Annotated in this window: 55 protein-coding genes (2 of these 55 only partly in view); 4 read left to right on the top strand and 51 right to left on the bottom strand. The window is 40.4% G+C overall.

Going from position 1 to position 57,671, the window contains the following annotated elements:
- The 4 genes in view from DV740_RS03010 to DV740_RS02995 are tightly spaced (at most 59 nt apart) and all read right to left on the bottom strand, a layout consistent with a single transcriptional unit that may run on beyond the window.
- Positions 1 to 219: the beginning of a YlmH family RNA-binding protein gene (locus DV740_RS03010; RefSeq protein ID WP_118057457.1), read on the bottom strand. The gene continues 534 nt to the left of window position 1, outside the view; 219 of the gene's 753 nt are visible here — the first part of the coding sequence; its start codon is at positions 217 to 219; its stop codon lies beyond the left edge, outside the window.
- 36 nt (positions 220 to 255) lie between these two features.
- Entirely contained in the window at positions 256 to 777 is a 522-nt protein-coding gene (locus DV740_RS03005) for a cell division protein SepF (protein ID WP_117699220.1), read from the bottom strand.
- A gap of 19 nt (positions 778 to 796) precedes the next feature.
- Positions 797 to 1,489 carry a YggS family pyridoxal phosphate-dependent enzyme gene (locus DV740_RS03000; protein WP_117841055.1) on the bottom strand — a complete coding sequence of 231 codons (693 nt, stop codon included), beginning with the start codon at positions 1,487 to 1,489 and terminating at the stop codon, positions 797 to 799.
- Between the two features lie 59 nt (positions 1,490 to 1,548).
- Positions 1,549 to 2,925 (bottom strand): HlyD family efflux transporter periplasmic adaptor subunit, encoded by a 1,377-nt coding sequence (locus DV740_RS02995; RefSeq protein ID WP_118057456.1) that lies wholly within the window; start codon positions 2,923 to 2,925, stop codon positions 1,549 to 1,551.
- A gap of 91 nt (positions 2,926 to 3,016) precedes the next feature.
- Here DV740_RS02995 and DV740_RS02990 point away from each other — a divergent pair, with 91 nt between their 5' ends.
- On the top strand, positions 3,017 to 3,229 hold the full coding sequence (locus tag DV740_RS02990; RefSeq protein ID WP_022243817.1) for a DUF378 domain-containing protein: 213 nt from the start codon (positions 3,017 to 3,019) through the stop codon (positions 3,227 to 3,229).
- Positions 3,230 to 3,294: 65 nt separating this feature from the next.
- On the opposite strand, the gene DV740_RS02985 is transcribed toward DV740_RS02990, so the two are convergent.
- The 28 genes from DV740_RS02985 to rlmH all read right to left on the bottom strand — a co-directional run bounded on the left by DV740_RS02985 (position 3,295) and on the right by rlmH (position 33,449).
- Positions 3,295 to 3,714, bottom strand: coding sequence for a twitching motility protein PilT (locus DV740_RS02985; RefSeq protein ID WP_117698372.1), 420 nt, complete (start codon positions 3,712 to 3,714; stop codon positions 3,295 to 3,297).
- 82 nt (positions 3,715 to 3,796) lie between these two features.
- The gene (locus tag DV740_RS02980) at positions 3,797 to 4,789 is read right to left on the bottom strand and encodes a D-alanyl-D-alanine carboxypeptidase family protein (RefSeq protein WP_118057455.1); all 993 of its coding nucleotides are present in this window, start codon (positions 4,787 to 4,789) and stop codon (positions 3,797 to 3,799) included.
- Positions 4,773 to 5,168: a methylglyoxal synthase gene (locus tag DV740_RS02975; RefSeq protein ID WP_022243814.1), complete on the bottom strand. Its 396-nt coding sequence runs from the start codon at positions 5,166 to 5,168 to the stop codon at positions 4,773 to 4,775. The genes DV740_RS02980 and DV740_RS02975 overlap by 17 nt, the downstream gene beginning before the upstream one ends.
- A gap of 4 nt (positions 5,169 to 5,172) precedes the next feature.
- Positions 5,173 to 6,285 carry an FtsW/RodA/SpoVE family cell cycle protein gene (locus DV740_RS02970; RefSeq protein WP_118057454.1) on the bottom strand — a complete coding sequence of 371 codons (1,113 nt, stop codon included), beginning with the start codon at positions 6,283 to 6,285 and terminating at the stop codon, positions 5,173 to 5,175.
- A 27-nt stretch (positions 6,286 to 6,312) separates the two neighbouring features.
- Positions 6,313 to 6,588, bottom strand: a complete 276-nt coding sequence (minE, locus tag DV740_RS02965) for a cell division topological specificity factor MinE (protein WP_022243812.1) — start codon at positions 6,586 to 6,588, stop codon at positions 6,313 to 6,315.
- Between the two features lie 13 nt (positions 6,589 to 6,601).
- Positions 6,602 to 7,393, bottom strand: a complete 792-nt coding sequence (minD, locus tag DV740_RS02960) for a septum site-determining protein MinD (RefSeq protein WP_022243811.1) — start codon at positions 7,391 to 7,393, stop codon at positions 6,602 to 6,604.
- Positions 7,394 to 7,415: 22 nt separating this feature from the next.
- Positions 7,416 to 8,093 carry a septum site-determining protein MinC gene (minC, locus tag DV740_RS02955; protein ID WP_022243810.1) on the bottom strand — a complete coding sequence of 226 codons (678 nt, stop codon included), beginning with the start codon at positions 8,091 to 8,093 and terminating at the stop codon, positions 7,416 to 7,418.
- Between the two features lie 18 nt (positions 8,094 to 8,111).
- Positions 8,112 to 10,973 carry a penicillin-binding transpeptidase domain-containing protein gene (locus DV740_RS02950; RefSeq protein ID WP_117698376.1) on the bottom strand — a complete coding sequence of 954 codons (2,862 nt, stop codon included), beginning with the start codon at positions 10,971 to 10,973 and terminating at the stop codon, positions 8,112 to 8,114.
- A complete protein-coding gene (mreD, locus tag DV740_RS02945; protein WP_022243808.1) occupies positions 10,966 to 11,484 on the bottom strand; it encodes a rod shape-determining protein MreD in 519 nt (172 codons plus the stop codon). The genes DV740_RS02950 and mreD overlap by 8 nt, the downstream gene beginning before the upstream one ends.
- Positions 11,484 to 12,341, bottom strand: coding sequence for a rod shape-determining protein MreC (gene mreC, locus DV740_RS02940; RefSeq protein ID WP_117698377.1), 858 nt, complete (start codon positions 12,339 to 12,341; stop codon positions 11,484 to 11,486). The genes mreD and mreC overlap by 1 nt, the downstream gene beginning before the upstream one ends.
- 9 nt (positions 12,342 to 12,350) lie before the next feature.
- The gene (locus tag DV740_RS02935; RefSeq protein WP_022243806.1) at positions 12,351 to 13,367 is read right to left on the bottom strand and encodes a rod shape-determining protein; all 1,017 of its coding nucleotides are present in this window, start codon (positions 13,365 to 13,367) and stop codon (positions 12,351 to 12,353) included.
- A 19-nt stretch (positions 13,368 to 13,386) separates the two neighbouring features.
- Positions 13,387 to 14,064 (bottom strand): RadC family protein, encoded by a 678-nt coding sequence (gene radC / locus DV740_RS02930; protein WP_117698378.1) that lies wholly within the window; start codon positions 14,062 to 14,064, stop codon positions 13,387 to 13,389.
- A gap of 62 nt (positions 14,065 to 14,126) precedes the next feature.
- The gene (locus tag DV740_RS02925) at positions 14,127 to 15,431 is read right to left on the bottom strand and encodes a methionine gamma-lyase family protein (RefSeq protein WP_242994197.1); all 1,305 of its coding nucleotides are present in this window, start codon (positions 15,429 to 15,431) and stop codon (positions 14,127 to 14,129) included.
- An 87-nt stretch (positions 15,432 to 15,518) separates the two neighbouring features.
- Entirely contained in the window at positions 15,519 to 16,469 is a 951-nt protein-coding gene (gene miaA / locus DV740_RS02920; RefSeq protein ID WP_118087446.1) for a tRNA (adenosine(37)-N6)-dimethylallyltransferase MiaA, read from the bottom strand.
- 6 nt (positions 16,470 to 16,475) lie between these two features.
- Positions 16,476 to 18,449: a DNA mismatch repair endonuclease MutL gene (gene mutL, locus DV740_RS02915; protein WP_118087950.1), complete on the bottom strand. Its 1,974-nt coding sequence runs from the start codon at positions 18,447 to 18,449 to the stop codon at positions 16,476 to 16,478.
- Between the two features lie 17 nt (positions 18,450 to 18,466).
- On the bottom strand, positions 18,467 to 21,091 hold the full coding sequence (gene mutS, locus DV740_RS02910; protein WP_118087949.1) for a DNA mismatch repair protein MutS: 2,625 nt from the start codon (positions 21,089 to 21,091) through the stop codon (positions 18,467 to 18,469).
- 58 nt (positions 21,092 to 21,149) lie between these two features.
- Positions 21,150 to 22,757, bottom strand: coding sequence for an NAD(P)/FAD-dependent oxidoreductase (locus DV740_RS02905; RefSeq protein ID WP_118087445.1), 1,608 nt, complete (start codon positions 22,755 to 22,757; stop codon positions 21,150 to 21,152).
- Positions 22,754 to 23,998, bottom strand: a complete 1,245-nt coding sequence (locus tag DV740_RS02900; RefSeq protein WP_118087444.1) for an NAD(P)/FAD-dependent oxidoreductase — start codon at positions 23,996 to 23,998, stop codon at positions 22,754 to 22,756. Before DV740_RS02900 ends, DV740_RS02905 begins: the two co-directional genes overlap by 4 nt.
- Before the next feature lie 101 nt (positions 23,999 to 24,099).
- Complete coding sequence (locus DV740_RS02895; protein WP_117841045.1) at positions 24,100 to 24,477, bottom strand: hypothetical protein; 378 nt, start codon at positions 24,475 to 24,477, stop codon at positions 24,100 to 24,102.
- Between the two features lie 85 nt (positions 24,478 to 24,562).
- On the bottom strand, positions 24,563 to 26,221 hold the full coding sequence (locus DV740_RS02890; protein WP_117841044.1) for a putative polysaccharide biosynthesis protein: 1,659 nt from the start codon (positions 26,219 to 26,221) through the stop codon (positions 24,563 to 24,565).
- 29 nt (positions 26,222 to 26,250) lie between these two features.
- Positions 26,251 to 27,363: a DUF3048 domain-containing protein gene (locus DV740_RS02885; RefSeq protein WP_117841043.1), complete on the bottom strand. Its 1,113-nt coding sequence runs from the start codon at positions 27,361 to 27,363 to the stop codon at positions 26,251 to 26,253.
- A gap of 15 nt (positions 27,364 to 27,378) precedes the next feature.
- Complete coding sequence (ybeY, locus tag DV740_RS02880; protein WP_022243795.1) at positions 27,379 to 27,876, bottom strand: rRNA maturation RNase YbeY; 498 nt, start codon at positions 27,874 to 27,876, stop codon at positions 27,379 to 27,381.
- The gene (locus tag DV740_RS02875; RefSeq protein ID WP_117841042.1) at positions 27,873 to 29,054 is read right to left on the bottom strand and encodes a hypothetical protein; all 1,182 of its coding nucleotides are present in this window, start codon (positions 29,052 to 29,054) and stop codon (positions 27,873 to 27,875) included. Before DV740_RS02875 ends, ybeY begins: the two co-directional genes overlap by 4 nt.
- Positions 29,041 to 30,039 (bottom strand): PhoH family protein, encoded by a 999-nt coding sequence (locus tag DV740_RS02870; RefSeq protein WP_022243793.1) that lies wholly within the window; start codon positions 30,037 to 30,039, stop codon positions 29,041 to 29,043. Before DV740_RS02870 ends, DV740_RS02875 begins: the two co-directional genes overlap by 14 nt.
- Positions 30,026 to 31,285: a sporulation protein YqfD gene (locus tag DV740_RS02865; protein WP_117841041.1), complete on the bottom strand. Its 1,260-nt coding sequence runs from the start codon at positions 31,283 to 31,285 to the stop codon at positions 30,026 to 30,028. The genes DV740_RS02870 and DV740_RS02865 overlap by 14 nt, the downstream gene beginning before the upstream one ends.
- A 9-nt stretch (positions 31,286 to 31,294) precedes the next feature.
- Positions 31,295 to 31,585, bottom strand: coding sequence for a YabP/YqfC family sporulation protein (locus DV740_RS02860; RefSeq protein WP_227700104.1), 291 nt, complete (start codon positions 31,583 to 31,585; stop codon positions 31,295 to 31,297).
- A gap of 27 nt (positions 31,586 to 31,612) precedes the next feature.
- Positions 31,613 to 32,920 (bottom strand): pyrimidine-nucleoside phosphorylase, encoded by a 1,308-nt coding sequence (locus DV740_RS02855; RefSeq protein WP_199534928.1) that lies wholly within the window; start codon positions 32,918 to 32,920, stop codon positions 31,613 to 31,615.
- Between the two features lie 46 nt (positions 32,921 to 32,966).
- Positions 32,967 to 33,449 carry a 23S rRNA (pseudouridine(1915)-N(3))-methyltransferase RlmH gene (gene rlmH / locus DV740_RS02850; RefSeq protein WP_117841040.1) on the bottom strand — a complete coding sequence of 161 codons (483 nt, stop codon included), beginning with the start codon at positions 33,447 to 33,449 and terminating at the stop codon, positions 32,967 to 32,969.
- A 102-nt stretch (positions 33,450 to 33,551) separates the two neighbouring features.
- Between rlmH and DV740_RS02845 the strand changes: the two genes are divergently transcribed.
- Positions 33,552 to 34,031 (top strand): hypothetical protein, encoded by a 480-nt coding sequence (locus DV740_RS02845; protein WP_022243788.1) that lies wholly within the window; start codon positions 33,552 to 33,554, stop codon positions 34,029 to 34,031.
- A gap of 46 nt (positions 34,032 to 34,077) precedes the next feature.
- Positions 34,078 to 34,656 (top strand): xanthine phosphoribosyltransferase, encoded by a 579-nt coding sequence (locus tag DV740_RS02840; protein ID WP_117698389.1) that lies wholly within the window; start codon positions 34,078 to 34,080, stop codon positions 34,654 to 34,656.
- A 68-nt stretch (positions 34,657 to 34,724) separates the two neighbouring features.
- Here DV740_RS02840 and DV740_RS02835 read toward each other — a convergent pair whose 3' ends face one another.
- From DV740_RS02835 to DV740_RS02745, 19 genes are all read right to left on the bottom strand, one after another.
- On the bottom strand, positions 34,725 to 35,852 hold the full coding sequence (locus tag DV740_RS02835) for a chitobiase/beta-hexosaminidase C-terminal domain-containing protein (RefSeq protein WP_117841039.1): 1,128 nt from the start codon (positions 35,850 to 35,852) through the stop codon (positions 34,725 to 34,727).
- A gap of 9 nt (positions 35,853 to 35,861) precedes the next feature.
- Positions 35,862 to 36,704, bottom strand: a complete 843-nt coding sequence (gene folD, locus DV740_RS02830; protein WP_117841038.1) for a bifunctional methylenetetrahydrofolate dehydrogenase/methenyltetrahydrofolate cyclohydrolase FolD — start codon at positions 36,702 to 36,704, stop codon at positions 35,862 to 35,864.
- Between the two features lie 8 nt (positions 36,705 to 36,712).
- Positions 36,713 to 38,383 carry a formate--tetrahydrofolate ligase gene (locus tag DV740_RS02825; RefSeq protein WP_117841037.1) on the bottom strand — a complete coding sequence of 557 codons (1,671 nt, stop codon included), beginning with the start codon at positions 38,381 to 38,383 and terminating at the stop codon, positions 36,713 to 36,715.
- Positions 38,384 to 38,423: 40 nt separating this feature from the next.
- Positions 38,424 to 41,030, bottom strand: a complete 2,607-nt coding sequence (locus DV740_RS02820) for a DNA translocase FtsK (protein ID WP_118087443.1) — start codon at positions 41,028 to 41,030, stop codon at positions 38,424 to 38,426.
- Positions 41,031 to 41,043: 13 nt separating this feature from the next.
- Entirely contained in the window at positions 41,044 to 41,916 is an 873-nt protein-coding gene (locus tag DV740_RS02815; protein ID WP_197420804.1) for an undecaprenyl-diphosphate phosphatase, read from the bottom strand.
- Between the two features lie 89 nt (positions 41,917 to 42,005).
- Complete coding sequence (locus tag DV740_RS02810) at positions 42,006 to 42,833, bottom strand: ClpP family protease (RefSeq protein ID WP_022243781.1); 828 nt, start codon at positions 42,831 to 42,833, stop codon at positions 42,006 to 42,008.
- A 147-nt stretch (positions 42,834 to 42,980) separates the two neighbouring features.
- Positions 42,981 to 44,438 carry a glycogen synthase GlgA gene (glgA, locus tag DV740_RS02805; protein WP_117698395.1) on the bottom strand — a complete coding sequence of 486 codons (1,458 nt, stop codon included), beginning with the start codon at positions 44,436 to 44,438 and terminating at the stop codon, positions 42,981 to 42,983.
- 18 nt (positions 44,439 to 44,456) lie between these two features.
- The gene (locus DV740_RS02800; protein ID WP_022243779.1) at positions 44,457 to 45,740 is read right to left on the bottom strand and encodes an O-acetylhomoserine aminocarboxypropyltransferase/cysteine synthase family protein; all 1,284 of its coding nucleotides are present in this window, start codon (positions 45,738 to 45,740) and stop codon (positions 44,457 to 44,459) included.
- A 90-nt stretch (positions 45,741 to 45,830) separates the two neighbouring features.
- On the bottom strand, positions 45,831 to 46,559 hold the full coding sequence (locus DV740_RS02795; RefSeq protein WP_117698396.1) for a YebC/PmpR family DNA-binding transcriptional regulator: 729 nt from the start codon (positions 46,557 to 46,559) through the stop codon (positions 45,831 to 45,833).
- A 33-nt stretch (positions 46,560 to 46,592) separates the two neighbouring features.
- Entirely contained in the window at positions 46,593 to 47,501 is a 909-nt protein-coding gene (locus tag DV740_RS02790) for a hemolysin family protein (RefSeq protein ID WP_022243777.1), read from the bottom strand.
- Between the two features lie 66 nt (positions 47,502 to 47,567).
- Complete coding sequence (locus tag DV740_RS02785) at positions 47,568 to 47,915, bottom strand: type II toxin-antitoxin system PemK/MazF family toxin (RefSeq protein WP_022243776.1); 348 nt, start codon at positions 47,913 to 47,915, stop codon at positions 47,568 to 47,570.
- A gap of 64 nt (positions 47,916 to 47,979) precedes the next feature.
- Positions 47,980 to 49,149: an alanine racemase gene (gene alr, locus DV740_RS02780; protein WP_022243775.1), complete on the bottom strand. Its 1,170-nt coding sequence runs from the start codon at positions 49,147 to 49,149 to the stop codon at positions 47,980 to 47,982.
- 21 nt (positions 49,150 to 49,170) lie between these two features.
- Positions 49,171 to 50,658 carry an NAD(P)H-hydrate dehydratase gene (locus DV740_RS02775; protein ID WP_118087442.1) on the bottom strand — a complete coding sequence of 496 codons (1,488 nt, stop codon included), beginning with the start codon at positions 50,656 to 50,658 and terminating at the stop codon, positions 49,171 to 49,173.
- A 3-nt stretch (positions 50,659 to 50,661) separates the two neighbouring features.
- Entirely contained in the window at positions 50,662 to 51,315 is a 654-nt protein-coding gene (locus DV740_RS02770) for a hypothetical protein (protein WP_118087441.1), read from the bottom strand.
- Positions 51,316 to 51,326: 11 nt separating this feature from the next.
- Complete coding sequence (locus DV740_RS02765; RefSeq protein ID WP_022243772.1) at positions 51,327 to 51,977, bottom strand: redox-sensing transcriptional repressor Rex; 651 nt, start codon at positions 51,975 to 51,977, stop codon at positions 51,327 to 51,329.
- A gap of 77 nt (positions 51,978 to 52,054) precedes the next feature.
- Positions 52,055 to 54,043 carry an ABC-F family ATP-binding cassette domain-containing protein gene (locus tag DV740_RS02760; protein WP_118087440.1) on the bottom strand — a complete coding sequence of 663 codons (1,989 nt, stop codon included), beginning with the start codon at positions 54,041 to 54,043 and terminating at the stop codon, positions 52,055 to 52,057.
- A gap of 115 nt (positions 54,044 to 54,158) precedes the next feature.
- Positions 54,159 to 55,367 (bottom strand): NADP-dependent isocitrate dehydrogenase, encoded by a 1,209-nt coding sequence (locus DV740_RS02755; RefSeq protein WP_118087439.1) that lies wholly within the window; start codon positions 55,365 to 55,367, stop codon positions 54,159 to 54,161.
- 18 nt (positions 55,368 to 55,385) lie between these two features.
- A complete protein-coding gene (locus DV740_RS02750) occupies positions 55,386 to 56,045 on the bottom strand; it encodes a GntR family transcriptional regulator (RefSeq protein WP_118087438.1) in 660 nt (219 codons plus the stop codon).
- Between the two features lie 17 nt (positions 56,046 to 56,062).
- Positions 56,063 to 57,445, bottom strand: a complete 1,383-nt coding sequence (locus DV740_RS02745; RefSeq protein ID WP_022243768.1) for an isopropylmalate/homocitrate/citramalate synthase — start codon at positions 57,443 to 57,445, stop codon at positions 56,063 to 56,065.
- A gap of 186 nt (positions 57,446 to 57,631) precedes the next feature.
- On the opposite strand from DV740_RS02745, the gene DV740_RS02740 reads away from it, so the two are divergent.
- A protein-coding gene (locus tag DV740_RS02740; RefSeq protein WP_022243767.1) for an alpha/beta-type small acid-soluble spore protein crosses the window boundary here: on the top strand, positions 57,632 to 57,671 show its beginning. 164 nt of this gene lie beyond the right edge of the window; only the first 40 of its 204 coding nucleotides appear in the window; it begins with the start codon at positions 57,632 to 57,634; its stop codon lies off the right edge, out of view.

Below are 57,671 nucleotides of genomic sequence, written 5' to 3'. Positions count from 1 at the left end.
ATAATAAAGAGCATCAGGAAGAAAAGCTGCTATCTGACGCTCTGCATAAAAACAGCCGCCCGATAATTCATAGGTAATTCCCAATGATCCGGCGCAGCTATTTAAGATATTCTGTTCATTCAGGGTAAGAAAATCGCTGAAACAGACAATCCCCTTGCGTTGTGCCTGCTGGAACAAGTCCAGGAAGCGTTTTTTTATTAATTGTTCATCCTGCATCATAGCTATATCACATCATATATTTTGATTGTAATACTATTAACGAAAATCTGTCTGAATGGATGAACCGGAGAAGCTGTCTAAAATCTCCTGGAAGTCACCTGAAATATCAACAGATTCCGGTGTAATAATAAAGATATAATTGGATATCTTCTGCAAATTCCCATTGATTGCATAACAGGAACCAGAGGTAAAGTCAATAATTCTCTGGGCAATCTCAACATCCAGACCCTCTACATTCAATACAACGGTACGGTTCATAAGAAGAGTCTCCGTAATCTCTCTTGCATCCTCAAAAGAGGTTGGCTTAATCACACAGACTGCCATATTACCATTCTGCTTCCGGCTGCTGCGCATTGGAGTAATCTTGCTGACTGCCTTTGGTTTCTCCTTTACAACAGGCTCATCGAAATCGTCATCCTCTTCCTCATGCTTATGGAAAAGCTTTTTCTTTGGCTTTTCTTCTTCCTCATCATCATAATAATCGTCATCATAGAAATCATCATCGTCATCATCTGAGTTCAAACGCATAACATCCATAAATTTATCAAAAAGACCCATTGTTCATTCTCCTAACTACTTATTTATTATAATTTCTTTCGCCAAAAATTCCGGTACCGACACGAACCATTGTAGCACCTTCCTCAATGGCAACCATATAATCTCCTGTCATACCCATGGACAGGACATTCATAGATACATTATCAATGTTTTTTGCGGCTATGTCAACAGATAATTGGCGGATATTCCGAAAATATTGACGGTTATCTTCTGGATTTTCTACAAACGGAGCAATAGTCATAAGTCCTTTTATCCGTACATTTTCAAGCTGTGCAATCTGTTCTACCAGTGCAATGGCATCCTCTGCATGAATACCAAATTTGCTACTTTCTTCAGCAATATTGACTTCCACGAGAATTGGAACTGTGATATTTTTCTTCTTTGCCTGAATATTAATTTCTTCAGCGAGACGATAAGAATCTACAGAATGAATCAGGCAGACCTTATCAACGATATATTTCACTTTATTTCTCTGTAAATGACCAATCATATGCCATTTGATATCCTGTGGAAGCTCATCATATTTTTCTACCAGCTCCTGCACTTTATTTTCCCCAAAGTCACGGATGTTTTCATCGTAAATTTCCTGCAGCATTGGTACCGGCTTGGTCTTGCTGACAGCAATCAATGTTACATCTTCCGGATTCCTTCCGGACTTTTCACATGCCTTTAAAATATTTTCCTGCACTTCTTTTAAGTTTTCTTTCAGCATTTTATACACCTCTTAATCTCATGATATCATTTTATGATAATGTTACTTTTTTAACAATATTAATTAATCAGATCATCCTCGGAAACAGCATCGCCCTCTAATGCAATGTGATCATAAATGGAGATTCCAAAATCTGTTCCAGCCTTTACAATGGTATATTCTTCATTCTGATACAAAATATCAATCTGCTTGAATACCGCATATCCCTTGTTGACATTGTATACACCCTGAAGTGTGGACTGCGCCTGCACCTCAAAAGTATCGTTGGAATCCGGCTTTTGAATGATACTGCCGGCAGTAATTTCTTCTTCGTCAATATAATAATCCGTTTCGGATTCCTGGAAAATAGCTGTTGCAACGAAATTAACAGCATTGGTCTTATTGTCCCTTACATATAAGCCTAAGGAGTTAGAATCGCCTCCACGGGTAAAATATTCCTTCGGAACAGTATAGAACGCCTTTTCCGTGATAGAAGAATTTGGGATCTTAAGTCCACTCCGCTCTGTCAGCAGTAATTCCACATCGGTAAAACGGTCTCCTGCAAAGCGAACCATGTTATTGTGCAGAGATAATATCACATAATAATCATTCCCCTGGGCTTTTAATTCATAATTCACCCAGCAGCTCGTATTGTCTTTTTTAAATTTGATTTCAATAACATTGCTGTCTGTTAACCGGTCATAGGTTGCTTTCTTGACCGGAAGAATGATATTCCAGTTTTCACTGGTAATCTGCTTATAAATCGGGTCACCTGCAGCAATCGTACTGTTATTTTTAATGGTTGTCTTCTTATAATCCAGCGGCTGAATATCATCTGCCGTAAAATTATCTGTCGTGATATTTTCATAGCCATCGGTATAATAAGCAATCAGCCCCGGAGTCTGGGCATAACTGATATGGAAAGTATCACTTGCCGTTGCCCCGGATGCTGTCAAATCGGATAATGCGCTCATATTTACCGATTCCATGACCTGGGAGCTTACATTTTCTTTAAAATCATATACATGATAAAAAGACAATGAATCATAGGACTGGGTAAACTGTGATACATTGGACTTCAGATTTTTAAAATAATCACTGTCAAGCCCCGTGGTATCTGAAGCAGCTGCAGCAGCCAACTGATTACTGACAGAGCCTGTCTCATCCACAGAACAGATAATATTGTTCCAGCCAGCCTGGGCATTGTCTGCAATGTAATAATTAAAGGTACCACTATAGTCGGAAGTATAAACACTTTCTGACCTTACAATCAATCCGGTATAAGTATTATTCTCGGCAATTGTACCCTGGGTCACTTCATATATTCCAATGTGTTTTTCAGTGAAATAAGAAAATACATAAAAAAGAATATATACAAGAATAATAACAAAAATGACAATCTCTATATTTAAATGAAATGGTTTTCGATACTTTACAATCTTTTTTGTTTCAGCCACAATCGTTCCGCCTTTATAAAGAATAAATAGAAATTGATGTATAATGTCATCCACTTTGCACCATACTACATAGTAAAGGAGGACTTTGGATATGAGTTCAAAAGGATTAGATTATACATTACTAACACTTGTAATCATTGGAGCCATCAACTGGGGACTCATCGGATTCTTCCGATTTGACCTGGTGGCATTTCTGTTTGGTAATATGAGCTGGCTTTCCCGCATTATCTATGCACTTGTCGGAATCAGCGGTCTTTATCTGCTTTCTGCCTACGGACGAATCCGCTCTATCGAACAGGCTTAGTAAAAAAGGTGTCTTAAGCATTTTAAGGACTTAAGACACCGCTTTTACTGCCAATTCAGGCATTTTTAAAGTGCTACAACTACTTTTGCTTTTGCACATTCTGGAAGTTTTGAAGCATCCATAGAAATACTTAAAATAAATTTAACTTTATACTTCTCACTGATGACATCAAGTTTTTCAATAGCATGGGTAAATTCTTCGTCCTTCATACCGGAAATCGTAAGAAAACTATCCAGATACATCTCATGTAAATCATGATCAGATGAAACGATACCACATATAAAACCTAAAAACTCATCACAATTGGATATTGGAAAATCTGCAACATTGACAAGTCTGACTTTATTGTCCAGCTCATACATATGTTTCTGGCTCTTATCCAGATATACAATGCTGCCACCGACTGTTTTTACAGCTTCGTTTACCTTATCCAGTAATACTTTTGTCTTTCCTTTACCCTTTTCTCCTGCAATTATTTCAATCATCGCATTTCCTCCCAGACATTATTTTCTTCAATGAAGAACTATATAAGTTCATTATATAATATGTTGCTGCTTTATACAATGCCTAGTTACCACATCCGGCAAGTATTTCATTCATCATAAGATACAGATTGGATTTACAGTCTGCCTTTAATACAATGGATATCACCGGTTGTCCACCGGCATTATCCGTAAGTAACACAAGACAGAATCCTGCGTCCCCGGTGGTTCCTGTCTTACCGCCCACCAGTGTAAATCCATCCGGTAATTTGGATTCACCGGTTTTATACTGATTGGTACTGCTCCAGTCCTGGGTCTTAGCACTGCCATCTGCCGCTGTATAATTGGTGGTATAGGAACTGGTAGAAATCAGCTGGTAAAAGGTCTCGTCCTGTAATGCCTTTTGGAAAATCAGATACAAATCATAAACGGTTGTATAATGATTCTCATCCGGCAGTCCATTTGGATTCATAAAATGAGAACCGGTTGCACCAAGTTGCTGTGCTTCCTGATTCATCAAATCCACAAAAGCTTCTACGGAACCGGAAATATGTTCTGCAATTGCAATGGCTGCATCATTTCCGCTTCGCAGCATCAGACCATAAAGTAAATCCTGTAAAGTCATCTGGTCTCCCGCCTGCAATCCACATTTAGAAGAATCAGATGCCAGATTTACGGCATTGTCACTGATTGTTACCACATCACTGAGATTTCCATATTTGATAGCAAGATAAGCGGTCAGTATCTTTGTTGTACTAGCCGGATACATCCGCTCATATATATTCTGGGCATATGTAATTGTATTAGTTGCCGTGTTAAATACTCCGGCGGCCTCTGCCACACTGTTATGTTCTACGGATTCCTGCCCGATATTTTCAGTTCCGCCAACACATAAATTGGCACCAAAATAAGAGCTGACCGTATCCTCTGCACAGGATAGCACATTTACGCTGCTGCTTTCTCCATATACCGGATAGCCATTCTCTACAACGCTTTTGGCTTTCCCACAACCCGTTACAGATACGAACACACATACAACAAGCAGACCTGCCAGTACACGTTTATTTATACATTTCACGCCACTCAAGGTCTCCTCTGTCTAATGATTTAATCAAAAGCTCTGCAGTAGCAAGATTTGTTGCCAGCGGAATATTGTGTATATCGCATAAACGAACAACACTGTTTACATCCGGCTCATGTGACTTCTGTGATAATGGATCACGCAGGAAAATCACAAGGTCAATCTCGTTATGCTCAATCTGTGCACCAAGCTGCTGTGCACCGCCTAAATGACCTGCGAGATATTTGTGGACATTCAGATTTGCTACTTCCTCAATTAGTCTTCCGGTAGTTCCCGTTGCAAAAAGTTCATTTTTACAAAGAATTCCCCGGTATGCAATACAAAAATTCTGCATAAGCTTTTTCTTCGCGTCGTGTGCAATCAAACCGATATTCATTCGTTTAGTCCCCCTGTCCATATTTTCTAGGCTGAAGCCCTACATTCATTACCAGTCCAATTCCCGCAAACAACGTGACTAACGACGTTAATCCGTAGCTTACAAAAGGAAGTGGAAGTCCGGTATTTGGCATCAAGCCTGTGACAACGCATATATTTACAAAACTCTGGAAACCAATCAATGCAGCAATTCCGCTGGCAATTAACCGGCCTGCCATGTCTTTTGCACGTCTTGCAACCAACAGACATTCTATGGTAATCAGAAACAGTAATACGATAATAATAACACTGCCGATAAAGCCCATCTCTTCACCTACTATAGAAAAAATAAAGTCTGTCTGCGGTTCGGATATAAAATTACCGTTTTTAACGGAAACAATATTCGTATTATTCAGTCCCTTGCCCCAAAGCTGTCCGGAGCCCACTGCCATAATCGAGTTCTGCTGCTGATATGCAATGTTAGGATATTTATCGGGTTCCAGCCAGCCTAAAATACGAAGTGCCTGATTTCCTGTCAAAAGTTTCTGCCCCGGCTGTAATACCAGCGTTAAGACCACAACCAGTGACGGAACTGCCACTGCCAGCACACCCATTACTATTTTATAACTTAATCCGGCAATAAACAAGAGGGATGCAAAAATTAATGCTGTAACAATTGTGGTAGAAAGATCCGGCTCCTTAAAAATCAGAAGAAGCGGTACGGCTGCCAATACCAGCGAGCAAAACAGCGTCCGGATATTATTCAGTTTATCTTTATTTTTGCTTAGATAATAGGCAAAAAACAAAACTAACAGGATTTTGCCTAATTCGGAAGGCTGAAAGCGGATTCCAAGCTTCAGCCAGCGGCGCGCGCCTTTTGTCTCTTCTCCAATGACAAAGATAGCTGCCAATAAAGCCACATTAACAAAATAGAATATCCAACTGAATTTCAATATAAAATTGTAATCAATCAGCGATATACCAACCATTACAATCAGACCTAAGATTAATCCTGCAATCTGCTTATTCTGTACGGAAGGCTTTGCACTGCCAACTACCATAATTCCAATGATGGTCAGTGCCACCACATAAAATATCAGTCGGAAACGGTAGTCTCTTAAGCGGTATTGTTTTAACATAAATCACTACTTCCAATCTGAAGTCTGTTATTTTCCGGAATGCTTCAAATCCTTAATCGGAATATTTGCAAACAATGCCGGAACAGTTCCGTTGTTACCATCTGATTCGGTCTGGGTAATCTGAATATCAAGCCCTTCCGCATCAATTTCCATATACTTTGATATTACCTGGATAATATCGTTTTTGATATTTTCCATTACATCCGGTGAGCAGTCAGCACGGTCTGAAATCAGCAATAATTTCAGACGGTCTTTCGCTACATTACCGGAATTCTTTTTCTTAAAAAAATCCATGAATCCCATAATTATTATCCCCCTAGTTTTTCTTAAATAAACTTACGAATTTAGACCATACGCCATTTTTAGACTCTAAGTCAAGAAGCGGTACTTCTTCGCCCATGATACGTTTACAGATATTTAAATATGCCTGTCCTGCAAGGCTGTCAGAGCCTACTAACGGCTCACCCTGGTTGGTTGAGATTACAATCTGTTCGTCATCCGGAACTGCACCGATTAAATCGATAGCAAGAATCTCATGAACATCTTCAATGGACATCATATCGCCACGTTTTACCATATCCATACGCAGTCGATTTACGATTAACTCGATTTTCTTAATCTCATTTGCCTCTAAAAGACCAATGATACGGTCTGCATCACGGATTGCAGATACCTCCGGTGTGGTAACAACCAGTGCACGGTCTGCTCCTGCAATTGCATTTTTAAATCCCTGCTCGATTCCAGCCGGGCAGTCTAATAATATGTAATCAAATTCTTCTCTTAATTCTTCTACTAATTTCTGCATCTGCTCCGGTGTAACAGAGGTTTTATCTCTGGTCTGGGCAGATGGCAATAAGAAAAGGTTCGGATATTTCTTATCTTTGATTAATGCCTGTTTGATTCTGCAGTTGCCTTCTACAACATCTACCAGATTGTATACAATACGGTTCTCAAGACCCATAACTACATCAAGGTTACGTAATCCGATATCGGTATCAATCAATACTACTTTTTTATTTAACTGTGCAAGACCGGTTCCTACATTTGCAGTAGTTGTTGTCTTACCAACACCGCCTTTTCCTGATGTAATAACAATTACTTCGCTCATGATTTATTCTTCCTCCTAAATCTTATATATTCATTAATAATCCACTTGTAATCGGTTCGATTAGTATGGAATCATCCATAACAACAGCTACCTGCGGTTCTAAAGTCTTCCGCCGGTTCTTAATGGCACTCAGTGGTCCGCGGTCAGAGCTTCTTCCAATTACATTACCTATTTTAATCTGTACCGGGTCCATATCAAGGGCAGCTACAAAGGTATGCTCATCTCCTGCCGCTCCAGCATAGGCATTGCCACGAAGCGAGCCTAATACCACAATATTTCCTTTTGCAATAATTTTTGCACCTGGGTTCACATCGCCAAGTACAACAATGCTTGTCTTACATTCAATGACCTGTCCACTTCGCAGTGTTCCCTTATAGAATTCACCGGTTCTTCCAGACTGGCTTTCATCAAATTCCTGAATCTTTCGGGCACAGATTTCATCCCGCAGGGAATTATTATCTAAAATACATACCACATCAATGCTGGTATTTCGACTGATCAAATCAACGATTGCAAGTTCTTCTTCCTGACTTAATTCCCTGCCCTCAAAAGACAAGGCAATTCTGGCATTTTTAAAGAATTTGTCGGATTCTTTAAATTTATGAAGTATCTCGTCTAATAGCTCCTGAAATGGAATTCTATCATCTAAAATCAGATTGATTCCATGGGGATTACTCTTTAAAACAACTGGTTGCGACATATACTTCCCTCCTGACATTTAATCATTAAAGGCATTGGCAGCAGCTCCAACATCTTCTGCCTGACCATCTAACAAGGTAGATGTATCCTCCAAATGGAAATAATATTTATATACTGATGCAGCAAGTTCTGCAGTATTGGCTGATGTATATCCGTATGCAATACGGGTTGCAATGGAAATCTCAGGATTATTATATGGTGCATATCCTACATATAACGCATGGTTTGGTCTGGTTGGTACCTGCTGTGCCGTACCTGTCTTACCGGCCGAATCCACACCAAGCCCCTCAAACTGTTCATGTGTTTCTACCACCATTTTCATACCGGAATGAATGGTATCCCAGGTACTCTCTGAAATATTGTCCATCGTGTTCTTTACGGTCGGTTCATAGGTTTCTAATACGTTACCATCGGAATCTGTAACCTGTTTTAACAGGGTATAATTATATACGGTTCCACTGTTTGCAACTGCGGTTACATAACGGGATAACTGTACCGTAGTAAAACTGTTGTTACTCTGTCCGATTGCAGAAGTAATCGGGAACTCTGTGGTCTGCTTCGGTTTACTTTCTGCAATTTCAATTCCGGTTTTAGAATCAAGACCATACATGGATGAGTATTTATTAATCATTTCCACACCATGGTCTTCATTATAAGTTCCATTTACCATACTTAAATCGTAACCAACTTTATAAAAGAAATAGTTACAGGAATCTCTTAATGCCTCTGAAACATTGATGGAACCGTGACTGCTTGGATAAATCCAACATTTTGGTCCATTTGCCACTTCTTCAAACTGTCCTTTATCCAAAATAGTTGTACCAGGTGAAATAATACCCTCAGTAAGTCCTGCTGTTGCAGTAACCATCTTAAAGGTAGAACCAGGTGCCGTCGTCTGCTGTGTTGCATTATTATAGAACGGATTTGATAAATCCTGATACAGCAAATTATAATAATTACTGTCTACTGTATTTGCCAGACGGTTGGTATCATAGCCCGGATAAGTAACACAGGCCAACAGTTCGCCGGTCTTTACATCTGTAATGACACAGGAGCCGGAACAAGGATCCAATGCAAGCTGTGCCGGTGTAATCTCAAGATTCTTCACCTTTTCTTTTATAAAATTAAAGGCACTGATGCTGCCGGACTGTAACCCACTTACTGCCGTGTCATCATAGTTTAACACTTTTTGGTCAAAAAGTGCAAGACAAAGCTGCGTTCCATTAATCAGGTCATCGTGAATCATGTACTTATACATAATTTTTGAAAATCCCTTATCTGATGCCAGCTCTTCTACAATATAGCTGACCAGTGCATCATAGATTTCGGAAGAATCAGAATACTTCTCGTCTACGGAAAACTTCGTGATATCAATCCATTTCTGGCTGATAGCATAATTTAAATATTCATTTACACTGATTTTATTACCTGCATAATTTTTATAAGTTTCATCCGATTTGTCAATGGAATCTGTAAGCAAAATTTTATTATTGACCAGCATTTTCGGAATATAGGTCATATAATCCTGCATTTCCTCAGGCAACTCATCCACTGGAGTTGCTGCTGAACTGCTAAGGCTGCTTTCCACCTGGGCTAATACTGTTTGCTGTTTACTTCCAAAGGCACTGAAAATCTGTTTTTCTACATCGGAAGCATCTTCAGTACTAAAGTGGTTTAAATCCAATACATTATTATTAATCAATGCAAAATACACATCATCAATTGGAATCAGAATATCGGACGCTGTTCCGGCTGCAGTATTATATTCTTTGATATTCACAATTTTAGAATATAAAATTCCGGCAATTTCCTGTTCCAAAAGATTATAAACCGCTTCCTGCAAATCTTTATCAATAGAAAGATAAACATCATTTCCAGCCTGTGGCTCAATCCGCTCGGTTGTCTCCATTACTTTTCCAAGGCTGTCTACATAAACGGTTTCACTGCCCTTTTTACCCTGCAGTGTTTCGTCCATAACCTGCTCAATTCCGGATTTTCCAATGACATCATTTAAAGAATACTCATCATTATCAGCAGATAATTCATCATATTCTTCCTGGGAAATCTTTCCGGTATATCCGATAATATGGGAAAAATACTCGCTGTCTACATATTTTCGGATGGTATCTTCCGAGATATCCACACCCTGCAATGCATTCATATTTTCTGTAATATATGCTACGGTTTCATCACTAACATTTTGGGCAATGGTTGTGGAAATATATTTCTGATAGCTGTTTTCTGCAATGGCACAACGCAATACCACAATCCGGTATAAGTCTTCTCTGGCATAATCATCTTCCGATAAATCATAGCCATTTTTGTCACTGGATCTGCAAAGATAATCCATTACCTGCTTTGGGGTTGCTTCTGCTTCGTTATATTTCAGATTCTTATTATAGACTAAATCATCTGCAGAAGAATGTCCATAAGTGTCAGCAAGGAAACGCTTTAATGTGGTTCCCTCTACCGTATAATAATAGTTCCCGTCATCATCCAGTCCGATTTCAAAATCATTTTCAATGACATCGCCGTTTTTATCCAGCTCTTTGATAATATTGTAAAGTTCTGTATTAAGAGCCTCATTCTTTTCTGAAGTCTTGTCATAAGAACCATTATCCTCAATGGTTACGCTGTTTGCCAGTTCGTTGTAGGCTAAAAGATTACCATTACGGTCATAAATATTGCCACGGGAACCATTTAAGATACGTGGTTTCTGGATTTTTAAACTGTAATTATCCTGATACTCTTCACCTTTGATAATCTGAAGGTAAAATAGTCTGCCTATCAGAGTCGATGACAAAAGAATCATGACAACGCAGAGTACAAATATTCTTGATTTTGCAACTTTATGAAGTATTTCTTTCAGTGTATCAAACAAATTTCGCTGCACTCCTTTTTTCAATACGCTCTAACCGCTGGTTAATTTTCAAAATAATGAAATATAAAACTACAGAAATCAAAAGCGTGTATACAAGTTCCGGTATGATAATGTGTAACATATAATATCCAATTGCAAACTGCTTGCGGAATAAAAACCGGAAAAAGTAGATAAACAGATTATAAGATAAATCACTTCCGGCAATCAAAAGCATTGGAAGCTTAATATCGTCCGGGTAAAACATCTTCTTAAAGCATCCGTTTAAGAAGCCTGCATACATATATAAAAGGGCATAAAATCCAATCATCTCCCCAAAAAAGATATCTATCAGCAGTCCACTGAAGAAACCGATAAATATCCCTTCTTTTCTTCCGCGCATAAATCCAAAAGATGCACAGACCACAATCAAAAGATTCGGAGAAATAGACGCAAAGGATAACGCCTTAAATAATGTGCTTTGCAATAAAAAGCATACAATAATAATTAATGTAACGGTGATTTTTCTTCTCATCAATCAGACCCCGTTTCCTTTTTGTCAAGTATAACCAAAACCTGCTGAAGATGTTCAAAGTCAACTGCCGGAGTAATGGTTCCTGATTTGGTCAGGTGGTTGGAATCTTCCGAAATACTGCTGACATATCCAACCAGAATGCCCTGCAGATATTTGTCACTGACATTGGAAGTTACAATCTGATCTCCTATCTGAACCTTGTTCTCACTGTCGTTTAATCCGGAGAACTCGATTACCTGGTCTTCATTCATACTCTGAAGATTACCATTTATGATACAGTTATCTGACGTATTTAATATCATGCCGTATACCTTGGCAGAATCATCAATCACAGAACGCACCTTTGCATAATGTGGTCCAACATCAATAACAATTCCTACCAGTCCGTTTCCGGCAATGACATTCATATCTACTTCAATTCCATCTTTGGAGCCTTTGTCAATGGTGAAGATGGAAAACCAGTTGCCCGGATCCTTTCCGATAACATTTGCTCCGGTTTTCTTGTAATCCGAATACTGCTGGTCTAAAGCTAACAGTTCCCTTAAATTATCCAGTTCATACTGTTCTAATTTAATGGTGTTTAATTCGTTGGTCAGTTCTTCTACCTGTCCCTTCAACTGTTCGTTTTCTTCCATGACGTCATTCAGATTTTTTAAATTATCTGCCTTGTCAGAAAGCCATGTACCAGCATAATTGATTCCCTTCTGCATTGGTTCAAAAATTGCACCGGCAATCGAATTCAACGGTCCACCACCAAGATTCAATGAAAAACTGACATACATTGCCAGAATACATAATGCGGTCATGGACAATAATATATACTTTGTTGGAATTTGATGTTTTGGTCTACGTCTCATTTTATGCCTCTATTTATATATTTTGGACTTCATACTGAATCCTAAATGTTTATATTTTTCATCTGAAACAATCTTATTCAATCCGCGAACTGCACATTCTTCCGGATTCTCGCAGGAATTTACCTTTATATTGGTAATCTCAGTAAATAATTTATCCAGATTATGTATTTTAGAACCGCCACCAGTAATATAAATACCGGAATGAATAATATCCTTTGCAAGTTCAGGCGGAGTCTTCTCCAAAATCATTTTAATAGAGTTACAGATAGAATTAAGATTATCCTTAATTGCAGCATAAATGACTTCTGCAGTAATCTCCATCTCAATCGGCAGACCACTGACTACGTCACGGCCAACTATAACCATACTCTTTTCCATGCCAGGTGTACCGGAACCAAGTTCTTCTTTTAAAGTCTTAGCAGTTTTGCGCCCGATCACAAGATTAAAGTTCTTTTTGATATAACTGCTGATGGAGTCATCAATGCGATTTCCACCAAAATGCAGTAAGTCACTTAATACAAGTCCACCCAGGGAAATTACTGAAATTTCTGTGGTATCTGCTCCGATATCTACAATCATGGCTCCGGTCGGCTCATTAACATCAAGTCCCAAACCAACAGCATCAGCCAATGGCTTCTCACATAAAAGGACAGACTTCGGTTTCATTTTGCTCTTATAAAAGATATCAAAGAAAGCTTTTTTCTCAACTTCCGTAATATCTGTTGGTACCGCAACGATAAATTCTGCACCACGGGTCTTGCCCTTTGCGTGTTTTTCTAAAAATTCCTGTATCATGGTCTGCATATTATTAAAATCTGCAATAACACCACAGATAATCGGAAAAGAAACCTGAATCTGCTCCGGTGCCTTCTCATACATTGCATACGCTGCATCACCATAAGCATACATCTGATTCTTATTTATGATGGCAATCGTATTTTTTTCATTTAGTATTTTCCCAGTTGCCTTGCAATATACCTTCATATTAGAGGTTCCAAGATCAATTCCATAAATGTTATTCGACATTTCTTTCTCCCTCCGGAAATCATAGCATTTCCTGTTCTTTAAAACTAAAATATTTTTTATCACCAATAATAATATGATCAGCAAGCTCAATTCCAAGAAGCCTGCCGCCTTCTACTATCTTTCTGGTAACTTCAATGTCCTGCCTGCTTGGTAGCGGATTTCCGCTGGGATGATTATGCACTAAAATCACATGTACTGCATGATATTCAAATGCTTTCAAGAAAATCTCCCTCGGGGAAATCAGTGAGGCATTTACTGTGCCAATTGAAAGAATGGAATCTGCAATCAGATGACACTTCGTATCAAACATGCAAAGCATCAGATGTTCTTTTTCTTCATGCCGAAGCTGTTCCATATAATAGTCTGCTACGGAAAAAGCATTCTGCATTACAACTGTCTGCTGGCGTCCGGTCTGTGCAATCCGTTTTGAAAGCTCTGCAATACACTTTAACTGGATTGCTTTTACTTTCCCGATACCCGGAACCTCCTGTAATTCCTTAAGACTCATCTGATAAAGCCCTAAAAGATTTCCGGTGCGTTTGCTCAATACATGCTTTGCTACTTCTGTTGAAGAACTTCCATTTGTGCCACAGCGGATAATTACCGCTAAAAGCTCTGCATCCGATAGGGATGCCGCCCCGGATTTCAAGCACTTTTCATAGGGCTGTTCGGAGACTGGCAGATTTTTTGCCGTCATATTATAACCTCTTTCTACTCTCACCGGTAACCCATTTCTTCCAAAAAGGCATATACTTTATATTAACACATCATATCTTCATTAACAAGTTTCTGTTCATAAAGTTTTTGTAAAGACATCAGGATTCCAAGTTTTGCATGATACCAGGTCAGTCCACCCTGAAAATATACGGCATACGGCTCTCTTAACGGACCATCGGCACTTAATTCAATGGAGGAACCCTGTACAAATGCCCCGGCAGCCATAATGACATCACTGTCATAGCCCGGCATTGCCCATGGCTCCGGTGTTACATAGCTGTCCACCGGCGCTGCAGCCTGAATTCCTTTGCAGAATGCAATCAGACCTTCCGGGCTGTTTAAGGTAACTGCCTGAATAATATCGTGACGGCTCTCTGTACCATTCGGTACAACGGCAAAGCCCAGTCTTTCGTAGATATTTGCAGCAAAAATTGCACCCTTTAATGCACCTGCTGTAACTACCGGTGCCTGAAACAGTCCCTGATAGAAAGAAGAAATTACATTTAAGGAAGCACCCACTTCTTTGCCGAGTCCCGGAGAAGTAAGGCGGTATGCTGCATTTTCCACACATTCTTTTTTGCCGACAATATAGCCGCCGATTGGTGCCAGTCCGCCCCCCGGATTCTTAATCAAGGAACCTACAATCATGTCTGCTCCTACATCCAGTGGCTCTCTTTCTTCTACAAATTCACCGTAGCAGTTATCTACCATACAGATAACGTCCGGTTTTATGGATTTGATAAAGGAAATCAGTTCTCCAATCCGCTCTACGGATAAGGTAGGTCTTGTCTGGTATCCCTTGGAACGCTGAATGGTCACAAGATGTGTTTTCTCATTGATTGCTTTTTTGATATTCTCATAATCAAAGCTGCCATCGGAAAGTAAATCTACCTGGCGGTAAGTAATGCCATATTCTGCCAGTGAGCCTTTGGATGGTCGGATACCGATAACTTCCTCTAAGGTATCGTACGGTTTTCCTACCGGTGATAATAATTCGTCCCCCGGTCTTAAATTTGACATCAATGCCAGTGCCAGTGCATGGGTTCCACAGGTAATCTGCGGACGAACCAGAGCATCTTCTCCATGGAAACAGCTTGCGTATACTTTTTCCAGTGTATCTCTTCCCAGATCGTTATATCCATATCCATTGGACATGGCAAAGCATTCTGCGGAAACTCTGTTTTTCTGCATGGCATCAATTACTTTCATCTGATTATATTCTGCTGTTGCATCAATTGCTGCAAAACGTTCTTTTAATTCATCCTCTATCTTTTTTCCAAAACGGTATACTTCTTTGCTGATACCCATTTCTTCATATTTCTTTTCAATCATTTCGTCTTTCATCATTTTCCTCGTCTTTCCGGCTGCAATTTCTTTCTAAATTACAGCAAGTCTATCATATAATGTTCTCTTTCTTTTTGTATGAATAAAAACTTAAGAAATAATAGCTTTTTCCTTAAGTATCTTTATCATGTATGCAAGAATTGCCTCATTTTTATAATCGAACTCATTTTTGTTAAGCCAGATGACATCCCGTTCCCGTTTAAACCATGTAATCTGCCGTTTGGCGAAATGTCTTGTTTCCCGCTTGATAATATAAACTGCTTCTTCCAAAGAATAACCGCCATCAAGATAGGATAACATTTCTTTATAGCCAATTCCCTGCATTGCCACCATATCTTTGGTGCAGCCCATTTCCTTTAAGCGGCGGACTTCTGCTTCCAGTCCATCTTCTATCATTTTATCTACTCTGGCATCGATTCTTTTGTATAAGTGGCTGCGCTCATCATTTAATACAAAATAGGCAAAATTATAAGGTGAAGTCCGCATCTGCTCTTTTGCATTATGCTCAGAAATCTTTCTACCGGTCTCCTGAAAGAATTCCAACGCACGGATGACGCGTTTTCTGTTATTCGGATGGATGACTTCGGCGGATTCCGGGTCCACTTCCTTTAACCGGTCATGAAGATACTGATTGCCATGTTCTTCGGCCAGCGCGTCCAACTCTTTCCGGTATGCACTGTCACTTTCCTGTTCCGTAAAATCAATATCATTTAACAGCGCCTGAATATAAAATCCGGTGCCGCCGGCAATAATCGGAATCTTTTCGTGGGCATATATTTCATTTAAATATTTTTGGGCATATTCCTGAAATTTTACCACATGAAATTCATCGAAAGGCTCTAATTCATCCACCAGATAATGACGTACACCATCCATTTCTTCCGGTGTGATTTTTGCGGAACCTATATCCATATATTTATACACCTGCATGGAATCGGCGGAGATAATCTCTCCGCCAATGGCCTTTGCAAGCTGAATGGATAATTCTGTTTTTCCTACTGCAGTAGGACCTGTCAGTACTACAATTGGTTTCTTCATCATCTTTTCCTACACAATCCGCTTGAATTTTTTCTCAATTTCATATTTTGACATGGCAATAATCGTTGGTCTTCCATGTGGACAATTATATGGATTATCAAGCTTCATCAAATCCTTCATAAGCTGTTCCATTTCCGGCAGGCTCAGTCTCTGGCTTCCCTTTACTGCAGCTTTGCAGGACATGGATGCGATTTTATCTAAAATAACATCCGTCGTTGCCCGCTCGGATATGCCATCGGTAAGCTCGTCTAACATTTCAATCAATACATCCCTGGTATTCAGCCGGTAAAGATTACCCGGAACTCCGCAGATACTGTATTCTGCACCACCAAAGTGCTCAATTTCGAAACCAAGCTTCGTAAATTGTTCTTTGAATCGCTCCAGTACTTCTGCCTCACGCATGGATAATGTTATGACAATCGGCGGGCTGATAGCCTGAGAAGTAAACTCTTTCTTCTCAAACTGCTTTTTTAATTTTTCATACATGACTTTTTCATGGGCAGCATGCTGGTCTACAATAAACAGTCTGTCATTATATTCTACCAGCCAGTAGGTATCAAAAAGCTGTCCGATAATCTTCTGCTTTGCCATCTCCTCTTCTTTTAAGAAAGAACCCTGTTCATAGCTTCCTTCCGGCTTTGCTCCATAGGTTTCTTCCTCACGGATGACATAGGCTTCCTTTGCCAGTTCTTTTTCCGTTTCTTTTTTCGATTGTTCCGGAAGCGGCTCTTTCTGAATCCGTTCTTCCATCATATCTTCCGGTGGCATTGATTTTATCGTATCAAGAAGCTTTTCCTGTGCCGCAGAGCTGACTGACCCGGTTCCCATTGGTCTGCTGACAGGATATTTTATTTCGTAAGGACTGTCTTTTCGTACTGCCTTCCGGATTTCTTCCAAACGTTTCTGCTCAAATGGCTCTGGCATTACCTTCTCTATCTTAGGAACTTCCATCTCGTTTTTCTTTGGTGTATCCACCGGAACTTCCGGTATAATATCACGGTGCACTAGCGCTGCCGATAAAATACTCTGCACTTCCCGGTACAGCTCCTGCTGGTTGGAAAAGCGAAGTTCCATCTTAGTGGGATGCACATTTACATCCAAAAGACTGCTGTCAATCTCAAAATAAAGTACCGTAAAGGGATACTGATGCTGCATCAGAAACGGTTTAAAGGCATCCTCTATAGCTTTGGATAAAATCTGGCTCCGGATAAATCTGCCATTGACAAAATATAATTCGTAGCCCCGGTTTCCTCTGGAAATCATCGGCTTTCCAATAAATCCACTGACTTTAAAAAGCTCGCTTTCATGTGCAATCGGAAGCAGCGCTTTTGTAATATCCCTTCCGTATAAATGGTAGATAATATCCTTGATATTTCCATTTCCGGATGACTGCAGTTTTACCTGATTATTCATAATAAATTTGAAAGCTACGTCTGGATGGGATAAAATCATCCGCTGCATCAGTTCATGAATATAGGTGCCTTCTGTCTGGGCGGATTTTAAGAATTTCTTTCTTGCCGGTGTATTATAAAAAAGATTCCGTACAATAAAAGTGGTTCCATCCGGCGCACCGATTTCTTCTAAAGAGACTTCCTTTGAGCCTTCAATGAGATAACGGGATCCGGTAAAATCACCGTTCGTCTTTGTAATGAGTTCCACCTGACTTACTGCTGCGATACTTGATAATGCTTCACCTCGGAACCCTAAGGATGTAACGGTAAACAAATCTTCTACGGATTTAATCTTACTGGTGGAATGACGCAAAAATGCCAAAGGAATCTGTTCCCTTTCGATTCCGCAACCATTGTCCGAAATACGGATAAAGGATATTCCACCTTCTTTGATTTCAACCGTTACTGCACTGGAACCTGCATCTATCGCATTTTCCACTAACTCCTTTACCACCGAGCTTGGTCGTTCGATGACTTCTCCTGCCGCAATTTTATCAATTGTTTCCTGACTTAACAGTGCAATCTGTGGCATAACGCCATCCACCTCCTTTACCATCTGTTTTTCACTTTATTCTGTAATTCGTATAACTTATTCATTGCTTCGATTGGTGTCATCTGACCCAAATCCAGTTCTTTTAATTCGTTTAATATCGTATCGTTGTCCATGGTATCAAGCAGTGAAATCTGTTCTAAATCCACCTCGTCCAACTTCGGTTTGCTGCGTTTGCTGCTTCCCTCCGCACTGATATTCTGAACAATTTCCGTAATATCATTATTACTTAATTCTTCTACAATTTCTTTGGCACGCTCAATGACATTATCCGGCACTCCCGCAAGCTTTGCTACCTGGATACCGTAACTCTTATCAGCTCCGCCTTTTACAATCTTGCGCAGGAAAACGATATCATCACCCTTTTCTTTTACTGCAATGCAGTAGTTATTTACGCTGTTTAATTTGCCTTCCAGCTCCGTCAGTTCATGATAATGGGTTGCAAATAATGTCTTTGCGCCAAGAAGCCTTGGATTACTGATATGCTCTACCACTGCCCAGGCAATACTCAATCCATCAAAGGTACTGGTTCCACGTCCGATTTCATCTAAAATCAAAAGACTGTTGGAAGTGGCATTCCGTAATATGTTTGCCACTTCTGACATTTCAACCATAAAGGTACTCTGTCCGCTGGCGAGGTCATCAGAAGCCCCTACTCTGGTAAAAATACGGTCTACAATTCCAATTTTGGCTGATTTTGCCGGAACAAAGCTTCCGATTTGAGCCATCAGTACAATCAACGCACTCTGTCGCATATAGGTGGACTTTCCTGCCATATTCGGACCGGTAATAATGGACACACGGTTGCTGCCATTATCAAGATAAGTATCATTTGCCACAAACATTTCATTCTGAATCATCCGTTCTACTACCGGATGTCTGCCATCTTTGATGTCGATAAGACCTTTTTCGTTTAATTTCGGACGGCAGTAATTATTCTGTTCCGCTACCGTTGCAAGAGATGCAAATACATCAATCTGCGCCACTGCTTTGGCGGTCTTCTGGATACGGACCACTTCATCCGCCACCTTCTGGCGGACTTCCCGGAACAGTTCATATTCTAAGACAATCAGCTTGTCTTCCGCACCTAGGATAACATCCTCTAATTCTTTTAATTCCGGTGTAATAAAACGCTCAGCATTTGCCAGAGTCTGCTTTCTGGTGAAATAGTCCGGCACCATGTCTTTAAAGGAATTGGTTACTTCAAGATAATAGCCAAATACTTTGTTATATTTGATTTTCAGATTCTTGATTCCGGTTTTCTCCCGCTCTTTTGCCTCCAAATCAGCAAGCCAGCTCTTTCCATCTGTCTTGGCTTTCCGCAGGCGGTCCACCTCTTCGTTATAGCCCTCTTTTAAGATGCCGCCGTCATGAAGGGTAAGTGGCGGTTCTTCCGCAATGGAGCGTTCGATTAATTCGTATAATTCATCCAACGTATCCAGCTGCTCATATAAACGTTTTAAAAGTGGTGACTGAAAATCACTCATCAGTGTCTTAATCGGTGGCAGCATATGTATGGAATTGCGAAATGCAATCAAGTCCCTTGGATTTGCGGTCTGATAAGTAACACGGGTAATCAACCGTTCCAGATCATAGACCGGATTTAAATATTCCCGGATTTCTTCTCTTGTGATGGCATTGGTATTAAATTCGTCAATGGCATCATAACGTTCTTCTATTTCCGTACGCTCAATTAATGGCTGTTCCACAAAGCTTCTTAAGGTTCTTGCTCCCATGGCTGTCCTGGTCTTATCCAATACCCAAAGGAGAGAACCACGCTTTTGCTTTTCCCGGAGGGTTTCAACCAGCTCTAAGTTTCGTCTGGTAGAACTGTCAATAATCATGAATTTTCCGGTGGTATACGGATGAATTGCCACCAGATTGGAAAGGGTTGTTTTCTGTGTCTCGTAAAGGTATTTTAATAATGCACCGGCTGCAACGACGCCGCTGTCATAATCTGCAAGACCAAGTCCTTCTAAATCCCTGACTTTAAAATGATCCTTTAAAGTCATCTGTGCTGTCTCATCAGAAAAATACCATGCATCCAGAGAATAAATTACGATTCCCATACGGTTTTTCATATCATCGATATCAATTCCGCTGATATAAAATGCTTCATTACAGATGATTTCTGTCGGCTGGTATTTATTGACTTCGTCCAATAATTTCCGTTCCGAATCCACTTCTGTCACATAGTAATCTCCGGTGGTAATATCTGCAGAAGAAATACCATAATGGTCACCGATATATGCGATACACATGATATAATTATTTTTCGTTTCATCCAGTGCCTGTGCATTTAAGGTAGTTCCCGGCGTTACAACTCTTGTTACTTCACGCTTTACCATTCCCTTGGCAAGCTTCGGGTCTTCCACCTGCTCACAGATAGCAACCTTATAACCTTTTTTCACCAGTCTGGTCAGATAAGTTTCTGCTGCATGATATGGGATTCCGCACATGGGTGCCCGTTCCTCTGCACCACAGCTCTTTCCGGTTAAGGTAAGCTCTAATTCTTTTGATACAACCTTTGCATCATTAAAAAACATTTCATAAAAGTCACCCAGACGGTAAAACAAAATACAGTCCTTGTATTCTTCATGCGTTTTTAAATAATGCTGCATCATTGGTGTATATTCCGTCAATGTTCTGTATCTCCTTTTCTGTTTCAAAACACCTGTTGTTTTAATCTATTTTAAGTCTTGCATATTTTCCTGCAATTGCTTCCGCTACTTTCAATCCGTCCATGGCTGCTGACATAATACCGCCGGCATAACCGGCACCTTCTCCGCAAGGGTAAATGCCTGCAATATTACTTTCAAAGGATTCATCCCTTGTAATCCGCACCGGAGAGGAAGTTCGGCTCTCCACACCGGATAAAATGGCATCCGCCCTGTTATAGTCCGGAATGTATTTCGGAAAGAGCTCCATTCCTGCCTGAAAAGATGCTGCTAATTCTTTTGGAAAAATTTCCCTGAGATTTGCAAATGTATGTGCACCCTTTGTGGTACTTTCAAAAGCCCCATATCCTGTAGATATGCGATTCTCTTTAAAATCTCCGTAAAGCTGCTGCGGAATTGCTCCGTTTCCAATGCGATAGGCATTTTTTTCCAATTTCCGCTGAAACTCAATTCCAGCTAACGGTCCATCCCCTTCAAAATCATCCGGTCGAACCGATATGATAATGGCACTGTTGGCATTCTGCCCGGCTCTTGCATGATAGCTCATGCCATTGACTGCCAGCATACCTTCCTCCGAAGAAGCATTTACGACATAACCACCCGGACACATACAGAAAGAATATACCCCGCGGTGATTCTCAAGATTTGCGGTCAGCTTATAGGATGCAGCAGACAGAAGGGCATTTTTATGTCCGTTATACTGGCATGCATCAATCATCGCCTGCGGATGCTCTACACGAAATCCCACCGCAAATGCTTTGGCTTCCATCATAAGTCCCGCTTCCTGTAACATTGGGAAAGTATCTCTGGCGGAATGTCCGATTGCCAGCACCAGAACGTCTGTTGCTACTTCCTTTTCTCTGTTAATCCGGATGGCTTCTACTTTATCTTTCTTCCCATTCAGCGTAATGTCTGTAAGCTGGCTGAAAAAGCAGTAAGTTCCACCCATTCTTTCAATTTCCAGCCGGATGTTTTTTACGACTGTTTTTAAAATATCAGTTCCGATATGAGGCTTATTTATATATAAAATTTCTTCCGGAGCGCCCATTTTCACAAAGATTTCTAACACTTCCCGGTTTCTTCCTGCCACATCTTTTACCAGCGTATTTAATTTCCCATCGGAAAAAGTACCTGCTCCGCCTTCGCCAAACTGTACATTCGTCTTTGGATTTAAGATGCCGTCCTTCCAGAACCGTTCTACTTCAGCAGTCCTCTCTTCCACACTGCTTCCACGCTCCAAAATAATTGGACAATAGCCATGCTTTGCCAGTTCATAGGCACAGAACATTCCTGCCGGACCGCTTCCTACAATAACCGGTCTGTGGGACAGCTGTTTCTCTCCGGCATCCGGGAAATGATAATGTATATCCTTTGCTTTACTGATATTGGAATTTTTATTCTTATGTAAAATCATAGCTTCCTGCTTCAATTCCACATCCACTGTGTATACAAAGGAAAGTTCATTTTTTCTTCTTGCATCAATGGATTGCTTTCGAATCTGATAATGGATCAGATCCTTTTCATTTTTTAGATGAAGTGTTTTGATAATCTGTCTTCTTAACATCTCTTCCGAATGTTCAATCGGAAGCTTTAACTGATTTACTCGTATCATGATAACTCCCTTGCCACATGTATCCCGGCTACTGCGCCGCTGCTCCATGCCCATTGCAAATTATAACCACCGCAGATTCCGTCAATATCCACCATTTCTCCGGCAAAATAAAGTCCCGGACAAAGCTTTGACTCCATGGTTTCTGCATCTATTTCATCAGTGTCTACGCCACCGGCAGACACCTGTGCCGTATCAAAGGTATTCCAGTCAGTAATATCCACCCGGAGTCCCTGCACCGTATCTATAAAGCTCTCTAATTCTTCTGTCTGCAGCCGGTTCGCATATTTTGCAGCTTTTATATGTGACTCTTCTAATAATACCGGAATTAATTTTTCCGGGAAAAAGCCGATTAAGGCTTCCCCGATGTGTTTTTCATCTGCTTTCTTAAATCTTTCCTTGAAATAGGTTAAGCACTGTTCTTTCTCCCAGAATGGCACAAAATTAAGTGTCGCATAGACTTTTTTCTGTTCTGATAACGCTCTTGTGGCAACTCTTGAAAGCTGAAATACCGGAATGCCGGATATTCCATAATTCGTAAGCTGTAATTCACCCCGTTCGCTGCATACATGCGTGCTTTCTATGTATAAATCGACCTTTACATCTGCACGAATTCCTGCAATATCAGCAAAAAATGACTGTTTTCCCTTCAATCCGATAAGCCCCGGTACTAAATCTATGATATGATGTCCCAGACTTTCAAGATATAGGAAACCGCTTCCGTCACTGCCACTTTTCTTTAAGGTCTTACCACCGGTTGCCATTATGCATTTTGTTGCATAAAAATCACCGCCCTTGGTATGAAAAGTGAAGCCCTTTGTGGTCTTTTCTATGCCTCTTATGCCACAGCCACAGACCACTCCAACGTTCTGTTTCTTTAATTCCATCAGCAACACATCCCTGATTGCAGTTGCCTGCTCGCTCTGAGGATAATATCCGCCGTTACGCTCCTTTGGATATATGCCAAGTTCTTTAAAGAACTGCAGTGTCTCTTCCAGTCCAAACTGCTCAAATACAGGTGCAACAAAAGCAGGGTTCTGTCCGTAATATTTGTCCACACCCTGCACTTTATTTGTATAATTACATTTACCGTTTCCGGTTGCTAAAATCTTCTTACCAGGTACTTCGTTGTGCTCTAAAATAAGAACTTTTGCACCGTTTCGTGCCGCCATAATGGCTGCCACCAATCCGGCAGCACCTCCACCGACTACAACGACACCTATGCGTTCTGTATGCTTATTCATGCCAATTATTTACTCTTCTCTCTATTTCTTTTGGACTGCTATGCAATCAGACCTATTCAGCCTTTTAGATTGTATCATAACAGTCTGAAACAATCAACTTTTTAACTGGAATAGCTTTCTAAGAAACGGTATAAATCTTCCAGTGTATCAAAGGTTTTTCCATTGCTGATTTCTTTTTTCAATTCTTCCGGCAGTCCCTGATACGCAATTCCAGTATACATGTATAAGGCATCCTCTTCGCCGAAATAGACATTCAGGTACCCGTCCTCTTCCCGGATAACAAATGCTTTTTTATTCTGAATGTTTGCACTTTCCACGCTATCCTCGAATTGCTCCGTCTCAGCTTCCTGAATCTCTATTATTTTTTCTTGTTCTTTTTCATTCAGTTTCAGATAATACTGTCTTCCACCAATCCATGCAGAGATAGATAATACCAGTGCTCCAAGGAAAAAAGTGCGCATACGTTTTGTGTTTTTCATATTCATCACCACAAACAGTATGCGCAGGTTTTTTCTTTTTATACAATTTTTTCAGGAATTCTATGTTTTGCCCTTTTATTGCATTTTATAATAAATGTAATTTCTTGGCAATGCGGACGAGAAGGTAGCCCTTCGGGAATTTCTTTAGTTCTTCCTCGCTTAAACCTTTTAATAATAAAAGCATTGCACCATATACAACAGCACCAATTCCAATGGCAAGTATGGCTGCAACCGCATTTACTTTAATTATAGCAAAAATACCATTGTAAACGCCAAAGACTACGACGCCCATAATGGCAGAAGCTGCCACCGGGATTAAGAAAGTTTTCACAACTTCCTGACGATAACCACTGTATTTCCGCAAAGACATTGCATTAAAGAGGCACATAAAGAATGCAAATAATGCATTGGAATATACCACTGCATAAATACCAAGATGTAAACCAAACATCATCACCAAAAGTACAATCAGATGCAGTCCCAATGCGATAGCCGCATTTTTAACAGGCTCTCTCATCCGGTTAATCCCCTGTAACAATCCATTAGATAATGTGGAAAGAGAATAGAACAAAATTGCAACAGCTCCCGTTGTAAGCATGGTTGCTGCAGTAGTTCCGGTGCTGCCATAAAGATGCAGCAACTTTAATATCGGTCCTGACAGCACTGCAATTCCAATGGTACAAGGGAATGCAATTACCATAATAAAGCGGATTGCAATATTAATCTGGCTTCGTACGGACTCTCTGTCCTTTCTTGCATACGCACCGGTAAGATTTGGTACACAGGAAGCCGCCATCGCAGAAGCAATGGAAATCGGAATATTGATAATGGTCTTATATTTTCCGGAAAAGATTCCCCACCAGACATCAATATCATCCGGCTTATAGCCCTGTAGTTCCGCTACGTTCTTATAGATACCCTGATCTAAAATTGCACTGATATTATAAATTGTGGTACTTAAAAGTACCGGAACAATGGTCATAATCAGTACACGAAAGACATTCTGATAGGATTCTGTTTTGCTGCTGGTATCCCGGCGCATCTGTCGTTTAAAAATACGTTTGTATGCCAGAAACAACATTCCAAGGAATAAAAGTGCAAACACTGCTCCCATATTGGTACCCAGTGTTCCACCTGCAGCACCGTAAGCAGAGCCATACTTTTCCTTATTTCCAAGCACTGCTCCGATTCTTGCCCCATATCCATAGAGGATATAGGCAGCTGCAATACTGACAATCGCATTGACAATCTGTTCGATAATCTGTGAAATGGCACTCGGCATCATGGTACCAAGTCCTTGGAAAAATCCACGTAAGACTCCTAATACAGCAACTACCAATATCGTCGGTGCCAGAACCTTCAACGCAAAAATACTAAGGGGCGTATTCAGCATGTTTGTGAAGAATGACGCACCAAAGAAAAGAATCAAACTTGCAGTAAGTCCGGTACCGGTTGCTAAAAGCAGGGCCCCTTTTACAATTCGATATGCATTTTTTCTTTGCCCCTTCGAGACACGGGCAGATACCAGCTTGGATACCGCCAATGGCAGGCTGTATGCAGAAATAATCAGCAGGATATTATAAATTTCAAAGGCTGCACTGTAATAACTGTTACCGGTATCTCCAATGATATTGGTCATCGGGATACGATAGAGCAGACCGATTATCCTGCTGACTATAGAGGCAATTGCAAGAATGGAACCCTGTACTAAAAAGTTGGAGTCACTCTTTTTTCCTGAACTCATAAATTTACCTCAAGTAATTTTCGAAATAATTATTTAGCGGAAGGTGGTGTAAACTCATCTTCTGTTGCATAGATATTTAATTTCTTCTCCATATCATTTAACAATACACATACCATGGTTTTACCCTGGTTCAATGTGATTTCATTACCAGAAGCGTCATAGTATCTGGTTGGCTCGTTTTCGCTTGCTTTCTTCCATGTCACATCAATTACTTTACCGTTAGTAATATATTTTCCGGTTCCTTCACCGGTGCTCTCAACATCCAGATAACCGTGTGCATCATCTAACTTGGTATAATCGCAGTACTGAAGCAGAATGTTCTTAAAAGCAAGCTGTGTGCCTGTATTTTCATCCATATGCTCTTTTTTATACTGGAAACGATAGTATAAACCATCTTCACTGTTATATACAAACCAAGGATTGTTTATATAATATCCCGGCTGAACCACTGCTGCATCTGCTCCGTCTGTAAGTTCAATTTCTTTTTCATCATCTTCATTAAACTGATAATGTCCTGCATAATCGGAAGGCAGCTCGGTATCATAACCTTTTAATTCAATTCCGGCATCAATACCATCTGTGCTTACAAATGCATTGTGTGGAGCCTTTCTTGACTTGTCACGATAGAAAGTAGCAGAATCAATGGCACCCTCTAAACCGTTTAAGTCCTCAACTTTGCCACTCTCTAACAGCTCAGTTGCGTAAATTGCCTGTCCGTAATGAATATAAATTGCATCAAATTCCATTGCATAATATGCATAGTAGTGACGACAGCTTCTTACCGAACCAATCTTGTCTAATCCGGAGTAATCCTGGAAAATTGGCATCAGACGGGTAATTCCTCCTTCAGCAGGAGCTTCGTAAAGTACGTCTGCCTGCGACAGTCCATACTGTGGCAATGCATCATTGGTATTTCCAATCATGATTGCAACCGGTTTCTTCTTTGCTAAATCTTTATCAATCCATTCACCGGTCAGGTAACTTCTTGCCATACCATCTTTGCCGGTTTCAGTTTCGGTTTCAGGTTCTGCTTCAGAAACGGTTTCTGTCGGTTCCGGAGCTTCCTCTTTTTTCTTACATCCAGCTAAAAGACTGGTTGCCATCAGTGTCATACATAAAACAATACTTAATCTCTTTTTCATGATGTTCCTCCATTTTTATCTTAAAATATTTAAGCATTCTAAAATCTCGCGCTGCTTTCCTTCCATCACTGCAGCTTCCTGCTCTTCCATGTGGTCGTAACCAAACAGATGCAACATACTATGTACAATCAGAAATGCAAATTCTCTTTGCATGCTGTGACCATATTCCTCTGCCTGTTCCCTGACCTTGTCCACAGAAATAATAATATCCCCCAGCAGAATTTCCCCTGTATCCGGATTAAAGCAATCCTCCGTCTGATTCTCTATCTGGGAAAAATCTCCCGGTACATCATATTCTAACATTGGAAAGGATAAAACGTCCGTCGGGCGGTCTATCTCCCGGAACTCTTTATTAACCTTCCAGATACCTTCGTTATCTGTCAACGTAAGGCTGATTTCTGCTTCAAAAGGAAAATGCTCATGTTCCATTGTAAACGATATTACATCTTTTGCAAGTGTTTCATAATCAAAATCGAAGGTAACCTCCGCTTCTTTTTCTATCGCAAGGCTCAAAATAAATCCGCTCCTTTCGTTAAAAACTCTCTGATTTTAATAAACTGGTTCATGCCAAGATTCGCTTCATCATATAATCCGGCAGCCGATTTTTCGTTTAATGTCTGATAAATAATAATATCATGATTCCAGCTGTTCTTCACGGTTTCCTTGTCCAAAAGTTCAAATTTGGTAACAATACTGTCCACAATATGTACGATTGCGGACTCTATGGAACTAATAGCATTTAATTCACCATTGTATTCACTTAGAATCTTAACCACGTTTTTCGGGAAACAGTTAATCTCAGCAAGACGAACTCCATTTTCTACAAACGGTTCTCCCTCCAGCTTGCCAATCCGGTAGTAAAATCCTGCCGCAGCTACCGTTTTATCATCTGCCCCAAGCTCCTTTGCACATTCTTCTGCCACACTCGAAACTTTACGGGCATGTGCATAATCAATTTCCGAATAGTTTTTAATCTCCTGTACCAGCGGAAAATTTTCTGCAATAATTTCAGCTAAAGTACGTTCTTTTTCATGCTTCGTATAATAATACAGCCTGTCTGCAAAAAAGTACGAAAAAACTGCAGTCAGTATCATGCTGCATCCTGCGGATAAGTACTGATGATAATTGATTTCAAAGCTGCTGATGTAATAGAAGATACTCGGAACAGCAAACGACAATGCAACGGTCATGATGCATCCATAAATTTTATATTTTTTCTGGCTGATTACCATAAGCAGAATTCCGGAAAGTACCGTCAGCATAGTATATGCCGCATATTCATAAAAACTGCCGCTGGAACACATGCAAAGCAGTGTATTAAAATAAATTCCGCCTAAAATACCAATCAGCTCATTTCCGCCACAGGAAAGAATCATGACCGGAATCATGACAGGTGCCATATATGCCGGCATAAAAAAGAAACCCACATAACAGGCTGCTGCTGCAAGAAAGCAAAGAAACAGCTGATGAAAATCACTTTTTTCATTCCGGTTCAGATGCCCTCTGATACGTTCCATTTCAATCACTGCAATCAGCAATGGCAGATATAAAGCATTTATAAAAACAAGCACCAGTACACGGTCTATGGTAAACTTGCAGATTATTGCCAGAAAAACAGAATAAATCGCAACGGAAATAATGATTCCCAGCATACGAATCATTCTTTTGGGTGAAAATCTATCTTCCTTCATTTTTCGTTACTCTTTTCGTTCTTTTATTTGCTTTTGATTCATAATCGTCATAGGCTTTTACAATCTTCTGTACCAAAGGATGTCTTACTACGTCAGCACTGGTCAATTTACAGACGGATATCTCATCTACATTGCGAAGTACACGTAATGCCACATCCAGTCCCGACTTCGTTCCCGGAGCCAGATCCTTCTGGGTAGCATCTCCGGTCACCACAACCTTGGAACCAAATCCAATACGTGTTAAAAACATCTTCATCTGTGCCGGTGTAGTATTCTGTGCCTCATCCAAGATAATAAATGCATTATCTAAGGTACGGCCTCTCATATAAGCCAATGGTGCGACCTCAATAAGCCCCTTTTCCATATTCCGCTGAAAGCTTTCTGCTCCCATAATCTGATACAGTGCATCATACAGCGGGCGAAGATACGGATCTACCTTGCTCTGTAAATCTCCTGGAAGAAATCCTAATTTCTCACCGGCTTCAATTGCAGGACGGGTTAAAATAATACGATTTACTTCTTCATTCTTAAATGCAGTAATTGCCATTGCCATGGCAAGATAAGTCTTTCCGGTTCCGGCAGGCCCGATTCCAAATACAATCATCTGCTTACGGATGGCATCCACATAAGCCTTTTGGCCTAAAGTCTTTGGTTTCACCGGTTTGCCGTTTATCGTATGGCAGATGCAGTCCTTATCGATTTCTACCAACGAGCCTTCTTTATGTTCTCCCAAAAGAGAAAGTGTATATGCAACCTTCTGCTCATCAATCATGTTTCCTCTCTCTGCCAGTTGTAAAAGTTCTGCAAACACCTTGCATGCACCCTCTACATTTGCGGTATCTCCAATGACTTTGATTCCTTCATTGCGGGGCACTACCGTAACATTTAAGGTCCGTTCAATCAATTTTATATTATGGTCAAATTGTCCGAAAATATTGGAAACATGCTCTGCCGGTATATCAATTCTTGTTTCATTCAAGCTCATTTAATACTAGCCCTTCCTCTGTGTCTTCTGTATCAGGTGCTGTAAGCTGTTCCGTTTCGTGTCTTAAAGCAGCTTTTGTGCGCACTTTGATGATTCCTTCCATGATACAGTTTTTATCGTCCATATCTATAATAACATTTTTTTCTAAAATTTGAATATTTTTTTCTGCTAAATGTGACAAATAAATATTAAAATTTTCTGTAGCAACCGCTTCTGCCTGCTCTTTCGTATAAATTGCCTGTTCTGTCCGATACTCTTTTAAAGTACTAGAATAGATTCCAAGTGGCAGATAAAAGTCCCCGTGGAGGCAAAGCTGTTTATAATCCGTGGTTTTGTCTGCACATTCAAATTCACCGCTTAATGCCGGAAGTGTTATTACTTTTCCAAAGAAATCAATGGAATACCGTTTCTTTTCTGCACCGGTCATTCTTTTTTCTTCATGGACAAGGGAAAATTTATCATGGTATGGATATTCCGTCAGTAGATATATATCCGCATCCGCATTGCAATATTCATAGGCATACTGTTCCCCGCTGTCATTGGTCAAATCAATCCTGCCACTTACTAATATATCTCCTGCCTTTACTGCATCGCCGTTCTTTACTAGTGGGGTTCCATTTCTTGTAACAATGGATTCCACTGTCGCATCCTCTTCTGCTATCAGGTCTGAAGCTTCATACGGCAATTCTTCCATTGCTTCCTGCTGTACCAGATTTTCCTTGATTAATACCGTCATTTTCGTTCCGTAAATCTGTACCGATGCCCAGATGATTTCCGGAAACTGTGCCCGCAGATCCCGTTCTAACTGTTCGCAGTCAATTGTACGAATCCGGTCTCCGTAACCACAATCCTCCTCATCAAGAAATGTTAAAACGGTTTCTGTCGTAACAGATGAATTACCATCTACCTCCACATTCCAGAGAAATCGTGATAAAAACCACACCAGACCAGCTGCAAGAATTACTCCCATCAGGAGGCATTTTCGTTTCCGGTAACGGTTCATCCAGAACGGAAATCCTATTTTGCGCAGAATCCGAATCCTGCATCCGGTCTTGCTTACGAACGGACGGATACTCCAAAATGCACGAATGCTGATAAAAAAGCGATAAACATCTTCCTCTTTTCGAAGATTCCAGATTAAAATATTGTGATTGCCACACAGATTTAAAAATCGTTCCGGGGCATAACCACTTAAGATTACCTCAAGGTAACCGCCTATATATTTAAACAGGGAAAGTGTTGTCATCGAAAACCTCTATTCATACTCAATACTTTGGATGATTCCTGTTATTTTCATCTCTTCATTCGTATAATAGGAAATGTTGAGATTTTTCCCACGAACAAGAATCCGGCAGCTTTTCGCCTGAATCCTGATATATTCTTTCTCGTATTCTAAGATTCCCTTATAATTTTCCAACAGCAGTTCCCTGTTACCCATAACGGTTACAATTGCTGCCCGGTAGACTAAGTCTTTCGGCAGTTCTAAGGATTCCACCATATGATTTTTAAAATCTTTTTTTAACTCTTTCTTATTGTTTTTCCTCATATATAACTATATGAGTTTTTTTCTTTTCTATGCGGTAATATATTTTAAAACTGTTTCCGGTGCATCCAGTGGCTCTTTACTGAAAAGAAATGCATTTTGAACCAGTTCCTTTGCATCGTTGCATTTTGCTGCATCATTACCATATAATTCGGCCAGACATTCTCCTTTTTTTACGCTGTCTCCTATTTTTTTCTTAAGGCGGATACCGGCAGTTAAATCAATCTGACTCTCCTTTGTCTCTCTGCCGCCGCCAAGGCTCATGCAGGCAGTTCCAATTGCCATAGCATTTAAAGCTTCTACATATCCATCTTCCGGTGCGGTGATAGTTTCTGTAATTGCTGCTTTTGCCAATAACTGCGGATGATAAACCTGTTCCTTTCTGCCACCCTGTGCTTCTACAAAGTCTGCAAATTTATCCAGTGCTTTTCCGCTTGCAATGACTTTCTCCATCCTTGTTCTTGCTTCTTTTTCATCTTCTGCCACACCGGCAGCCTTTAACATAAGATACCCTAATGCATAGACAACATCCATCAGATCCTTTGGCCCTTTTCCATTCAATGCTTCAATGGCTTCCTGCACTTCCACAATATTGCCTACTGTATTGCCAAGAGGCTGTGACATATCTGTAATAACCGCATAAGTTTTCTTTCCAGCACCATTTCCGATGGCCACCATAATCCGGGCAAGTTCCTCTGCCTTTTCCACAGTCTGCATGAATGCACCGTTTCCGGTCTTTACGTCAAGGACAATAGCATCCGATCCGCTGGCTAATTTCTTACTCATAATGCTGCTGGCAATTAAGGATTTCTCCGCTACCGTAGCAGTGACATCCCGGAGTGCATACAGCTTCTTATCTGCTGGTGCAAGATTAGCAGTCTGTCCAGCAATTGCAACGCCAACCTCTGATACCTGCTTTAAAAAGGCTTCTTCTGATATGGAAGTGCTGAATCCTTCAAAGCATTCTAACTTATCAATGGTTCCACCGGTATGACCCAATCCTCTTCCGGACATTTTTGCTACCGGAACACCCAGTGCAGCAATGATTGGTGTCAGAATCAGGGAGGTCTTATCTCCTACACCACCGGTGCTGTGTTTATCCACCTTTACGCCTTTAATACCGGATAAATCAAGCACATCTCCGCTATCCCGCATAGCAAGTGTTAATGCCAGTGTCTCATCGTGATTCATTCCCTGAAAACAGATTGCCATCAGCATGGCTGACATCTGATAATCCGGAATTTCACCGGTTGTAAATGCATTTATCATCCACTGGATTTCTTCTTTGCTTAAAGCAGCTCCTTCCTTTTTCTTTAAAATGAGGTCGTACATCCTCATAAAATCTCCTCCTTTTATCCGTTTCTTCTATTTATGATACGGTTGCTTATTTGTGATACGGTTCATGATTGATAATCCGATAGCTCCGGTATAACTGCTCCAATAAAATAACACGCATCAGCTGGTGCGGAAATGTCATCTTCGAAAAGCTTATTTTTTCATCTGCACGTTTTAATACTTCATCCGCAATTCCAAGGGAGCCTCCGATCACAAGAACGATATGGCTGTTGCCCTTTACCATCAAGTCACTGACTTTTTCCGATAAAGCAACAGAATCCAGCATTTTTCCGTTGATTGCAAGGGCAATGACGTAGCAGTTCTTTCCCTCTAAATATTTTAAAAGACGTTCCCCCTCTTTATGACGAATCTGCTGTTCCTCTGCCTCGGATGCTCCATCCGGTGTTTTCTCATCTGCCACTTCCACAATTTCAAGCTTACAGTATCTGCCCAGTCTTTTTTCGTACTCGGCAATGGCATCCCTGAAATATTTTTCTTTGATTTTTCCTACGCATAATATTGTTATCTTCATACTTGCAGTATACCTTATTTCAGAAATACAGACAAGGTTATTGTATCGTCGGATAAAATCACTTATAATAGTATTATTATAACGAAAGGTCAGGTACATAACATGGTATACAAGGAGAAAGATGCCCAGCTGGAAGATAATCGTTCTACCGCTTATACATTCCTTGGAGTTGGAATTGCCGGTCTGATTTTTGTCATTCTTTTTGCTCTGGACATCATCAAATTACCAATGGCTGATTATATGCGTGTTATTATGATTGTTGTAATGTCTGTTCTGTTTGTTATTTTTCTTGGAATCGGAATTACACATTTCCGTAAAATCAACCAGATGTCTGCGGATGCAGATATGGAAAGCAGACGCACCAGCGAAATTATGGAATGGTTCTCTTCAAACTATACTGCGGAAGAAATCGACCATGTCAGTGGTGCTGACAGCGAGCCTTCCATGGAGCAGCGTTACTTTATCCGTTCCGACAAAATTGCCGCACTTCTTCATGCTAAATTTGCCGGTCTGCCGGAGGATTATGAAGAACATATCTTAGAAAAGATTTATGCCGCTTACTATTCAGACAACAATGAATAAACAGCAGATTTCTGCTTAAATATAATACAATCAAAGGAGTAACAAAATGAAATTATTAGAAGACAAAATTCTTGCAGAAGGAATCGCAGAAAGCGAAAACATTTTAAAGGTTGACAGCTTTATTAATCATCAGGTGGATCCTGAATTAATGAAGAAAATGGGCAAAGATATTGCAGAACATTATAAAGGAAAAGGTATCACACGTATTGCTACCATCGAAAGCTCCGGTATTGCTCCGGCTCTTATGGCTGCAGAAGCATTAGGCGTTCCACTTGTTATTTTAAAGAAACAGCCTTCTAAAATTTTAAATCATGATTTATATCAGACTGTTGTAACTTCTTATACCAAAGGAACCAGCTATGAATTAACCATTTCCGCAAAATACATCAGCGAAAATGACCACATTCTTATCGTGGATGATTTCCTTGCCAACGGCGAAGCTGCTACCGGTGCTATCCGCCTAATCCGTAAAGCACATGCCACCATCGCAGGTGTCAGTGTCTTAATTGAAAAAGCATTCCAGCCTGGTCGTGAAAAATTGGAGGAACAGGGCATCGATGTTTATTCTTTAGCAAGAGTATCCAGACTTGACAAGGGTGTCATTGAATTTGTAAAAGAAGACTAATTTTTAAAATCCCCGGAACGAAGGCAGATAAGAAACATTCTTATCTGCCTTTGTTCATCTGCCATAGCTTATTCCGGCAGATAAATGTAATTATATCTTATCACCGGGCTTGCCAGTCCATGGTCATCTACCACAAGAATAGACAACACATTATTGCCCTGTGGCATTTCAAGTGGTTCACTGTATACATCAGAATCCTGTGTTGGTGTTGAGCCATCCCAGGTATAGTAAGCAGTGGAACCAGCGGGAACCTGTATACTGATGCTCTGCGCATCATAATATGTTCCGGCCGCAGGTGTTACATTAGCAGAATCCGGAGCTTCAAAAGTAATTTCATAATCTGCTTCTGCAATCTCACTATAAAAGCCTCTTGCGTCCTTTGCTACTGCTTTGATGGTATATTCTTTCTCATCCTCTAAAGAAATCGGTTCTGTATATTCCATTCCCTTTTCAATCGGAGAATCACCGTTTAACGTATAATAAATGGTACAGTCTGAGTCTGCCATCAGTTCAATTTCAATCGTATCATTGTATTCCCCGGCTTCTTCCGAAAACTCCGGAGCCTTTACTTCATAATTATCAAACAGCGCTTTTATTTTATCAGAGTCTGATTGTTCATATAAATCCTGTAGTTTATCATATTCCTTTTGCTTATCATATAAGGCAATCAGCATCTGATACGCTTCTTCATTGTTCTTATCAAGGGTAAGTATCTGTAACAAATACGCTTCTTCTGATGTTTCATCTTTTCGGAGACGGTACAAATCAGCCATCCGCAGTAATACATCCACATTATCCGGCTGCAATTTCTCAGCCTGTTCAAAATAGGTCAATGCCTTGGTATAATTCTTCTCTTCCGTGTAACTGATTCCCTTCTGATACTGATAATCAAAAGATTTCTTATGGCTGTTCTGCACCAGCAGAACAATAACTACACCAATGATTGCAATAGTAATCAGAACTGATACTGTAATCAGAAGTCTTTTCTGTTTCTTTTTCTTCTGGCTGTTTTTCAATGATTTTTTCTTCTTTCCGTTGGAAGAGGTATTCTTATTCGGTTTATCGTCTTCTTCTAATAATTCTTTTAAAATATCCTCTTCCACATTATAATCCGGAACAATCTGTGCTTCTTTTCCACATACAGAACAGTACACACAGCCTAATTTTATTTCTGCTCCACAATTTGCACACTTCATAGCCTTCTCCTATTCATGTCTCATAGCTTCCACACAATTGTTCATTAACATTGCAATGGTCATTGGTCCGACTCCACCCGGAACCGGTGTAATCGCACTACAAAGCTGCTCTACTTCATCAAATTTTACATCACCGGAAAGTTTATTGTTCTCATCGCGATGAATTCCTACATCAATGACAACTGCACCATCTTTTACATAGGATGCATCAATAAATTCTTTTTTCCCAATTGCAACAATCAGAATATCTGCCTCTTTACAGATTTCCTTTAAATTACGGGTTTTTGAATGCGTTACTGTAACAGTTGCATTCTCACGCAGCATTAAGATTGCCATCGGTTTTCCAACAATATTGCTTCTTCCAACGATAACACAGTGTTTTCCCTCAATATCAATGTCAGAACGCTTCAGAAGCTGGATGATTCCGGCAGGTGTGCAGGAAATATATCCTTTCTGTCCAATCATCAATGCGCCGACATTTTCCGGATGGAAACCATCTACATCCTTCTTCGGAGAAATGGCACGGATTACCGCATCCTCATCAATGCCCTCTGGCAATGGAAGCTGTACCAAAATGCCTTTTACATGTTCTTCTTTATTCAATTTATCGATTAAAGCCAGTAATTCATCCTGGGAAGTCTCTTCCGGAAGCTCATAAGAAAGAGAATCTATCCCAATATATTCACAGGCACGTTTTTTGTTTCTGACATATACACTGGATGCAGGGTCATTTCCCACCTGGATTACAGCAAGTGCTCCTGTGATTCCCTGTTCCTTTAACTGTGCTACTTCTTCTTTTAATTCATCTTTTATTTCAGCAGAAATTCTTTTTCCATCAATTAATAATGCCATGATACCTCCTAAAATAATCCTGTAATTACGCCATCATTGGTTACATCAATATTATTTGCAGCCGGTACTTTCGGAAGTCCAGGCATGGTCATAATAGAGCCGGTAATAGCTACTACAAAGCCTGCTCCGGCAGATACATATACTTCACGGACATTTACGGTAAAGCCAGTCGGTCTGCCAAGCTTTGATGCATCATCAGAAAGAGAATACTGGGTCTTTGCCATACATACAGGGAAATTGCCCATTCCCATTTCTTCAATGTGTTTTAATTCTTTTAATGCAGCCTTACTGTAAGTTACATCATCTGCTCCATAAATCTCAGTTGCAATCGTCTTAATCTTATCCATAAGAGACATCTCATCGTCATACAGAGGTTTGAAATGTGCTTCTTTATGATCTAAAGTATCCAGTACTTTCTTTGCAAGTTCGATTCCGCCTTCGCCACCTTTTTCCCATACTTCAGATAATGCGAATTCACAGTTTCTTTCCTTGCAGAAGTTCTCTACAAATGCAATTTCTTCTTTGGTATCGGTTACAAAGGAGTTTAAGGTAACTACTACCGGTACACCAAATTTTTGAAGGTTCTCGATATGTTTCTCTAAGTTTACAATTCCCTTCTTTAAGCTTTCCAAATCTTCCTTTGCAAGGTCTGCCTTTGGAACCCCACCGTTATATTTTAATGCACGGATGGTTGCTACCAGTACAACTGCATCCGGTTTAAGTCCAGCCTTACGGCACTTGATATCAAAGAATTTCTCAGCACCAAGGTCAGCACCAAAACCGGCCTCTGTAATTGCAATATCACCTAATTTTAAAGCTGTCTTTGTAGCGCGGACACTGTTGCATCCATGAGCAATATTTGCAAATGGTCCACCATGAACAATGGCCGGGTTGTGCTCTAATGTCTGAATCAGATTTGGTTTGATGGCATCTTTTAAGAGTGCTGCCATGGAACCGGTTGCATGTAAATCATCTGCCGTAATCGGATTTCCGTCAAAGGAATAGGCAACTATGATTCTGCCCAGACGGCGTTTCAAATCTTCCATATTGTCCGCCAGACATAAAACAGCCATAATTTCAGATGCCACTGTAATGATGAAATGGTCTTCACGTACCATACCATCCATCTTGCTTCCAAGACCGATTACAATATTTCTAAGTGCACGGTCATTCATATCCATACAACGTTTCCATACTACCTGACGTGGGTCAATTCCAAGCTGGTTGCCCTGCTGGATATGATTATCTAATAATGCTGCCAACAGGTTATTTGCGGATGTGATTGCATGGAAATCTCCGGTAAAATGCAGATTTAAATCTTCCATCGGAACTACCTGCGCATATCCACCACCTGCAGCTCCACCTTTGATTCCAAAGCACGGTCCTAAAGACGGCTCACGAAGTGCAAGTACCGCTTTTTTACCAAGTAAAGCCATCGCCTCACCAAGTCCGATACTTGTTGTGGTCTTTCCTTCGCCGGCAGGTGTCGGGTTAATAGCTGTTACAAGAACCAGTTTGCCATCTTCCCTGTCTTTTACAGACTCCCATAATTCATCGGAAATCTTTGCTTTGTATTTTCCGTAAAATTCCAGCTCATCCTCGTTTATTCCGAGCTTCTCAGCAACTTCCTTAATATGTACCAGTTCTGCTTCCTGTGCAATTTCAATATCTGACTTCATCTTCATTTCCTCCTCATGGATTGTATTCTATAAATCTTTCTTAATTACCCTCTTCAATAAATGCTTCCAGCTGTTCCGGAGACATTAACACCTGTCGCGGCTTGGTCCCTTCATCCGGTCCTACTACACCAGCTTCTTCCAGCTGATCCATAATTCTTGCCGCTCGGTTAAAACCAACTTTAAAATAACGCTGAATCATTCCAATGGAACCTTTATCTTTATCAATCAAAAGCTTTGCAGCATCCAAGAAATAAGCATCTCTGTCATTTCCATCACCAGATGCCGCATCAGCACCAGTGCTTGAGGATACAGAAATATTGTTCATCCGCTCTTCAATATCACTACTGTAGCCTTCCCCCTCATTGTGTTCCTTTAAGAATTCAACCACATCTGATACCTCTTTATCGGATACAAACGCACCCTGTACACGAAGCGGTTTCTGTAAGCCCTGCGGATAATAAAGCATATCGCCTTTTCCTAAAAGCTTTTCCGCACCGTTCATATCAAGAATGGTTCTTGAATCCACACCGGACGTTACAGAAAATGCGATTCGGGATGGCATATTTGCTTTAATCAGTCCGGTAATGACATTTACGGAAGGACGCTGTGTTGCAATGACAAGATGGATTCCTGCGGCTCTTGCAAGCTGCGCCAACCGGCAGATAGCATCTTCCACATCCCCCGGTGCAACCATCATCAAATCCGCCAGCTCGTCCACAATAATTACAATCTGCGGCATCTTCTTTGGCTTATCCGGGTCATCAATATCTTTGATTCCTTCTATTTTCTGGTTATAGCCCTTCAGATCACGGACACCGTATTCTGCAAATTTCTGATAACGGTCTGTCATTTCAGCTACCGCCCAGTGCAATGCACCTGCCGCCTTCTTCGGATCTGTAACAACCGGAATAAACAGATGTGGGATTCCATTGTATACACTTAACTCAACCACCTTCGGGTCAATCATGATAAGCTTTACATCCTCCGGATCTGCCCGGTACAAAATACTCATAATAATTGTATTGATACAGACAGATTTACCGGAACCGGTAGCTCCTGCAATCAATAGATGCGGCATCTTTGCAATGTCCGCAATCATGACTTTTCCGGCAATATCTTTTCCGGCTGCAAAAGCAATCGGTGATTTATTGGCATGAAATTCCTCTGACTCTACCAGATCACGGAACATAACCGGAATACTTTCTTTATTCGGCACCTCGATACCAATGGCTGCTTTACCCGGAATCGGTGCTTCAATCCGGATATCCGCCGCCGCAAGATTCATCTTGATATCATCGGACAAATTTACGATTTTGCTGACCTTTACACCCATTTCCGGCTGGAATTCATATCTCGTTACTGCTGGTCCGCAGTTGATAGCCGTAATTGTAATATTAATTCCAAAATTCTTTAGAGTCTCTTTTAATTTTGCTGCTGTCTGATTGAGATAATCTCTGGTATCACCAGAAGCACCTGTATTTCCTTTTTTCAGCAAATCTACCGGCGGGAATACATATCTGCCACCGGAACTTTCCTGTTTTACGATGGATTCTTCTACTGCCGCTACTTCATCTTCAATTTCCATCTTATCCTGCTTTTTATTTTTCCTTGGCTTTTCTTCGTCCATTGCAGGTTGCACCGGTTCTTTTTGCATATAGCTTTCTGTCTTTTCTGCAACAGGTTCCGGCTCAAATGCAGGCTCAATTACCGGTTTTACCTCTGTTCTATGTATGGTTGCCACCGGCTCATTCAGTGTGCGAATTACCGGCTCCCGCCATACCGGCGGTTCCACTCCCTGACTGCCGTTGGCTGCCGTAAGTACAACTTTATTTTCTTCCTGTACCACGGGCATATCTTCGATATCACTTAAGGTAATTTCATTAATATCATCTGATTTAACTTTCTTTTTATCTGGGGATGGTAATTTGGTATCCAATGCCACACCACTTACCTTCTTCTCCATCCGCCGTCTTGCCTGCTCTTTTTCTCTTTCTTTCTCCCGCTCCTCCCGGCGTTCCTTTGCTGCATCCATTCGGCGGATTGCATCATCCTTGGCAGAATCGTAAATGACTTTTCCGCCTTTTTGCATGCCCTTCATAATAGAACGTTCCGTAATCAGCACCAGAGAAATTATCAAAACGATAATATCAATGACATAAGTACCCGGCACACCAAAATTCGGACACAGAAGCTGTTCTAATAATCCACCGATTATACCGCCACCAGCCTTATTTTCAAAGCCATAGCGGAAAGCGGATATTGCTCCTGCTTCCTTGCTGCTGTCTGTTACCATCTGCACAAACAGGCATAAAAAGGATACAAATAATACCGCCGCTACAATTTTGACTGCTGCTACTTTATTTTCCCGGTTAGACACTGCGAACACCACGGCTAAAAAGAAACAGATTGGGAATACATATGCCATTAATCCAAATATTCCAAAGAAAAAGGAACTGACTCCGCTTCCGATTTTTCCGCCGATTCCAAAATTAGCAAGCAGCAAAACAATACAGACTGCCAGTGCAATCCAAAGAATCACTTCATTCCGGAATGATTCCTGCTGTTCCCGCTGTTTTCTTGCCTTTGATGCTGTTGTTCCCGTTGTTTTTTTCTTCTGAGTTGTCTTTTTTCTAGTTCCAGTTGCCATTTCAATCTCCCGTTTACATATAGAAATATCCTCCAATTGATACCAGTCCCATTATGAGACAGTAGATGGAAAATATCGTGAATTTCTTTTTGCGCACTACTACCAGCATGGTCTTAATGCAGATATAACCGACTATCGCTGCCACCAGCGTTCCAACTATGTAATTCAAAATATCTGCAGACTGTAATGCTGCAAATTCAACATCCTTAATCTCTACTACCAATGCTCCAAGTATTGCCGGAATAGACATGATAAAAGAATATTTTACCGCAAATTTGCGGGTCATTCCGGTAGAAAGACATGCTGTGATTGTGGTTCCTGACCGCGATAAGCCCGGCATGGTTGCGATTCCCTGACTGATACCGATCAAAAATGCATTGGTATAAGTTACCTGCTTTGGTGTCTTGCCGCCATCCGGAATTCGGTCTGCAATAAATAAAAGTACTGCCGTAATAATAAGGCAGATTCCAGGAACCAGTAAAATCTGCTCTGCCGCAGACACCAGATCTTTCGCTGCAATTCCAATAATTCCGGTTGGAATCGTGGAAACAATGACAAGCATCACAAATTTCCGGTAACTATTATGCACGATTTTGCGGTAAGGCAAATCTTCTTTTGTTATCACACGCTTAAAAAAGGTTGCCACATTTACAAAAGAATCACCAATAATGGCAAAACCTTCTTTAATCATGCGGAATATATCCTTATAATATACAATAAATACAGCAATCAGTGTTCCGATGTGAAGCAGAATATCGAAAAACATTCCGCCGGTTTCTATTTGAAAAAACTGTTTAAATATTGCCAGATGACCGGAACTGCTTACCGGCAGAAATTCTGTTAATCCCTGTATCAGACCTAATAAAACAGACTGTAATAATGACATAGCTGCCTCCTTGGTATCTCTCACTACAGTTACTTGTATAAAATTATCAACACTGTGCATTAGTATACCATATTTTGATGCGTTTGTCATTACAGGCATTCGTTTTTCTGTTCTCGTATAATCTCATGCAATTTATGAAGTGCCTGGTCGATTCCCCCCACTTCGTCAATCAGTCCTTCTTTTACTGCATCCGCTCCTACAAGAATGGTTCCCAGATCCTTTGTCAGCATGGTGGTATTCATCATGAGCTGCTCTAATCTTTTTTCATCCGCTCTGCTGTGAGATGCTATAAAATGAATAATCCGATTCTGCATCTGCTGGAAATAATCATAAGTTGGCGGTGCTCCGATTACTGTCCCGCTCATACGCACCGGATGGATGACCATGGTTCCCGATGGCACAATAAAAGAATAGTCCGTTGAAACCGCCAGCGGCACACCAATGGAATGACTTCCGCCTAAGACAAGGGACACTGTCGGTTTACTTAAGGAAGATAGCATTTCTGCAATGGCAAGTCCGGATTCCACATCACCGCCTACTGTATTCAAAAGCACAAGAACACCATCCACCTGGTCAGAATCTTCTATTTCTGCAAGCTTCGGCAGTACATGCTCATATTTCGTTGTCTTGGTATTGGAAGAAAGACATTCATGACCTTCAATCTCACCAATCACCGATAACAAATGAATCTTCTGATGCCATCGGCTGTCAGATAAGGAAATCTGCCCGGATTCCCTGATCAGTTCTTGTTCATCTAACTGTTCCTTTTTCGATTCATCTTTTTTCCGTTCTTTGTTTTCTGTTTTTTCTATTTTTGATTCTGTATTTTGTAATTCTGCATTTTTGATTTCTTCATTTTTCAATTCCACATTTGGGACTTTTTTCTTTAGCAGCACTTGGTTTTCTTTCTGCTCCATATCAGATGCTCCCTTCTTTCTGTCTGGATTATTTCTCGCTGCTCGCCAGCTGCTTCTTACGGATACTTGGCAGCTCGAGAAACTTGCGAAAAAAATAAGGCAGGCAGTTTTACACTGTCTGTCTTATTATCTACATGATATTCTTTTTTATACCGGCCAGCCCTTTAAATAATTATAAAGGTTCTCATAACGGCACTTAGAACTCTTCCAGGAGAAGTCTTTTGCCATGCCACGGTCAATAATCTGGTTCCACTGTTTCTTCTTGTCAAAGAAAATGTGTTTGGAATAATTAATGACAGAAAGCATTTCCTCCCCATTGTAATTACTGAATGAGAATCCATCTCCGGTATTTTCATATTCGTTATATGGAACAACAGTATCTTTTAATCCACCAGTCTCGCGGACGATTGGCACAGTTCCGTAGCGAAAGGAAATAAGCTGTGTCAGTCCACATGGTTCAAACCGGGATGGCATTAAGAAAGCATCGGCAGATGCATATAACTTATGTGCCAGGTCATCGGAGTAACAGATATTTGCAGACACACGATCCGGATATTTCCATGCATAATAACGGAACATGTTCTCATACTGACCTTCACCGGTTCCAATTACCACAAGCTGTGTAAAGTCATCCACAATACGGTCGATAACGAAGTTAATCAAATCTAAGCCCTTCTGGTCAGTCAGACGGGAAATCAGACCAATCATATATTTCTTCTTATCTACGGTCAGTCCTAAGTCTTCCTGTAATTTCAGCTTGTTATTGACTTTCTTTTTACGGAATGACTCAGCATCATAGTTACAGTAAATCTTATTATCTGTTGCCGGGTTGTAAACCTGATAATCGATACCGTTTACAATTCCCTGCATATCATAATGACGGGCGGAAAGCAGACCATTTAAACCTTCCCCATAATATTCTGTCTGAATCTCATTGGCATAAGAATCACTAACTGTGGTAATGTAGTCTGCATAAACCAGACCACCCTTTAACATATTAGCATCTTTCTTATATTCCAGCTTATCCGGTGTGAAGAGTGATGCCGGAAGTCCGGTTAACCCCCGCATGGTCTTAATATCCCATACACCCTGGAATTTTAAGTTATGAATAGTCATAACAGATTTCATACCCCAGAAGAACATATCTCCCTGAAACTCGTTTTTCAGATATACCGGAATGAGACCTGTTTCCCAGTCATGACAATGGATAATATCCGGCTGGAAGCCGATAACAGGAAGCATAGATAATACTGCCTTATCAAAGAAACAGAATTTTTCGATATCATGTCTGATATTTCCATAAGGTGAAAAACAGTCAAAATACTCTTTATTATCAATAAAGTAATATGTAATTCCATCTAATTCATATTTTAATACGCCCACATATTTGCTTGGGATATAAGAACCTGTTCCCATGTAAAAATGTGTTACATATTCAAACTGGCTCCGGAAATGTTCCGGTATACAACTATAGTTTGGAATTACCACACGAATATCCCAATACTGAGGGTCAAATTCCTTTGGCAGTGCACCACACACGTCCGCAAGCCCTCCGGTTTTAATAAATGGTACACATTCTGATGCTGCAAATAGAATTTTCTTCATTTTGCTACCCCTTTCTGCTTATACATTCTCCAATGCCTGTTCCAGGTCTGCAATGATGTCTTTTACATTTTCTGTTCCAACGGAAAGCCGGATTAAATCCGGTGCTACACCTGCTTCAATTAACTGCTCATCTGTCATCTGACGATGTGTATGGCTGGCAGGATGCAGGACACAGGTTCTGGAATCTGCTACATGTGTTACAATTGCAGCTAATTTCAGATGATCCATAAAGGATACGGATACTTCCCTACCACCCTTTAAGCCAAATGCAATAACACCACAGGTACCATTTGGCATATATTTTTCTGCCAGTGCATGATATTTGTTATCCCTTAAGCCCGGATAATCTACCCATGCCACTTTATCATTTGCATTTAAATATTCTGCTACCTTCTGGGCATTTTCACAATGTCTTGGCACTCTTAAATGTAAAGTTTCCAGCCCGACATTCAGTAAGAAGGAATTCATTGGGGATGGAATGGAACCAAGGTCACGCATAAGCTGTGCTGTTGCTTTTTCGATATAAGCCAGCTTACCAAATTTCTGAGTGTATACAATTCCATGATAAGATTCATCCGGCTGTGTCAGTCCCGGATATTTATCCTTATATTTCTCCCAATCAAAATTACCACTGTCAACGATACATCCACCCACTGCCATGGCATGTCCGTCCATATACTTGGTAGTAGAATGAGTTACGATATCTGCTCCCCATTCAAAAGGTCTGCAGTTAATCGGTGTTGCAAATGTATTATCTACGATAAGTGGTACCCCATGTGCATGGGCAACATGTGCAAACTTCTCAATATCAAGTACTACAAGGGATGGATTAGATAAGGTCTCCGCAATCACCGCCTTGGTATTTGGTAAAAATGCCGCTGAAAGCTCTTCTTCCGATGCATCCGGATCCACAAAGGTACAGGAAATTCCCTGTTTCTTAAGTGTGGTTCCCAGCAGATTAAAGGTTCCACCATATAAGGAGCTGGATGCCACAATATGGTCTCCTGCTTCACAGATATTAAATACTGCAAAATAGTTGGCTGCCTGTCCGGATGAGGTCAGCATTGCTGCTATACCGCCCTCTAAATCTGCAATCTTTGCAGCTACTGCATCATTGGTCGGATTCTGAAGTCTCGTATAAAAATATCCGGCTTCCTCTAAATCAAATAACCGTCCCATCTGGTCACTGGTATCATACTTAAATGTAGTGCTCTGGTAAATCGGTAATACTCTCGGTTCCCCCTTGGTTGGTTTCCAGCCAGACTGAATACATTTTGTCTCAATCTGATAATTCTCTTCCATCTTTCCTTCTCCTTTATACCATATGTAATATATTATTAGAAAATACCTGCATCTATCTATCATTGTCTCTGATAAATGCAGGTATCAGTTTTATTCCTCCCAGTTGTGATATACTTCCTGTACATCATCATCTTCATCCAGAAGATCTAGGATTCTCTGGATATTGATAATATCTTTCTCGTCTGTTAAAGAAACATAAGTCTGAGGAATCATGGTAACCTCAGCACTTGCCATTGGAATATTTTCTGCTTCCAAAGCTTCACGTACTGCACTGAAATCATCCGGTGCTGTAATTACTTCAAAGCTGTCTTCCTCTTCTGAGAAATCCTCTGCTCCAGCATCCAATGCCATCATCATCAAATCGTCTGCATCCATATCGCAGTCTTCCTTGGCAATGATAATCTGACCCTTCTGGTCAAAAAGGTAAGATACACAGCCCTGTGTTCCGATATTTCCCTGACCCTTTGTAAATGCATTCCTTACATTTGCAGCGGTACGGTTCTTGTTATCGGTTAATGCGTCTACAATAATTGCAGTTCCGCTTGGACCGTATCCTTCATAAGTAACCTGTACATAATTTACGGAATCACCATCTCCGGCTGCTTTTTTAATACCACGCTCGATGGTATCATTTGGCATATTATTCGCCTTTGCTTTTGCAATTACGTCTCTTAATTTACTGTTGTTAGCAGGGTCTGCTCCACCCTCTTTTACCGCAATTGCAATTTCACGTCCTATAATTGTAAATATTTTTCCTTTTGCCGCATCATTTTTCTCTTTCTTATGTTTGATATTGGCAAACTTGGAATGTCCTGACATAATAAATCCTCTTTTCTATCCGTATTTCGTGTATTATTCTACCATTTTTTCATCCTGCTGACAAGTCGCAGTGTCAGACTCGGCAGATTCTGACCTTTCCGGAACAACATGTACATATTTTATCATCTTATCTTCCACGGAAAGTACTTCGAAAATATAGCCTTTGTATTTTACTTCAAAGACTTCGTGCTCCGATGGAATTTTATCAATAAGCGAAATCAGAAGGCCATTTAAGGTGTCATAATCCTCATCTTCAAAATCAAGATTCAGTGCTTCCCCTACTTCCTCTAACGGTGTCATTCCATTCATTACAAATGTTCCGTCCGGTTTCTTCTCTATATAGGTATCTTCCTCATCATGTTCATCTAAAATATTTCCGACGATTTCCTCTAAGATATCCTCCATGGTGACCAGTCCGGCTGTCTGACCATATTCATCCACAACAATTACCATATGCTCTTTTGCCGACTGCATCTCCTGAAACAATGCATTGATGTTGCGTGTCTCCGGTATGAAATCCACCGGACGGATTAACCCGTCAATTTCCTTAATCGGCTTCTTTAAAAGCTCCGGTTGTCTGCTGTAGGATAAGGTCTCTTTGATATGTAATACTCCGATAATATTGTCTATGGTATCAGAGTATACCGGCATTCTCGAATAATGGCTGTCTATCACCAGAGTGATTACATCTTCAAAAATGTCATTTCCATCCAGTGCAGAAATGTTTTTACGGTGTGTCATAATATCACCGGCTTCTTTATCACCAAATTCAAAGATATTATGTATCATCTCCGCTTCATTTTCCCGAAGGACTCCCTGCTCATGGCCTTCATTTACCATGGAAATAATTTCTTCCTCTGTTACATCCTCGGAATCTTTGAATGGAAGTTTATGAAAAATTTTTTTAAAAAATCCTGTATTCGGACTCCCTCCGTCATCCATTTTTGAATACTCTCCTTTTTATACATATTTCTGAAAAATATAACATTTTAGGCAAAAATAGTCAAGTTATGTATATAATTCCAGACTAATCTTCAGTGCTTTGTCGATTTTCGACAGAATTTTTCCATCCAGATGACACACCTTATCTTTTAATCGTGTCTTGTCAATGGTACGAAGCTGTTCCAATAAAATAACCGAATCTTTTACAATGTCATATTCATGACAGGACAGCTCCACATGGGTCGGCAGCTTCGCTTTATTCATCTGTGATGTGATTGCGGCACAGATAACCGTAGGACTGTGCCGGTTTCCTACATCATTCTGTATAATCAGAACCGGTCTGATTCCGCCCTGTTCCGAGCCTACTACCGGTCTTAAATCCGCATAATAGATATCTCCTCGTCTGATAATCATAATATACACTCCATAGAATAGGTTTTACTGAAAGTATTACCAATTTTATCGAGTGTATACTGTTCTAATCCTGAAAATAATCTTTCTGTTCTACTTCTTTGTTGTTTTCGAAATAGATTCTTGGAATACGTTTGCCAAGACAGCAGACAAATTCATAATTGAATCTGCCGGATAAATCCCCGATTTCTTCCGCTGTAATGATTTCATCGCCGTCTCTGCCAAGAAGTGTTACCTCTGTTCCAACGACAACATCCGGCACATCAGTAACATCCACCATAAACTGATCCATGCAGACTCTGCCAAGAATCGGTACTCTTTTTCCCTGAATCAGTACAGAACCTTTGTTAGATAAAGTTCTCGGATAACCGTCTCCATAACCAACCGGAATCGTTGCCACCTTCGTCTCTCTGGTTGTGGTATAGGTTCCACCATAGCTGATTTCCCTTCCAGCCGGCAGTGTCTTTACGTAAGAAACATGACTCTTTAATTCCATTAACGGGTGCATTGGCAGTCTGTCTTTTTGCACTTCATCCGATGGCCAGAGTCCGTATAATGTAATTCCCGCTCTTACAATGTCCATATTTGCTTCCGGCAAATCAATAATTCCTGCACTGTTTGAACAGTGTGCATGATGGAAAATAACGCCTTCTTCTTTGCACATTGCAATCATTTTCTGAAACAGTTCAAGCTGCTTATGGGCACCCGTTTTGTCTTTTTCATCTGCCCTTGCAAAGTGGGTAAAAATCCCCTCCATTATTATATGTGGCAGCTTACTGATTTGCGCTATCTCTCCTGCATTTTCTTTTTCCACCTGATAACCAATCCGGCTCATTCCAGTATCCACTGCAATGTGAATTGCCACATCCTGATTTTTCTTTGTTGCAGCTTCAGAAAGTGCAACTGCCATATCATACGTAAATACGGCAGGCTCTAATTTCTGTTCTACAATAATCTCATATTCATCCGGGAATGCAAAACCAAGAATCAGAATCGGCTTCTTAATTCCATGATTTCTTAAAATTACGCCTTCTTCCACTGTGGCCACACAGAAGCCATGGAGATACGGAAGCGGCTCTAATACACGGGCAAGTTCCGTTGCACCATGTCCGTATCCATCTGTTTTAATTACCGCAAACATGCTGGTATCTTTCTTTAAAAGCCGGTGCATTGCCTCCATATTCTCAATGGCCGCATCCAGATTCACGCTGGCATATACCCTGCTATATCTTTTCATTTCATTCACCTCAAATTATTATTATGACAACACATCGGATAATCCGTTTATAATTTCGCCTGCAGTCAGTCCATGCTTTGAAACTGTTTTGCTCCGTTCATCTGCTGCCGCCGCATGTACATATACCCCAAGCGGTGCCGCCTGCTCTGCAGATAAGCCCTGCGCCATCAGACTTCCAATAATTCCGCTCAGTACATCACCACTTCCCGCAGTAGCCATTCCGCTGTTACCGTTCCGGTTAATAAATGTTTTCCCATAAGGAATTGCCGTTACCGTTCTGCTGTCTTTCAAAACACAGATTACATTATATTCCCTTGCGAAATCTTCCGCAACCTGCTCAATATTTTCTTTGATATAGGAAACGGCAAGCTGTTTTAACCGGGACATTTCCCCCAGATGTGGCGTTAATACCAGTTCTGTATGCGGGCGAAGAAGCTGTTCGGTCTGCTCTGCTATGATATTTAATGCATCGGCATCTACTACCATTGGTACTGCCGCATTCTTAAGTACCGTCTTTACAATACTGTGTGCCACATCACTTTTGCCAATTCCAGGTCCTAAAATAATAACATCTGCCCAGGACAGACATTCTATCAGTTGCTGTGTATCAGCCTTTTTTGCAGAATAGGTAGTAAGAATTGCCTCCGGCACTGCTGTCTGTAAGATAATACGGTTTTCTTCCGGTGTATATATTCTCACCAGACCACAGCCACTGCGATAAGCTGCCTTTGCTGCAAGAACCGCCGCACCTGCCATATTCACGCTTCCGGCAACCAGAAGGACTTTTCCAAAGGTTCCCTTGTTCGAATCAGCAGCACGATTATTTAAAGAATTTAGATCTTCCTTTGTGATTGCATAAGCTGCAGGTCTTTTATCTAACCAGCTTTCTTCTCCAATTCCGATATCCTTAACCGTAATATTTCCGCAGTATTCTGCACCAGGAAATAATACCATTCCGGTCTTGCAGTAAGCAAAGGTTACGGTATCATCTGCTTTGAATGCACCACCTAATACAGCCCCATTATCTGCCGAGACACCGGATGGTATATCCACCGCCAGCCGGTGGGCACTGCTCTGGTTTAGCCGTTCCATCAAGTGCACCAGTTCATCATCTAATTTTCGTGATAATCCTATGCCAAATAACGCATCAATAATCAGGCTGTAGGAATTTGCATCCTCCATTTCATCAATAAATGGTACACCATATGATGTCAAGATTTCATACTGTTCTTTTGCCTGCTTTGAAAAATGTGCTTTATTTCCATAGAGATATACTTCAACCGGAATGTGGGATAAGTATAACAATCTTGCAATTGCCATACCATCGCCGCCGTTATTTCCGGTTCCACACACTACCAGCACGCGGTTACATGAAATTTCTTTTTCCTGTATTACTTCTATCGCAGAAAGTGCTGCCCGCTCCATCAGAACCATGGATGGCACTTTAAAATGTTCGATTGTATTGGTATCACATGTTTTCATTTCCCGGGAATTTACAAGATATTCCATAAATTAATTCCTTTCGTCCGCATTTTCCACCGCTTTTTTTCCCTTCAGACGGTCTTCATCTTCCTGCCGCAGATCAAATATATTTAAAATATCCACACCAAAAATATCATGCATATAAGAATAAATCTGCCGGTTGTTGATTTCACGGTTCTGTTTTTTGATGATATTTTTCTTAAGTTCTACCCTTACCTTATCAATCCAGGCCGTAATTTCATCTGCTTCTTTGCTGTTCTGTCTTAGTCTCTCATAGCAGTAACGCATGCTTTCTAACATAAGTTCCTGATTTGCACTGTTTATATTTCGTGGAAGTTCAATTAATTCATCCTCAATTTCTTCCATTTTGACATTGACTTCATCAATCAGTCTCTTGTCTTCATCTAATTTTCTGGAAGAAATATCCCCCTCATTTTCCTCATGAGTTCCTTCCATGTTGACAACAATGCTTTTCATCAACCGATTCTTTGTCTTTTTCAGTTCTTTCAAATCATTATTAAGCTTTCCCTGCTGTTCTAACAACTGATTTAACTTTTCTTCCAGCTGCTTGATTTCACTGGTTTTTCCGCTTAAAGCAAAAAGCCTGTGCCATTTCTGATCCAATACAAGTATTGGTACTTTTCTGCTTTCTAATGCTTCCAGAAATTCCTTGTCATCTTTCATGCAAAACACCTCTATTCCAGCGTTTCCTTTTTCCTTTTGTTCTTTGTCATGTTATAGGATAACTGCATCAGGCTGTCTGATAAATGTACATTTTCCACTACAACATTTTCATCCAACACTTCCAGATCTACATGGGCAAAATTCCAGATTGCATGTACACCAAGGCTTACCAGCTGGTTTGCCACAGCATCTGCCTTTTCTTTCGGCATAGTCAGTGTAGCAATATCTACCTTATGTGTCTTTACAAATTCTTCCAGTTTATCAATCATTTCGATTTTATTGCCACGAATGGATTTTCCGCATAACTCCGGATTCACGTCAAACAATCCTACTATGACGAAGCCGAGTTTTTCAAACTTCACATAATTGGCAAGTGCCTGTCCTAAGTTACCAGCTCCAATAATAATAATATTATGCTGTTCATTTAATCCCATAATCTTTCCAATTTCTTCATACAGAAATTGTACATTGTAACCATATCCCTGCTGTCCAAAACCACCAAAATTATTTAAATCCTGTCTGATCTGCGATGCGGTCACTTTCATTCTTGCACTCAGTTCATTCGATGAAATACGTTCTACCCCTTCATCTAAAAGTTCCCCCAGATATCGGTAATATCTTGGCATTCTACGAATTACTGCCTGTGATATTTCTTTGCTCATTCTGCCAGTTCCTCCTGCTCTCAATACCCTACAATAATTATAGTTTCTTGCCGAAAGGATGTCAATGTGTTACAACTTTAACAATCTTTCTGTAAACTTAATTCTTCCCATTTTGCATAGAGTTCTTCCAGAGCTGCCTCTTCCTGCATCTGCTCCTCATGGATTTTGTTTAATTCATAGGAATTTGATGCTACCTCCGGCTTTGACAGTTCATCATTTAATGCTTCTATCTTTGCCTCTCTCTTAGCAATTTCATCTTCTGTACGCTTTAATTCGTTTTCCAGCTTACGTTTTGCTGCCTGCTGTTTCTTCATTTCTTCCCAGCTTAACTTCTGTTTTCCTCCGCCGGATATCTGCTCTGTTCCATTATTTTCTCCAGTTCCATCGGAAACAATGACATTTCCTTTTGCCACTGAATTGTCTGCACGATCCTGTGTAGCTGTGCCAAACGCCGCTAACTCCTGAACTTCCTTTTTCTCCAGATAATAATCGTAATTTCCAATATAATTTAGAATTGTTTCATTCTTTAAATCAAGAATTCTGCTGGCAGTTTTATTAATAAAATAACGGTCATGGGATACATAAAGCACCGTTCCGGTATAGGAATTGATGGCTGACTCTAAAATTTCCTTTGACATAATATCAAGGTGGTTGGTCGGCTCGTCTAAAATTAAGAAGTTCGCATTGGATAACATCAGTTTTGCCAGTGAAACACGACCTCTTTCTCCACCACTGATATCACGAATCCGCTTAAACACATCATCATCCGTAAATAAAAATGCCGCTAACACATTTCGAATCTTCGTTGCCTTCAGATTCGGATAAGCATCTGCAATTTCATCAAATAACGTCTTATCCGGGTCTAAGTTCTGATGCTCCTGATCGTAATATCCGATTTCCACATTGCTTCCAAGCTTTATCTCCCCGGCATCTGCGTCTACAATTCCATTGATTATCTTTAAAATGGTGGTTTTCCCGGTACCGTTATTTCCGATTAAAGCAACTTTTTCCCCTCGCTTAATCTGAAAATCAATGTTTGAAAACAGTTTATGCTCGTAAGATTTTGAAAGACCTTTCACCGAAAGTACATCATTTCCACTGGTAATTTCCGGCTCCAATGTAATATGCATATCTGTTTTTTCATCGATTGGCTTCTCAATACGTTCTATTTTATCCAATGCCTTCTCACGGCTTTCCGCACGCTTAATGGACTTTTCCCGGTTAAAGGATTTTAACTTGGATATTACTTCTTCCTGGTGCTTGATTTCCCGCTGCTGGTTATAATACTGTCGCAAAAGACTTTCCCGCTGTATTTCCTTCTGCCTCGCATATGCGGTATAATTTCCCGGAAATACCGTTGCCGTATGGCGGGATATTTCCACTACCTTCGTAACAATCCGGTCTAAGAAATAACGGTCATGGGCTACGATAATTACGGCTCCTTTATAATTCAAAAGATAGTTTTCAAGCCATGCAATGGATGCCATATCAAGGTGGTTGGTCGGCTCGTCGAGCATGATAATGTCAGGCTTGGTTACCAGAAGTCTGCCTAATGCCACTCTGGTCTTCTGTCCTCCGGATAACTCTGACATTTTCTTTCCGAAATCATTTTCCGAAAAACCAAGTCCCTTTAACACACCGTTTATCTCACTGCGAAAAGTCAGTCCGCCCTCTAATTCAAAGGCATGGCTGAAACGGTTATACTGCTCCATATATTTCTCTAATTCATCTGCGCTTACATGCTGCATGTCTTCTTCCATTTTACGAAGCTTTTCTTCTTTTTCGATTAATGCATCGCAGGCATGAAGCACTTCATTATAAATGGTCTCGTTGCTGTCTTTATCCTGATACTGGGCAAGATAACCGATGGTTTTTCCTTTTGCAACGGTTACCTCGCCACTGTCCGGTGCCAGCTCTCCCACTATAATTTTCAATAACGTAGATTTGCCGGCACCATTGATGCCGACAATTGCTGTTTTCTCATTATCTTCTACATGAAAAGAAACATTCTGTATTATGGTGTCTGTCCCAAAGGATTTACTGATATTCTGACAGGCTAAAATCATGGAAGTCTCCTCACTTTTTCTCTTCGCCCCATAAGTAAAGCATTCTTTACAAGGGGCTTTTTATAGCTGAAAATTCCGGGACGGCACACTATTCTGCCCTCCCGGAGTATAAAATTTATAACATTTTCTCTAATGTAGCACGGATTGCCTTGATAAAGTCTTCACTGTTTAATACAGTCGGATTTTCAATTGTAGTAATCAGTGCAAGGTCTTTGGTCATCTTTCCGGATTCAATCGTATCTACACAGGCTTTTTCCAGTTTGTCGGCAAATGTGCTTAACTCCTGGTTGCCATCTAATTCACCTCTCTTACGAAGTGCTCCGGTCCATGCAAAAATAGTTGCTACGGAGTTGGTGGATGTTTCTTCTCCCTTGAGGTGTTTATAATAGTGACGCTGAACTGTTCCGTGTGCAGCTTCATATTCATAATATCCTGCCGGTGATACCAGTACGGAAGTCATCATGGCAAGGGAACCAAATGCAGATGATACCATATCACTCATAACATCCCCATCATAGTTCTTACATGCCCAGATAAAGCCGCCCTCTGCTTTCATCACACGGGCTACCGCATCATCGATTAAGGTATAGAAGTAGGTAATTCCTGCTTCTTCGAATTTTTCTTTATATTCCGCATCAAAGATTTCCTGGAAAATATCTTTGAAAGTATGGTCATATTTTTTGGAAATGGTATCCTTGGTTGCAAACCATAAATCCTGTCTGGTAGAAAGTGCATAGCTAAAGCAGCTTCTTGCAAAGCTTTCGATAGAATCATTTAAGTTATGCTGTCCCTGGACAACACCTGCTCCGGTAAAGTTATGAATCAGCTCTCTTGTTTCCGTTCCGTCCTCTGCTGTATAAACCAGTTCACATTTTCCCGGTCCCGGAATCTTCAGTTCAGAAGCCTTGTATACATCACCGTAAGCATGTCTTGCAATGGTAATCGGTTTCTTCCAGTTCTTAACACATGGCTCAATTCCCTTTACAACGATTGGTGCACGGAATACCGTTCCATCTAACATTGCACGGATAGTTCCATTCGGACTCTTCCACATTTCCTTTAAGTTGTACTCCGTCATACGTGCTGCATTTGGTGTAATGGTAGCACATTTTACTGCAACACCGTATTTCTTTGTTGCATTTGCAGAATCTACAGTTACCTGGTCATCCGTTTCATTACGATGTTCAAGACCCAGGTCATAATATTCTGTGTTCAAATCAATAAATGGTAATAACAGTTCATCCTTAATCATTTTCCAAAGGATTCTTGTCATTTCGTCTCCGTCCATTTCAACCAAAGGGGTAGTCATTTTAATTTTGTCCATCTTTCTATCCTCCATTTACTATTTCAGCAGATTGTCCCAGCCATAATTATCCATATTTTCAATAGTATTTAACATATGGCTTGTTGCAAGCAGTTCTGCTTCTTTTGCATTATGCTGTTTCAATGCTTCTACAATCCTTTTATGTTCATCATTTGATTTTACCACACGATCCGGCATTGACAAAGTGATTTTTCGAACTCTTTCCACATAATGATGAAATGCAGACAATTCATGCTTTAACATTTTGCTTCCGGAAGCTTCATAAAGCACCTCATGAAACTTATTATCCAGCTCCAATATCTGTGCATAATTTTCCTTCTTAGCATGAAATTCCACCAGAAAAATGTTTTCTTCCAGTTCCGCTATCTGCTCCTTGGTAATTCTGTCTGCCGCCCACTTTGTGCAAAGTCCCTCCAGCCGTGCACGGATTTCATAGATATCTTTTACGTCTTCTTTCGTAATTCCCTCTACGAATGCTCCGCGGTTTGGAATGATTCTGACAAGGCCTTCCAGTTCAAGCTGCCTTAAGGCTTCTCTTACCGGAGTACGGCTGACACCCAGTTCATCACCCAGGGTTTTTTCTTTCAATTCTTCATCGCACTTGTATTTTCCGGATAAGATATTTTCACGAATCGTATGAAATACTCTTCCGCTTAAAGAATATCCTTCTTCGCCCACGATAAAGCCTCCTTAATTTATAATACAATTCCGAGTTTTTTACAACAGTCAGTTATCTGTACTACAAGTTCGTTATCTGTAATTACAGTTACACGTCCCTCATCATACTGCTCGTCTACCCACTGTTTGATGGTCTTTACCAGTTCCGAATTCTTATCTACTTTACGGTCATCACTGAGACGGTAATAGGTATTAATCCAGTGTGCAATTCCAGCAAGTCCTGATGTATTGGAAACAGATACCAGTGCCGGACGATTTAAGAATTTTTCGGTATCAAAAATGTTATAAATTTCTTCATTTTTCAAAAGTCCGTCTGCATGGATACCTGCTCTTGTAACGTTAAAATTACTTCCGACAAATGGTGTACGGCTTGGAACCTTATAATTCAATTCCTTCTCATAATATTCTGCCAGTTCTGTGATAACTCTGGTATCCATTCCATCCAGGGTACCCTTTAACTGCGCATATTCAAATACCATTGCTTCCAGAGGTGTGTTACCGGTTCTCTCACCAATACCAAATAAGGAACAGTTTACGCCGGATGCACCGTAAAGCCATGCTGTGGTCGAGTTATTGACTGCTTTATAGAAATCGTTGTGTCCATGCCATTCAATCAATTCAGAAGGAACTCCTGCATGTGTGGTAAGTCCGTAAATAATACCAGGTACACTTCGCGGAATTACTGCTCCCGGGAAGTTTACACCATATCCCATGGTATCGCAGGCACGAATCTTAATCGGAATATTGTATTCTTTCATTAACTTCATCAGCTCTAAGCAGAACGGAATTACAAATCCGTAAATATCAGAACGTGTAATATCCTCCAAATGACATCTTGGACTGATTCCAGTCTCTAAGCATTCACGAATCACACTTAAGTAAAGATTCATAACTTCGCTTCTGGTCATTTTCATTTTATAGAAAATATGATAATCGGAGCAGCTTACCAAAATACCGGTTTCACGCAGTCCCAAATCTTTTACCAGCTGGAAATCCTGTTTGCTGGCACGGATCCAGCTGGTGACTTCCGGGAATTTATAACCACGCTCTAAGCATTTATATACGGCATCACGATCCTTCTTGCTATATAAGAAGAACTCGCTCTGACGAATTTTACCCTTTGGTCCGCCTAATTTATGTAAGTAATCATAGATGGTTACAATCTGTTCTGTAGTATATGGTGCTCTTGACTGCTGACCATCACGGAATGTTGTATCAGTAATCCAGATATCCTCCGGCATATTATGCGGAACGATTCTGTCATTAAATGCAATTTTCGGAATTTCCTCATATGGAAAAAGATTGCGGAATACATTTGGTTCCTCAACATCTACAAGCTGATAAAAATGCTCTTCCAACTGTAATAGATTAGTTTTTTCATTCATAACGACTTCTCTCATGGAACACACTCCTTTTGATTCACAAATATTCTTGAATAATTGTATACAATTATACTTGTATGTGTCAAGAGCTTTTTCAAGATTATTCCAAAAAAGTGAATATTTATTAGTATTATCCTTTTTTATCGGTAGATAATAGTATTGTAACCATTCGGTTATATACAAATGCTAAGGAGGAAATTTACTATGTCTAATCGTTCGAAAAAATCTTCTGTTCCAGAAGCAC

The sequence above is a fragment of the Roseburia sp. AF02-12 genome, assembly GCF_003461765.1.
GTDB classification, from domain to species: Bacteria; Bacillota; Clostridia; order Lachnospirales; family Lachnospiraceae; genus Roseburia_C; species Roseburia_C amylophila.
This window is presented reverse-complemented; position numbering and strand designations above follow the sequence as displayed.

What these genes read in the sequence shown, in the direction of transcription:
- DV740_RS03005 (WP_117699220.1), bottom strand. Translation starts at nt 777, where the DNA reads ATGGGTCTTTTTGATAAATTTATGGATGTTATGCGTTTGAACTCAGAT.
- DV740_RS03000 (WP_117841055.1), bottom strand. Translation starts at nt 1,489, where the DNA reads ATGCTGAAAGAAAACTTAAAAGAAGTGCAGGAAAATATTTTAAAGGCA.
- DV740_RS02990 (WP_022243817.1), top strand. Translation starts at nt 3,017, where the DNA reads ATGAGTTCAAAAGGATTAGATTATACATTACTAACACTTGTAATCATT.
- DV740_RS02985 (WP_117698372.1), bottom strand. Translation starts at nt 3,714, where the DNA reads ATGATTGAAATAATTGCAGGAGAAAAGGGTAAAGGAAAGACAAAAGTA.
- DV740_RS02975 (WP_022243814.1), bottom strand. Translation starts at nt 5,168, where the DNA reads ATGAATATCGGTTTGATTGCACACGACGCGAAGAAAAAGCTTATGCAG.
- DV740_RS02970 (WP_118057454.1), bottom strand. Translation starts at nt 6,285, where the DNA reads ATGTTAAAACAATACCGCTTAAGAGACTACCGTTTCCGACTGATATTT.
- minE (WP_022243812.1), bottom strand. Translation starts at nt 6,588, where the DNA reads ATGGGATTCATGGATTTTTTTAAGAAAAAGAATTCCGGTAATGTAGCG.
- minD (WP_022243811.1), bottom strand. Translation starts at nt 7,393, where the DNA reads ATGAGCGAAGTAATTGTTATTACATCAGGAAAAGGCGGTGTTGGTAAG.
- minC (WP_022243810.1), bottom strand. Translation starts at nt 8,093, where the DNA reads ATGTCGCAACCAGTTGTTTTAAAGAGTAATCCCCATGGAATCAATCTG.
- mreD (WP_022243808.1), bottom strand. Translation starts at nt 11,484, where the DNA reads ATGAGAAGAAAAATCACCGTTACATTAATTATTATTGTATGCTTTTTA.
- mreC (WP_117698377.1), bottom strand. Translation starts at nt 12,341, where the DNA reads ATGAGACGTAGACCAAAACATCAAATTCCAACAAAGTATATATTATTG.
- DV740_RS02935 (WP_022243806.1), bottom strand. Translation starts at nt 13,367, where the DNA reads ATGTCGAATAACATTTATGGAATTGATCTTGGAACCTCTAATATGAAG.
- radC (WP_117698378.1), bottom strand. Translation starts at nt 14,064, where the DNA reads ATGACGGCAAAAAATCTGCCAGTCTCCGAACAGCCCTATGAAAAGTGC.
- DV740_RS02925 (WP_242994197.1), bottom strand. Translation starts at nt 15,431, where the DNA reads ATGATGAAAGACGAAATGATTGAAAAGAAATATGAAGAAATGGGTATC.
- miaA (WP_118087446.1), bottom strand. Translation starts at nt 16,469, where the DNA reads ATGATGAAGAAACCAATTGTAGTACTGACAGGTCCTACTGCAGTAGGA.
- mutL (WP_118087950.1), bottom strand. Translation starts at nt 18,449, where the DNA reads ATGCCACAGATTGCACTGTTAAGTCAGGAAACAATTGATAAAATTGCG.
- mutS (WP_118087949.1), bottom strand. Translation starts at nt 21,091, where the DNA reads ATGATGCAGCATTATTTAAAAACGCATGAAGAATACAAGGACTGTATT.
- DV740_RS02905 (WP_118087445.1), bottom strand. Translation starts at nt 22,757, where the DNA reads ATGATACGAGTAAATCAGTTAAAGCTTCCGATTGAACATTCGGAAGAG.
- DV740_RS02900 (WP_118087444.1), bottom strand. Translation starts at nt 23,998, where the DNA reads ATGAATAAGCATACAGAACGCATAGGTGTCGTTGTAGTCGGTGGAGGT.
- DV740_RS02895 (WP_117841045.1), bottom strand. Translation starts at nt 24,477, where the DNA reads ATGAAAAACACAAAACGTATGCGCACTTTTTTCCTTGGAGCACTGGTA.
- DV740_RS02890 (WP_117841044.1), bottom strand. Translation starts at nt 26,221, where the DNA reads ATGAGTTCAGGAAAAAAGAGTGACTCCAACTTTTTAGTACAGGGTTCC.
- DV740_RS02885 (WP_117841043.1), bottom strand. Translation starts at nt 27,363, where the DNA reads ATGAAAAAGAGATTAAGTATTGTTTTATGTATGACACTGATGGCAACC.
- DV740_RS02875 (WP_117841042.1), bottom strand. Translation starts at nt 29,054, where the DNA reads ATGAAGGAAGATAGATTTTCACCCAAAAGAATGATTCGTATGCTGGGA.
- DV740_RS02870 (WP_022243793.1), bottom strand. Translation starts at nt 30,039, where the DNA reads ATGAGCTTGAATGAAACAAGAATTGATATACCGGCAGAGCATGTTTCC.
- DV740_RS02865 (WP_117841041.1), bottom strand. Translation starts at nt 31,285, where the DNA reads ATGACAACACTTTCCCTGTTTAAATATATAGGCGGTTACCTTGAGGTA.
- DV740_RS02860 (WP_227700104.1), bottom strand. Translation starts at nt 31,585, where the DNA reads ATGAGGAAAAACAATAAGAAAGAGTTAAAAAAAGATTTTAAAAATCAT.
- DV740_RS02855 (WP_199534928.1), bottom strand. Translation starts at nt 32,920, where the DNA reads ATGAGGATGTACGACCTCATTTTAAAGAAAAAGGAAGGAGCTGCTTTA.
- rlmH (WP_117841040.1), bottom strand. Translation starts at nt 33,449, where the DNA reads ATGAAGATAACAATATTATGCGTAGGAAAAATCAAAGAAAAATATTTC.
- DV740_RS02845 (WP_022243788.1), top strand. Translation starts at nt 33,552, where the DNA reads ATGGTATACAAGGAGAAAGATGCCCAGCTGGAAGATAATCGTTCTACC.
- DV740_RS02840 (WP_117698389.1), top strand. Translation starts at nt 34,078, where the DNA reads ATGAAATTATTAGAAGACAAAATTCTTGCAGAAGGAATCGCAGAAAGC.
- DV740_RS02835 (WP_117841039.1), bottom strand. Translation starts at nt 35,852, where the DNA reads ATGAAGTGTGCAAATTGTGGAGCAGAAATAAAATTAGGCTGTGTGTAC.
- folD (WP_117841038.1), bottom strand. Translation starts at nt 36,704, where the DNA reads ATGGCATTATTAATTGATGGAAAAAGAATTTCTGCTGAAATAAAAGAT.
- DV740_RS02825 (WP_117841037.1), bottom strand. Translation starts at nt 38,383, where the DNA reads ATGAAGTCAGATATTGAAATTGCACAGGAAGCAGAACTGGTACATATT.
- DV740_RS02820 (WP_118087443.1), bottom strand. Translation starts at nt 41,030, where the DNA reads ATGGCAACTGGAACTAGAAAAAAGACAACTCAGAAGAAAAAAACAACG.
- DV740_RS02815 (WP_197420804.1), bottom strand. Translation starts at nt 41,916, where the DNA reads ATGTCATTATTACAGTCTGTTTTATTAGGTCTGATACAGGGATTAACA.
- DV740_RS02810 (WP_022243781.1), bottom strand. Translation starts at nt 42,833, where the DNA reads ATGGAGCAGAAAGAAAACCAAGTGCTGCTAAAGAAAAAAGTCCCAAAT.
- glgA (WP_117698395.1), bottom strand. Translation starts at nt 44,438, where the DNA reads ATGAAGAAAATTCTATTTGCAGCATCAGAATGTGTACCATTTATTAAA.
- DV740_RS02800 (WP_022243779.1), bottom strand. Translation starts at nt 45,740, where the DNA reads ATGGAAGAGAATTATCAGATTGAGACAAAATGTATTCAGTCTGGCTGG.
- DV740_RS02795 (WP_117698396.1), bottom strand. Translation starts at nt 46,559, where the DNA reads ATGTCAGGACATTCCAAGTTTGCCAATATCAAACATAAGAAAGAGAAA.
- DV740_RS02790 (WP_022243777.1), bottom strand. Translation starts at nt 47,501, where the DNA reads ATGGATGACGGAGGGAGTCCGAATACAGGATTTTTTAAAAAAATTTTT.
- DV740_RS02785 (WP_022243776.1), bottom strand. Translation starts at nt 47,915, where the DNA reads ATGATTATCAGACGAGGAGATATCTATTATGCGGATTTAAGACCGGTA.
- alr (WP_022243775.1), bottom strand. Translation starts at nt 49,149, where the DNA reads ATGAAAAGATATAGCAGGGTATATGCCAGCGTGAATCTGGATGCGGCC.
- DV740_RS02775 (WP_118087442.1), bottom strand. Translation starts at nt 50,658, where the DNA reads ATGGAATATCTTGTAAATTCCCGGGAAATGAAAACATGTGATACCAAT.
- DV740_RS02770 (WP_118087441.1), bottom strand. Translation starts at nt 51,315, where the DNA reads ATGAAAGATGACAAGGAATTTCTGGAAGCATTAGAAAGCAGAAAAGTA.
- DV740_RS02765 (WP_022243772.1), bottom strand. Translation starts at nt 51,977, where the DNA reads ATGAGCAAAGAAATATCACAGGCAGTAATTCGTAGAATGCCAAGATAT.
- DV740_RS02760 (WP_118087440.1), bottom strand. Translation starts at nt 54,043, where the DNA reads ATGATTTTAGCCTGTCAGAATATCAGTAAATCCTTTGGGACAGACACC.
- DV740_RS02755 (WP_118087439.1), bottom strand. Translation starts at nt 55,367, where the DNA reads ATGGACAAAATTAAAATGACTACCCCTTTGGTTGAAATGGACGGAGAC.
- DV740_RS02745 (WP_022243768.1), bottom strand. Translation starts at nt 57,445, where the DNA reads ATGAGAGAAGTCGTTATGAATGAAAAAACTAATCTATTACAGTTGGAA.